The organism is Kiloniellales bacterium (assembly GCA_030064845.1).
In the GTDB taxonomy this organism is placed as follows: domain Bacteria; phylum Pseudomonadota; class Alphaproteobacteria; order Kiloniellales; family JAKSDN01; genus JASJEC01.
This window is the reverse complement of the sequence record JASJEC010000014.1, coordinates 1-56816: the sequence shown is the minus strand read 5'-3', so window position 1 is coordinate 56816 and position 56816 is coordinate 1. Positions and strand designations below refer to the sequence as shown.

Annotated in this window: 54 protein-coding genes (1 of these 54 running past the window's edge); 30 read left to right on the top strand and 24 right to left on the bottom strand. The window is 67.6% G+C overall.

The genetic code is table 11. The features are described from left to right. Positions 1-518: the 5' portion of a dimethylsulfonioproprionate lyase family protein gene (locus QNJ67_07770; GenBank protein MDJ0608861.1), read on the bottom strand. 115 nt of this gene lie to the left of the window's left edge; 518 of the gene's 633 nt are visible here — the first part of the coding sequence; its start codon is at positions 516-518; the stop codon falls past the left edge of the window. Between the two features lie 683 nt (positions 519-1201). Between QNJ67_07770 and QNJ67_07765 the strand changes: the two genes are divergently transcribed. From QNJ67_07765 to QNJ67_07735, 7 genes are all read left to right on the top strand, one after another. Next, positions 1202-2101: a cation transporter gene (locus QNJ67_07765; GenBank protein ID MDJ0608860.1), complete on the top strand. Its 900-nt coding sequence runs from the start codon at positions 1202-1204 to the stop codon at positions 2099-2101. Positions 2102-2324: 223 nt separating this feature from the next. Then, positions 2325-3944 carry an AlkA N-terminal domain-containing protein gene (locus QNJ67_07760; GenBank protein ID MDJ0608859.1) on the top strand — a complete coding sequence of 540 codons (1620 nt, stop codon included), beginning with the start codon at positions 2325-2327 and terminating at the stop codon, positions 3942-3944. After that, the gene (locus QNJ67_07755; GenBank protein ID MDJ0608858.1) at positions 3922-4428 is read left to right on the top strand and encodes a methylated-DNA--[protein]-cysteine S-methyltransferase; all 507 of its coding nucleotides are present in this window, start codon (positions 3922-3924) and stop codon (positions 4426-4428) included. The genes QNJ67_07760 and QNJ67_07755 overlap by 23 nt, the downstream gene beginning before the upstream one ends. Before the next feature lie 394 nt (positions 4429-4822). Next, the gene (locus QNJ67_07750; protein MDJ0608857.1) at positions 4823-6382 is read left to right on the top strand and encodes an acetolactate synthase large subunit; all 1560 of its coding nucleotides are present in this window, start codon (positions 4823-4825) and stop codon (positions 6380-6382) included. 52 nt (positions 6383-6434) lie between these two features. Then, a complete protein-coding gene (locus QNJ67_07745) occupies positions 6435-6968 on the top strand; it encodes a histidine phosphatase family protein (GenBank protein MDJ0608856.1) in 534 nt (177 codons plus the stop codon). Beyond that, on the top strand, positions 6965-8368 hold the full coding sequence (locus QNJ67_07740) for a CoA transferase (protein ID MDJ0608855.1): 1404 nt from the start codon (positions 6965-6967) through the stop codon (positions 8366-8368). The genes QNJ67_07745 and QNJ67_07740 overlap by 4 nt, the downstream gene beginning before the upstream one ends. A gap of 55 nt (positions 8369-8423) precedes the next feature. Then, positions 8424-9182: an SDR family oxidoreductase gene (locus tag QNJ67_07735; protein MDJ0608854.1), complete on the top strand. Its 759-nt coding sequence runs from the start codon at positions 8424-8426 to the stop codon at positions 9180-9182. A 325-nt stretch (positions 9183-9507) separates the two neighbouring features. Here QNJ67_07735 and QNJ67_07730 read toward each other — a convergent pair whose 3' ends face one another. Then, on the bottom strand, positions 9508-10143 hold the full coding sequence (locus QNJ67_07730) for a glutathione S-transferase family protein (GenBank protein MDJ0608853.1): 636 nt from the start codon (positions 10141-10143) through the stop codon (positions 9508-9510). 112 nt (positions 10144-10255) lie between these two features. Between QNJ67_07730 and QNJ67_07725 the strand changes: the two genes are divergently transcribed. The 4 genes from QNJ67_07725 to QNJ67_07710 all read left to right on the top strand — a co-directional run bounded on the left by QNJ67_07725 (position 10256) and on the right by QNJ67_07710 (position 14149). Continuing rightward, on the top strand, positions 10256-11419 hold the full coding sequence (locus QNJ67_07725) for an ABC transporter permease (GenBank protein MDJ0608852.1): 1164 nt from the start codon (positions 10256-10258) through the stop codon (positions 11417-11419). A gap of 289 nt (positions 11420-11708) precedes the next feature. Beyond that, positions 11709-12491, top strand: coding sequence for an ATP-binding cassette domain-containing protein (locus QNJ67_07720; protein ID MDJ0608851.1), 783 nt, complete (start codon positions 11709-11711; stop codon positions 12489-12491). 22 nt (positions 12492-12513) lie between these two features. After that, the gene (locus tag QNJ67_07715) at positions 12514-13485 is read left to right on the top strand and encodes an MlaD family protein (GenBank protein MDJ0608850.1); all 972 of its coding nucleotides are present in this window, start codon (positions 12514-12516) and stop codon (positions 13483-13485) included. Position 13486: 1 nt separating this feature from the next. Continuing rightward, positions 13487-14149: an ABC-type transport auxiliary lipoprotein family protein gene (locus tag QNJ67_07710; GenBank protein MDJ0608849.1), complete on the top strand. Its 663-nt coding sequence runs from the start codon at positions 13487-13489 to the stop codon at positions 14147-14149. Between the two features lie 28 nt (positions 14150-14177). Here the strand turns inward: QNJ67_07710 and QNJ67_07705 are convergent, their stop codons facing one another. Together QNJ67_07705 and QNJ67_07700 are read right to left on the bottom strand one after the other, a co-directional pair. After that, positions 14178-15407: a Zn-dependent hydrolase gene (locus tag QNJ67_07705; GenBank protein MDJ0608848.1), complete on the bottom strand. Its 1230-nt coding sequence runs from the start codon at positions 15405-15407 to the stop codon at positions 14178-14180. Then, a complete protein-coding gene (locus QNJ67_07700) occupies positions 15388-17046 on the bottom strand; it encodes a choline dehydrogenase (protein MDJ0608847.1) in 1659 nt (552 codons plus the stop codon). Before QNJ67_07700 ends, QNJ67_07705 begins: the two co-directional genes overlap by 20 nt. A 249-nt stretch (positions 17047-17295) precedes the next feature. Between QNJ67_07700 and QNJ67_07695 the strand changes: the two genes are divergently transcribed. Then, positions 17296-19173 (top strand): S8 family peptidase, encoded by a 1878-nt coding sequence (locus QNJ67_07695; protein ID MDJ0608846.1) that lies wholly within the window; start codon positions 17296-17298, stop codon positions 19171-19173. Between the two features lie 76 nt (positions 19174-19249). Here QNJ67_07695 and QNJ67_07690 read toward each other — a convergent pair whose 3' ends face one another. Then, positions 19250-19534 (bottom strand): hypothetical protein, encoded by a 285-nt coding sequence (locus QNJ67_07690; GenBank protein ID MDJ0608845.1) that lies wholly within the window; start codon positions 19532-19534, stop codon positions 19250-19252. A 130-nt stretch (positions 19535-19664) separates the two neighbouring features. Then, on the bottom strand, positions 19665-21461 hold the full coding sequence (locus QNJ67_07685; protein MDJ0608844.1) for a gamma-glutamyltransferase family protein: 1797 nt from the start codon (positions 21459-21461) through the stop codon (positions 19665-19667). Positions 21462-21836: 375 nt separating this feature from the next. Between QNJ67_07685 and QNJ67_07680 the strand changes: the two genes are divergently transcribed. The 6 genes from QNJ67_07680 to QNJ67_07655 all read left to right on the top strand — a co-directional run bounded on the left by QNJ67_07680 (position 21837) and on the right by QNJ67_07655 (position 26813). Then, on the top strand, positions 21837-23447 hold the full coding sequence (locus QNJ67_07680; GenBank protein ID MDJ0608843.1) for a 5-guanidino-2-oxopentanoate decarboxylase: 1611 nt from the start codon (positions 21837-21839) through the stop codon (positions 23445-23447). 117 nt (positions 23448-23564) lie between these two features. After that, a complete protein-coding gene (locus tag QNJ67_07675) occupies positions 23565-24815 on the top strand; it encodes a Xaa-Pro peptidase family protein (GenBank protein MDJ0608842.1) in 1251 nt (416 codons plus the stop codon). 14 nt (positions 24816-24829) lie between these two features. Continuing rightward, complete coding sequence (locus tag QNJ67_07670; GenBank protein MDJ0608841.1) at positions 24830-25138, top strand: GIY-YIG nuclease family protein; 309 nt, start codon at positions 24830-24832, stop codon at positions 25136-25138. 110 nt (positions 25139-25248) lie between these two features. After that, positions 25249-25413 carry a hypothetical protein gene (locus QNJ67_07665; GenBank protein MDJ0608840.1) on the top strand — a complete coding sequence of 55 codons (165 nt, stop codon included), beginning with the start codon at positions 25249-25251 and terminating at the stop codon, positions 25411-25413. Next, complete coding sequence (locus QNJ67_07660; protein MDJ0608839.1) at positions 25410-26138, top strand: haloacid dehalogenase type II; 729 nt, start codon at positions 25410-25412, stop codon at positions 26136-26138. The genes QNJ67_07665 and QNJ67_07660 overlap by 4 nt, the downstream gene beginning before the upstream one ends. A gap of 183 nt (positions 26139-26321) precedes the next feature. Beyond that, the gene (locus QNJ67_07655) at positions 26322-26813 is read left to right on the top strand and encodes an Lrp/AsnC family transcriptional regulator (protein MDJ0608838.1); all 492 of its coding nucleotides are present in this window, start codon (positions 26322-26324) and stop codon (positions 26811-26813) included. Positions 26814-26821: 8 nt separating this feature from the next. On the opposite strand, the gene QNJ67_07650 is transcribed toward QNJ67_07655, so the two are convergent. Further along, on the bottom strand, positions 26822-27493 hold the full coding sequence (locus QNJ67_07650; GenBank protein ID MDJ0608837.1) for an isochorismatase family cysteine hydrolase: 672 nt from the start codon (positions 27491-27493) through the stop codon (positions 26822-26824). A gap of 95 nt (positions 27494-27588) precedes the next feature. Here QNJ67_07650 and QNJ67_07645 point away from each other — a divergent pair, with 95 nt between their 5' ends. Continuing rightward, positions 27589-28332: an SOS response-associated peptidase gene (locus QNJ67_07645; protein MDJ0608836.1), complete on the top strand. Its 744-nt coding sequence runs from the start codon at positions 27589-27591 to the stop codon at positions 28330-28332. 129 nt (positions 28333-28461) lie between these two features. Here the strand turns inward: QNJ67_07645 and QNJ67_07640 are convergent, their stop codons facing one another. The 3 genes from QNJ67_07640 to QNJ67_07630 form a co-directional block, all read right to left on the bottom strand. Beyond that, on the bottom strand, positions 28462-29139 hold the full coding sequence (locus QNJ67_07640) for a DUF6064 family protein (protein ID MDJ0608835.1): 678 nt from the start codon (positions 29137-29139) through the stop codon (positions 28462-28464). A gap of 15 nt (positions 29140-29154) precedes the next feature. Further along, positions 29155-30081 carry an aldo/keto reductase gene (locus tag QNJ67_07635; protein ID MDJ0608834.1) on the bottom strand — a complete coding sequence of 309 codons (927 nt, stop codon included), beginning with the start codon at positions 30079-30081 and terminating at the stop codon, positions 29155-29157. A gap of 164 nt (positions 30082-30245) precedes the next feature. After that, on the bottom strand, positions 30246-30626 hold the full coding sequence (locus QNJ67_07630; protein MDJ0608833.1) for a hypothetical protein: 381 nt from the start codon (positions 30624-30626) through the stop codon (positions 30246-30248). Positions 30627-30916: 290 nt separating this feature from the next. Between QNJ67_07630 and QNJ67_07625 the strand changes: the two genes are divergently transcribed. The 4 genes from QNJ67_07625 to QNJ67_07610 all read left to right on the top strand — a co-directional run bounded on the left by QNJ67_07625 (position 30917) and on the right by QNJ67_07610 (position 35049). Then, complete coding sequence (locus QNJ67_07625; protein ID MDJ0608832.1) at positions 30917-31924, top strand: hypothetical protein; 1008 nt, start codon at positions 30917-30919, stop codon at positions 31922-31924. A gap of 78 nt (positions 31925-32002) precedes the next feature. Continuing rightward, the gene (locus tag QNJ67_07620) at positions 32003-34003 is read left to right on the top strand and encodes a trypsin-like peptidase domain-containing protein (GenBank protein ID MDJ0608831.1); all 2001 of its coding nucleotides are present in this window, start codon (positions 32003-32005) and stop codon (positions 34001-34003) included. A gap of 60 nt (positions 34004-34063) precedes the next feature. After that, a complete protein-coding gene (locus QNJ67_07615; protein ID MDJ0608830.1) occupies positions 34064-34552 on the top strand; it encodes an ASCH domain-containing protein in 489 nt (162 codons plus the stop codon). 35 nt (positions 34553-34587) lie between these two features. Further along, a complete protein-coding gene (locus tag QNJ67_07610; protein ID MDJ0608829.1) occupies positions 34588-35049 on the top strand; it encodes a GFA family protein in 462 nt (153 codons plus the stop codon). A gap of 153 nt (positions 35050-35202) precedes the next feature. Here QNJ67_07610 and QNJ67_07605 read toward each other — a convergent pair whose 3' ends face one another. After that, positions 35203-37050, bottom strand: a complete 1848-nt coding sequence (locus tag QNJ67_07605) for an ABC transporter ATP-binding protein (GenBank protein ID MDJ0608828.1) — start codon at positions 37048-37050, stop codon at positions 35203-35205. 434 nt (positions 37051-37484) lie between these two features. Between QNJ67_07605 and QNJ67_07600 the strand changes: the two genes are divergently transcribed. From QNJ67_07600 to QNJ67_07590, 3 genes are all read left to right on the top strand, one after another. Further along, positions 37485-38117 (top strand): TMEM175 family protein, encoded by a 633-nt coding sequence (locus QNJ67_07600; GenBank protein MDJ0608827.1) that lies wholly within the window; start codon positions 37485-37487, stop codon positions 38115-38117. Positions 38118-38317: 200 nt separating this feature from the next. Beyond that, on the top strand, positions 38318-39319 hold the full coding sequence (locus QNJ67_07595; protein ID MDJ0608826.1) for a metal-dependent hydrolase: 1002 nt from the start codon (positions 38318-38320) through the stop codon (positions 39317-39319). 440 nt (positions 39320-39759) lie between these two features. Beyond that, entirely contained in the window at positions 39760-41439 is a 1680-nt protein-coding gene (locus tag QNJ67_07590) for a tail fiber domain-containing protein (protein MDJ0608825.1), read from the top strand. A gap of 80 nt (positions 41440-41519) precedes the next feature. On the opposite strand, the gene QNJ67_07585 is transcribed toward QNJ67_07590, so the two are convergent. The 5 genes from QNJ67_07585 to QNJ67_07565 all read right to left on the bottom strand — a co-directional run bounded on the left by QNJ67_07585 (position 41520) and on the right by QNJ67_07565 (position 46765). Beyond that, positions 41520-43271 (bottom strand): cation:proton antiporter, encoded by a 1752-nt coding sequence (locus QNJ67_07585; GenBank protein ID MDJ0608824.1) that lies wholly within the window; start codon positions 43269-43271, stop codon positions 41520-41522. Between the two features lie 203 nt (positions 43272-43474). Next, positions 43475-44182: a ferritin family protein gene (locus QNJ67_07580; protein MDJ0608823.1), complete on the bottom strand. Its 708-nt coding sequence runs from the start codon at positions 44180-44182 to the stop codon at positions 43475-43477. Positions 44183-44335: 153 nt separating this feature from the next. Continuing rightward, positions 44336-44890, bottom strand: a complete 555-nt coding sequence (locus QNJ67_07575; GenBank protein ID MDJ0608822.1) for a hypothetical protein — start codon at positions 44888-44890, stop codon at positions 44336-44338. Between the two features lie 4 nt (positions 44891-44894). Further along, complete coding sequence (locus tag QNJ67_07570) at positions 44895-46046, bottom strand: M48 family metalloprotease (GenBank protein ID MDJ0608821.1); 1152 nt, start codon at positions 46044-46046, stop codon at positions 44895-44897. A 2-nt stretch (positions 46047-46048) separates the two neighbouring features. Next, positions 46049-46765, bottom strand: coding sequence for a hypothetical protein (locus QNJ67_07565; GenBank protein MDJ0608820.1), 717 nt, complete (start codon positions 46763-46765; stop codon positions 46049-46051). 339 nt (positions 46766-47104) lie between these two features. On the opposite strand from QNJ67_07565, the gene QNJ67_07560 reads away from it, so the two are divergent. The 3 genes from QNJ67_07560 to QNJ67_07550 all read left to right on the top strand — a co-directional run bounded on the left by QNJ67_07560 (position 47105) and on the right by QNJ67_07550 (position 48963). Next, positions 47105-47596 carry a hypothetical protein gene (locus tag QNJ67_07560; GenBank protein ID MDJ0608819.1) on the top strand — a complete coding sequence of 164 codons (492 nt, stop codon included), beginning with the start codon at positions 47105-47107 and terminating at the stop codon, positions 47594-47596. Between the two features lie 178 nt (positions 47597-47774). Continuing rightward, positions 47775-48581 carry a hypothetical protein gene (locus QNJ67_07555; protein ID MDJ0608818.1) on the top strand — a complete coding sequence of 269 codons (807 nt, stop codon included), beginning with the start codon at positions 47775-47777 and terminating at the stop codon, positions 48579-48581. Positions 48582-48618: 37 nt separating this feature from the next. Next, positions 48619-48963: a DUF1493 family protein gene (locus QNJ67_07550; GenBank protein MDJ0608817.1), complete on the top strand. Its 345-nt coding sequence runs from the start codon at positions 48619-48621 to the stop codon at positions 48961-48963. An 82-nt stretch (positions 48964-49045) separates the two neighbouring features. Here QNJ67_07550 and QNJ67_07545 read toward each other — a convergent pair whose 3' ends face one another. The 8 genes from QNJ67_07545 to QNJ67_07510 all read right to left on the bottom strand — a co-directional run bounded on the left by QNJ67_07545 (position 49046) and on the right by QNJ67_07510 (position 56423). Further along, positions 49046-49204, bottom strand: a complete 159-nt coding sequence (locus QNJ67_07545) for a hypothetical protein (GenBank protein MDJ0608816.1) — start codon at positions 49202-49204, stop codon at positions 49046-49048. A gap of 166 nt (positions 49205-49370) precedes the next feature. Beyond that, a complete protein-coding gene (locus QNJ67_07540; GenBank protein MDJ0608815.1) occupies positions 49371-50150 on the bottom strand; it encodes a thioredoxin domain-containing protein in 780 nt (259 codons plus the stop codon). An 84-nt stretch (positions 50151-50234) separates the two neighbouring features. After that, entirely contained in the window at positions 50235-51332 is a 1098-nt protein-coding gene (locus QNJ67_07535; protein ID MDJ0608814.1) for a MopE-related protein, read from the bottom strand. Positions 51333-52040: 708 nt separating this feature from the next. Continuing rightward, positions 52041-52397, bottom strand: a complete 357-nt coding sequence (locus tag QNJ67_07530; protein ID MDJ0608813.1) for a hypothetical protein — start codon at positions 52395-52397, stop codon at positions 52041-52043. A 4-nt stretch (positions 52398-52401) separates the two neighbouring features. After that, complete coding sequence (locus QNJ67_07525) at positions 52402-52566, bottom strand: hypothetical protein (protein MDJ0608812.1); 165 nt, start codon at positions 52564-52566, stop codon at positions 52402-52404. Positions 52567-52707: 141 nt separating this feature from the next. After that, positions 52708-52911, bottom strand: coding sequence for a hypothetical protein (locus tag QNJ67_07520; GenBank protein MDJ0608811.1), 204 nt, complete (start codon positions 52909-52911; stop codon positions 52708-52710). 4 nt (positions 52912-52915) lie between these two features. Beyond that, positions 52916-53128, bottom strand: coding sequence for a hypothetical protein (locus tag QNJ67_07515; GenBank protein ID MDJ0608810.1), 213 nt, complete (start codon positions 53126-53128; stop codon positions 52916-52918). 193 nt (positions 53129-53321) lie between these two features. Further along, positions 53322-56423, bottom strand: a complete 3102-nt coding sequence (locus QNJ67_07510; protein ID MDJ0608809.1) for a hypothetical protein — start codon at positions 56421-56423, stop codon at positions 53322-53324. Between the two features lie 7 nt (positions 56424-56430). On the opposite strand from QNJ67_07510, the gene QNJ67_07505 reads away from it, so the two are divergent. After that, on the top strand, positions 56431-56816 hold a 386-nt coding region (locus QNJ67_07505), incomplete at its 3' end, for a hypothetical protein (protein ID MDJ0608808.1).

The following is a 56816-nucleotide window of genomic DNA, read 5'->3' as shown; positions in this document are numbered from 1 at the left end:
ACGCTGCCCGGCGGGCGCTCGGCCCAGGCCTCCGCGCCGCGCCGCCAGCGCGCCGTGCCGCCGAGCACACCGTAAACTTCGACCGCTGGGTGGGCGTGGGCCGGATAGTGGACGCCGGGCGTCTGGATCGTCAGGCCGCAGAGCAGCCGCGAATCGCGGTAGAGGCTCTCGAAGCCGTGGGTGCCCGGTCCGACCAGGATAGCGAAGGCGTAGTTGTCGAAGAAGTGCCGATAGGCGGGCGGGTCGCCGTAGGCGCTCTCACAGCTGTACCAGACCAGGGCGTCGCGGGCCTCGGCAATGGCGTCGAGCAGGGCGTCGTGGCCGCGCCCGCGGCCGAGCCCCAGCGCCTCCTCGAGGTGGCGCTCGACCGGTGCGAGCGAGGCGGGCGCCGGCGAATGCGGCTGGGCGCAGCGCTCGAGTCCGGCCACGATCGTCGGTACGTGGGCCGAGGCTTCGTGATGCGCCGCAACGCACTCGGCGTAGAAGGCGCGGATCTGGCGGATCAGGTCCAGAGGCAAGGAGGGCTTCCCGAGCCGTCAAGAATGCCCGCATCTGAGCCCGGATCGCGCGCCGCTGGCAAGAGAAAGCCAGGCTTTCGCGCCGACGCGGCCTCGCTGGTGCCAGGGACGAGTTCCTCCTGACCGCCACCGTGAAGAACCTTAAAAGGCTCGCCAAGCAAACCACAAGGCCGCCGCCACAGCCCAGGATCGCCTGAGCCATGCCGCAAAGCCCCTTCTAACCTCTCTAACAAGGCAAATCCGCGTCACCTGTTCGCCGAGGCGGAAATGAAATGTCCGCTCCTTCTATAGGCGGACACCAAAACAACGTTCCAATCCGAATTCTTCGACAGCCTTAGCCACAACCGATCGTTCGAACGGTGGAGGTCAATGTCTGCTATGTGGCGTGCTCAGATTCTGCTGCATTCTTTGAAGGTATACCATCAGTTTGGGAAGCTGTGAGGGTAGCTCCAGCCACGTTCCGACTCCGAACACTTCCCAGGTGCCCGCTGTCAGGTGGGCATCGCGACGAGCAGGGGAGTCTGCAGATTGCCGACGGTCGATCTCGGCGAACCCAACGAGGCTTTGATGCCGCCTTTTTTACCTTCGATCATATCCAGCGTATGATGCACGCCGAATGACGAAACGACTACGGAACGCTGCTAGACAACACGCCCAGCGATAACGAATTCACGGATACTAACATGACCGAGCGCAAAGCCCTCATCACTGCCATCATCGGCGCAGCCGTCATGTCCGCCCTCGGAATCGGCTTTGCGCTGCTGACCGAATCCGAGGCCATCCTGCTGGACGGGATTTTCTCCGGCATCGCACTCATGATGGCCATGATCACGTTGAAGGTGGCGAGTTTGGTGGGGGCGTCGGACGACGAGCACTTCCAGTTCGGCTACGCGCACTTTGTGCCCCTCATCAATGTGATCAAGTCACTGCTGATGGTAACGCTGTGCAGTTTCGCACTGGTTTCGTCGGTCTCCGCTTTGTTCACCGGCGGCCGTCCACTGAACGTGGGATCGGCGGTGATCTACGGCGTGCTGTCCACCGGTGCCGGAATAGTGCTGGCGATGTATCTGTGGAAAGCGGCCAAGAACACCGGCTCGGCGCTGGTGGAACTGGATGCACGAGGCGCATTGATCGACATGTTCATGAGCGCAGCCGTGCTGGCGAGTTTCGTCGGTGGCTGGTTCCTGGCGCGCTCGGAGTATGCGGAGTACCTCGTTTACGTGGACCCGGCGCTGGTGACCCTGCTGTGCATCATTTCACTGCCGGTGCCCCTCAAGCTGCTGTTCGCCAACCTGCGAGAAGTCCTGTTGGCCGCGCCGGACCAGCAGTTGCAGGACCAAATCCAGGAACGGCTGTCGGCGGCATTTGGCGAACTGGATGTGGCGGACTGCCGTATTCGCATGATCAAGCTCGGTAACGTCATGAACGTGCTGGTACATGTGCAGCCGTCAGATCCCGGCAACATGCCGCCGCTGGATCGGGTCGATGGCATGACACGTCGATTCAAGGAGTCGCTCGCAGGCCTGGGTTTAAGGGGCGCGGCCGACATCGTGTTCGTAGCGGATATCCGCCTGGCCGATTGATCGGTCCCCCATCAGCACTGACCGGGAGGCAGTCCTGAGTATACCGCTCCCGTTCGGCTTCTGACGGCTGTCAAAATCAAAACATGTCAAGAACGAGATCTGCATGGCTTCAGGGTTCTCGTCAAGCCGACGACCACGTCCGAAAGCGGCCAGACAGCTCGCGCCTCGGACGCTATCTTGAAATGGCATCGAGACCAAAGCCGGTCGGGAGAGCAACAAGATCATGGACGGAAGAGACACGAGCGCCGGAGCCCCGCAGCTCGACCCTCACCTCGACCCGCGGGCCTGCGAGGCGGCGCGGCTGGCCCGCGACCGGCGCTTCGACGGGCGCTTCTTCGTCGGCGTCGTCACCACTGGCATCTTCTGCCGGCCGGTCTGCCCGGTGCGGCCGCCCAAGGCGGAGAACGTGCGCTTCTATCCCAGCGCGGCGGCGGCCGCCGAGGCGGGATTCCGGCCCTGCCTGCGCTGCCGTCCCGAGTCGGCGCCGGGCACCCCGGCCTGGCTCGGCACCGAGGCGACGGTCGCCCGCGCCCTCCGGCTGATCGAGGAGGGCGCGCTCGACGGGAGCGCACGCGAGGGCGGCTCGGTCGAGTGCTTGGCGGCGCGTCTCGGGCTGGGCGCCCGGCAGCTGCGGCGACTGTTTCGCCGGCACCTCGGCGCCTCGCCACTCGGCGTCGCGCAGACCCGCCGCTTGCTGTTCGCCAAGTCGCTGCTCACCGACACAGCGCTGCCGCTGGCCGAGGTCGCGGAGGCCGCCGGCTTCGGCAGCCTGCGGCGTTTCAACGCGGCCCTGAAGCGCGCCTACGGCCGCCCGCCCGGGCAGCTGCGCCGGGCGAGTCGCGGCGCGGCCGCGGCGACGTCCGGCGACGGCGCGGCGGCGGCCGAACCCCTGCGCCTCGCCCTGCCGCTGCGCGAGCCCTACGCCTGGCCGGGCCTGCTCGGCTACCTCGAGGCCCGCGCCACGCCGGGAGTCGAGGCGGTGGCTGGCGGCGCCTACCGGCGCAGCCTGACTCTGGACGGCGAGCCGGCCTGGGTCGCGGTCACCCGGCCATCGGCCGAGCCGGCGCTGCGGCTCGAGGTTTCGACGCCCGGGGCGCGCGGCCTGCTGACCCTGGTCAACCGCCTGCGCCGCATGTTCGATACCGACGCCGACCCCCAGGAGATCGCCGCCCACCTCGGCCGCGACGCCGTCCTGTCGGATCTGGTCGCGGCGCGGCCGGGCCTCCGCCTGCCGGGCGCCTGGGACGGCTTCGAGCTGGGTGTGCGCGCGATCCTCGGCCAGCAGGTCACCGTCAAGGGCGCGACCACGCTGGCCGGCCGCCTGGCCGCCGCCTTCGGCGCGCCAATGGATAGCCCAGAAGTCTGGGGCCCCAACGCCTGGGGCCTGACCCGTCGCTTTCCCACGCCCGCGTGTCTGGCCGAGTGCGACCCCGGCGTCGTCGGCCTGCCCAAGGCGCGCGCCCGGGCGATCCGCGCCTTCGCCGCCGCGGTGCGCGACGGCGCCCTTGCCTTCGACGGGTCGCAGAGCGCGCGGGAACTGGCCGCCGCCCTGACCGCGCTGCCCGGCATCGGGCGGTGGACCGCGGACTACATCACGCTGCGCGCGCTGGGCGACCCCGACGCCTTCCCCGCCGGCGACCTCGGGCTGATCCGCGCCGCCCGGCGGCTCGGCATCGCGGACGACGAGAGCTCGCTCAGGACGCGGGCCGAGGCCTGGCGGCCGTGGCGCGCCTACGCGGCGCAGTACCTCTGGCTGAGCGATCTCGCGGCGCCCGACGCAAAGCCCGCCCGGCGAACCGAAAGAAGAGAGGCGAGAGCACGTGATCTACACGCACCTGGATAGCCCGGTCGGCAGGCTCCTGCTGGCCGGCGACGGCGAGCGCCTCAGACTGATCTCCTTCCCTGGCGGTACCCGGCGCCGCGAGGCCGAGGCCGGCTGGCGCCCGGACCCGACACCCTTCGCCGAGGCCGTCGCTCAGCTGCGCGCCTATTTTGCCCTCGAACTCAGAGACTTCTCGCTGCCGCTTGAGCCGGAGGGTACGGCCTTCCAGCGAAGCGTCTGGGACGCCTTGCGCGAGATCCCCTACGGCGCCACGGCCAGCTACGGCGAGATCGCCCGCAGGATCGGCCGGCCCAAGGCCTCGCGCGCGGTCGGCGCCGCCAACGGCGACAACCCCCTCCCCATCGTGGTGCCCTGCCACCGGGTGATCGGCAGCAGCGGCAAGCTGACCGGCTTCGGCGGCGGCCTCGAGGTCAAGGCGGCGCTGCTCGCCCTCGAACGCGGCAACCGCGCCGGCGGCCAGGCCAGCTTCGCGTTCTCCGCCTGAGCAGGGGATCGGATGCTTGCCACCCCCCCGGCCAGCGGCTAGTACCCACTATCAGGATTAGGTGCGCCGTCTGATTGCCGAGGCGCTTGTCCGGCTAGGAAGCGGTGCGAGAGCGATGCCGGGCATCGGTGAGCGCCGCTGACGACGTCCGGGCGGGCGCCTCGGCAACCCTGCGGGCGCGTTATAAAGACTTTCGGCCCCGTTGAGACCAATGGGGTCGCGCGGCCCTTGTGATGTCCCGCATCACGGCGGACCACGCTCCTAACCGAAAGACTTGATAACGCGTCATACGACACACCTAATCCTGATAGTGGGTACTAGAGCAGTTCCGGGCCGTGGCGCGACCCGGCCTCCAACCCACATCCAGACAGCGCGATCGGCGCCGGGGGAATTCATGGCGAGTCACAGGGAGCCAACGGGGGCCGAGGCCCTGATGAAGACGGCGGCCGATGCCGGGATCACGGTCTGCTTCGCCAACCCGGGCACGACCGAGATGCCCCTGGTCACGGCGCTCGACTCCCAGCCCGCCATGCGCGGCGTGCTGGTGCTGCAGGAGAACGTGGCGACCGGGGCAGCGGACGGCTACGGCCGCATGGCCGGCACGCCGGCGCTGACCCTGCTCCACCTGGGTCCAGGCTTCGCCAACGGCATTTCGAACCTGCACAACGCGCGCCGCGCGCGTAGCGGGATCGTCAACCTGATCGGCGAGCATGCGACCTGGCACGCCGAGGCCGACGCGCCGCTGGCGAGCGACATCGAGGGTCTCGCGGCCCCGGTATCGGCCTGGATCGGGCGGGCGCAGTCGGCCGACGACCTGCCCGCCCTGATGTCCCGCGCCGTCGCCGAAGCGGGCCGGGGATCGGGCAAGATCGCCACCCTGATCCTGCCCCACGACCTGCAGGGCGAGCCCTGCGCCGGAGCGGCCAGGCTCGGGGAGCGGCCCGGCCGTTCGGCCGTCGCCGAGAGCGCTGTCGCCGCCGCCGCCGAGGCGCTCAAGGCCGAGGGGGCCTTCCTCTTCCTCGGCAACGCCGGGCTCAGCGAGGCCGGGCTGAAGGCGGCGGCACGCGTCGCGGCGGCGACCGGCGCGGTCCTGATGAGCCAGTCCTCCCTCGCCCGCGCCGAGCGCGGCGGCGACCTGCCGCACTTCAGGAAGCTGCCCTACCTGCCCGAGCTCGCGCTCGAGGCACTGGCAGGCTGCCGCACGCTGGTCCTCGCCGGCGCGCCTTCGCCTGTCTCCTTCTTCGGCTGGCCGGGCTACCCCAGCTCGATGGTTCCGGAGGAAGCCGAGGTGATCACCCTCGCCGAACCGGACGACGACGTGGCCGGCGCGCTCGAGGCGCTCGCGGTGGTGCTCGGCGCCCCGGACTATGCGGCGCCGGCGCCGGCGCCGCGCCCGGCGCTGCCGAGCGGCCCGCTGACCGCGGAGACACTCTGCCAGACCGTGGCGGCGCTGCAGCCGGAGAACGCGATCGTGGTCGACGAAATGATCACGACCGGCTGGAGCTATCACGACTTCTCGGCCGGCGCGCCGCGCTTCACCCAAATGCAGATCACCGGCGGCGCAATCGGGCTGGGACCCGCGCTCTCGCTCGGCGCCGCCGTGGCCTGCCCCGACCGGCCGGTGATCGGCCTGCAGGCCGACGGCAGCGGCCTCTATACGGTCCAGGCGCTGTGGAGCCAGGCGCGCGAGGCGACGAACGTGACCACGGTGATCTGCTCGAACCGGCGCTACAAGATCCTCGAGATGGAGATGCAGCGCGCCGGCGTGAACCGGCCCGGCGAACAGGCGGCGGCGATGACCAGCCTGGACAAGCCGCCGATCGACTGGGTCAGCCTGGCACGCGGCTTCGGCGTGCCGGCGGTCGCCGCGGAGACCGCCGAGGACCTCGCCGAGGCCTTCCGGGACGCCCTCGCCGAGCCGGGCCCCCGCCTGATCGAGGCGGTCTTGGCGTGAACCGCCAAGGCGCACCTTGCGGTGGGAACGCAGGCGCAGGATACTTGGCGTCATGAAGACACTACTGCTGCTGCGCCACGCCAAGTCGGACTGGAGCGATCCGGCCCTGTCGGATTTCGACCGGCCGCTCAACAATCGGGGGCGAAAGGCCGCGCCGGCCATGGCACGGGAGGTGCTGCGGCGCGCCTGGGTGCCCGACCTGGTCTACTGCTCCGCCGCGAAGCGGGCCCAGGAAACTTGGCAGGCCGTGGCCGAGGTCCTCGGCAACGAGGCCGTGACGGTCGAGACCAAGATCCTGCGCGGGCTCTACCTCGCCTCGCCGGCGCAGATCATGAACCAGTTGCACCGCGCGCCGGAGGGGGCGAAGCGGGTCATGCTGATCGCGCACAACCCCGGGATGGAGACCTTCGCCCAGCGCTTGGTCGGCGCCGACTCGAAGGACGGGGCGACCGCGCGTCTCGCTGAGAAGTTCCCGACCGCGGCGCTCGCCGTCTTCAAGTGTCCGATCGAGTCCTGGCGGGACCTGGCGTGGCACGGCGGGCGCCTGACCCACTGCCTGTGGCCGCGCGAGCTCCCGGACTCGTGACGCCCTTCGACGTCGTCGAGGCGCTCTGGTGCGAAGCCGGGCTGCCGAGCGATGCGCTTGACCGCCTGACCCTGACCGGGGTCGAACCCGCCCTGCCCTCCTCGCTCAGGGTCGGCGCCGCCGCCCAGGCCAGCATCGCCGCCGCCGCGCTGGCCGCCGCCGAGACCTGGCACCGCCGCGGCGGGCCGCGCCAGGGCGTCTCGGTCGACCTGCGCCACGCCGCCGTGGAGTTCCGCAGCGAGCGCTACCTCAGGATCGACGGGAAACCGCCGCCCGAGCTGTGGGACGACATCGCGGGCGCCTATCCCTGCCGCGACGGCTGGGTCCGGGTGCACACCAACTTCCCGCACCACCGGGAGGGTCTCCTAGCACTGCTGGGCTGCGCCGGCGAGCGGGCGGCGGTCGCCGCCGCGATCGCCCGGTGCGATGGGGAGAGATTCGAGACCGAGGCCGCCGAGGCCGGTCTCGTGGTCGCCATGCTGCGCCGTCCGGAAGAGTGGGCGGGGCACCCCCAGGGCGCGGCCGTGGCGGCGCTGCCGCTGATCGCGTTCGAGAAGCTCGACGACGCGCCGCCTGAGCCCCTGCCCGCGGCCGGCGCGCGCCCCCTGGACGCGCTCCGCGTGCTCGACCTGACGCGCATCATCGCCGGCCCGGTCTGCGGTCGCGCCCTGGCTGCGCACGGCGCCGAGGTGCTGCGGGTGACCGCCCAGCACCTGCCGTCGGTCGCGCCGCTGGTGGTGGACACCGGGCGGGGCAAGTGCTCGGCTCGGCTCGACCTGCGGCGCGAGGCCGACCGGGAGACCCTGCGCAATCTGATCGCCGGCGCCGACGTCTTCGTGCAGGGTTACCGGCCCGGCGCGCTGGCGGCGCGCGGCTTCGGGCCCGCCGAGCTCGCGGCGCTGCGCCCCGGCCTGGTCACGGTCTCGCTCTCAGCCTACGGCCACGCGGGCCCGTGGCGCGAGCGGCGTGGCTTCGACTCCCTGGTGCAGACGGCGAGCGGCATCAACGTCCTGGAGTCCGAGGCCGCCGGGAGCGACCGGCCGAAGCCCCTGCCCTGCCAGGCGCTGGACCACGCCTCGGGCTACCTCATGGCCTTCGGCGCCCTGGCCGCGCTGCTGCGGCGTGCCGAGCAGGGCGGCAGCTGGCACGTCCAGGTCTCCCTGGCGCGCACCGGACACTGGCTCACGCAGCTCGGACGCCTGCCGGACGGCTTGGCCTGCCCTGATCCCGGTTTCGACGACGTGGCCGACCTGCTGGAGGAGAGCGCCTCCGGCTTCGGCGCGCTGACCGCCGTCCGCCACGCCGGCAGGCTGGAGGCGACGCCGCCGCGCTGGTCTCGGCCCGCCGTGCCGCTCGGCAGCGATCCGCCGGCGTGGCAGGTCGAAACCGGGCACGCCTGACGGGCGGCGACACGACACGCGACGCAAGACTCTGAGAAGAAAGGGAGGGCACGTGATGACCGGAGAAGGAAAAACCGCCATCGTGACCGGCGCGAGCGCAGGGATCGGCCGCCAGGTGGCAATCACGCTGCTGCGCGCTGGCTATGCCGTCGCGCTCGCCGGCCGCCGGGCCGAGGCCCTGGTGGCGACCGCCGAAGCGGCCGGCGACGCCGGGTCGCGGGCGCTCGCGGTGCCGACCGACGTCGGCGACCCGGCCGCCGTGGCCCGGCTCTTCGCCGAGACCAAGGCGCGCTTCGGCCGCCTCGACCTGCTGTTCAACAACGCGGGCATCGGCGCGCGGCCCGTCCCCCTGGAAGAGCTCTCCGTCGAGGAATGGCGGAGCGTGGTCGACGTCAACCTGACCGGCCCCTTCCTCTGCACCCAGGAAGCCTTCCGCATCATGAAAGACCAGGATCCCCGCGGCGGCCGGATCATCAACAACGGATCGATCTCGGCCCACGTCCCGCGGCCCCATTCCGCGCCCTATACGGCGACCAAGCACGCGATCACGGGGCTGACCCGCTCGACCTCGCTCGACGGGCGCCGCTACGACATCGCCTGCGGCCAGATCGACATCGGCAACGCGGCGACCGACATGACCGCGCGCATGGCCGAGGGCGTGCCCCAGGCCGACGGCTCGACCGCGGTCGAGCCGACCATGGACGCGCAGCACGTGGCCGACGCGGTGCTCTACATGGACAGCCTGCCGCTCGACGCCAACGTCCAGTTCCTGACCGTGATGGCGACCAAGATGCCCTTCATCGGCCGGGGCTGAGCCCTATCCGGCTGCTGAGAACGCGCCTAGAGCAGATCCGGGTTCGACTGAATCGCCGGAGGCGATCCATCAAACCCGGTGAATCTGCTCTAAACCTATGTCGTAGAGCGGATTTACATGCTTGGTTGGCAACCACGAAGTGGTTCCATCTAAACATGATCCGCTCTAGCCGGCACCATCACCCTTCGACAAGCTCAGGGTGAGGGCTATTTGTTTCAGAGACTTACCCTCATCCGCGCGTAGCGCCGGGCTGCGCCCCATGTCGAAGGATGACCGTGATCAAGGACTCAGGCGTTTTTCAACAGCCTGCTAGCGACGGCCTCGGTCAGGCGGGCGACGCGCCGCCTTCGCGTTTGACGCGGGTCTTTACGACCGAGGGCCGCTCGGCCATGACGCCGCACCAGTCCTCGAGCGCGGGGAAGTCCCGCAGCATGGCCTCGCCGCTCGGCGCCATGCGGAAGTAGACCATCATGGGCCAGGCCCAGAGGTCGGCCAGGCTGACCCGCTCGCCGAGCAGGAAAGGCCCGGCCGCGAGGCCGCTCAAGACCTCCAGCACGAGTCGGGACGCATCCAAGGCGTCGTCGCCAGCGGTTTCCTCCCCCTCGACCTCGTCGACGAAGACCCCCCAGACCAAGGCGGGATAGGCGTAGTTGTCCATGATCCGCATGATCTGCCGGCACTGGGCTCGGTCCCGGGGCGAGGCCGGCAGGAGCGCGCCCGCGCCGAAGGCCTCGTTGACGTAGTCGGCGATGGCGTCGGTCTCGAACAGCCTGAAGCCCTCGTGCTCGAAGGCCGGGATCTTGCCGAAAGGGTGCCTGGAGCCGTAGTCCGCCGGGACCGTTTCCGGCGCGAAAATGTCGACCTCGACCAGATCGTAGGCCGCGCCGGCCTCTTCCAGCACGAGCCGCGCGATCCGGACGTAGACGCTGTAGGCCGCGCCATAGAGGGTCAAGCCGGCCATTTTTTCTCCCTTCCGCAAGCGGAAACATTGAGTTAGCTCAAGGCATCAGGGTAGACGTTATCACATAAGTTTGATTGACTCGCGTCGTCGGCCAACAAGAACAGGGACGGGCATGGCGCTGGAGACCGCGGTTGAGCAGGGAGGCGCCGAGGCGCCGAGAGGGATCGAAGTCCGCCAGCAGGACGGCGGCGCGGTCCTGGTCCTGAGCGGGAACTGGCTGATCGACAGCGGGATCTTCTCGAGCGCGCAGCTGTTCGACAAGCAGCCCTCGGCGCGCGACGCGCGGGCCTTCACCATCGACGCCTCGGGTCTCGCGGAATGGGATTCCAGCCTCATCGTGTTCCTGGTCGAGATCAAGAAGGCCTGCGACGCGGGGGGCAAGACGCTCGACCTCTCCGGCCTGCCGGAGGGCGCCCGCCGCCTCGTCGATCTGGCGCTCGCCGTCCCCGAGCGGGAAGGCGCGCGCCGCAAGGAAAGGATGGCCGGCCTGGTCGAGGTGGTCGGGCGGGAAGTGCTCAATGGCCTGAAGAGCAGCGGCGAGATGCTCGCCTTCCTGGGCCAGACGATCATGGCCTTCGGCAAGGCGCTCACCGGCCGCGCCCGCTACCGCTTTTCCGACGTCTTCCTGATGCTCGACGAATGCGGCCCGGAAGCCCTGCCGATCGTCACGCTGATCTCGTTCCTGGTCGGCATGATCCTGGCGTTCGTCGGGCTGGTGCAGCTGCAGCAGTTCGGCGCCGACATCTTCGTCGCGAATCTGGTCACGATCTCGATGGTCCGCGAGATGGGGGCCATGATGACGGCGATCATCATGTCAGGGCGGACCGGCGCCGCGTTCGCCGCCCAGCTCGGCACCATGGAGGTCAACGACGAGATCGCCGCCTACCGCACGATCGGGATCTCGCCGATCGAGTTCCTCGTGCTGCCGAGGATGCTCGCGCTCATCATGGCCGTCCCGCTGCTCGCGCTCTACGCCAACGTGGTCGGCATCCTTGGCGGCGCGATCGTGACCGTGAGCCTGACCGACGTCAGCCTGCTGCAGTTCTACAACCAGTCGGTCGGCTCGGCGGGGCTGGGGGACTGGCTGGGCGGCACCTTCAAGGCGGCGGTATACGGCGTCATCATCGCCATAGCCGGCTGCCTGCGCGGGATGCAGTGCAAGAAGAGCGCGGCAGCGGTCGGCGAGGCGGCCACCTCGGCCGTCGTCCTGGCGATCGTCTTCATCATCGTCGCCCAGGCGACGCTCACCATCGTCTACACGATCCTGGACATCTAGTACCCACCATCAGAGTTAGGTGTGTCGAATGACGAGTTATCAAGACTTTCGGTTAGGAGCGTGGACCGCCGTGATGCAAGCCATCACAAGGGCTGCGCGACGCGATCCGAAAGTCTCGATAACTCGCCCGCAGGGTTGCCGAGGCGCCCGCCCTGCGTCGTCAGCGGCGCTCACCGATGCTCGAACATCGCTTTCGCACCGCGCGCAGCGCCGGGCCTACGCCCCCCTAGCCGGACGAGCGCCTCGACAATCAGGCGGCGCACCTAACTCTGATGGTGGGTACTAGCCTATGGCCGAGACGAAAGACACCCCGCCGATCGTGGTCGAAGACGTCACCATGGCCTTCGGCGATTTCGTGGTTCAGCGCAATCTGAACTTCACGGTCGAACGGGGCGACGTCTTCATCATAATGGGCGGCAGCGGCTGCGGCAAATCGACCGTGATGCGCGCCTTGATCGGCATGCAGGAACCGGCCAAGGGTCGTGTCTGGTTCGAGGGCCAGGACCTCTGGGGGATCGACGTGCCGGCCCGGGAGGCGCTGCTGCGGCACAGCGGCGTCGTGTTCCAGAGCGGCGGCATGTGGAGCTCGATGACGCTGGCGGAGAACATCGGACTGCCGATGGGCCTCTATACGGACCTCAAGCCGAAGGAAATCAGGGAGGTGGCGCAGCTCAAGCTGGCCCTGGTCGGACTGGCCGGTTTCGAGGACTACTACCCGTCGGAGATTTCCGGCGGCATGCAGCGCCGGGCGGGCGTGGCCCGGGCGCTGACGATGGATCCGGCGGTGCTCTTCCTCGACGAGCCCTCGGCCGGATTGGACCCGATCAGCTCGCGCCGGCTCGACGACTTGATCCTGGAGCTGCGCGACAGCCTTGGGTCGACCATCATCGTGGTCACCCACGAACTGGCCAGCATCTTCGCGATCGGCAGCAACTCGGTCGTGCTCGACCCCGTCTCCAAGACCCAGATCGCCACCGGAGACCCCCGGTGGCTGCGCGACAACAGCGACAACCCCGACGTCCGCGAATTCCTGAACCGCGGCGAAGATGCGGATCAGGCGGCAACCGCATGAGGGAAGCAAAGAGGACAGTGTCATGAAGAAAGCAAATCCTACGGCGGTCGGCGCCTTCGCGCTCGGGGCCATCGCGATTGCCATCGGCACCGTCATCGTCTTCGGCAGCGGGCGCTTCTTCCAGGAGCGTGAGACACTGATCTCGTTCTTTCCGGGCAGCCTCCAGGGCCTGCGCGTCGGGGCTCCGGTCGAGATGCGCGGTGTCCTGATCGGCACGGTGACCAACATCCTGATCGAGTTCGACCCGGACGAACTGAAGTTCACCCTACCGGTGGTCATGGAGATCGACGTAAATCGCATCCGCGTCCCTAGCGAAGACGTGGAGGAGTTCGAAGATCGGAACTACCACGACCTCTTGATCGCACGGGGCCTGCGCGCGCAACTCGCCGTTCAGAGCCTGGTAACGGGTCAGCAGACCATTCAGGTCGATTTCTTCCCGGGCACGCCGGTCGAGTTCAAGGGCGGCGATCTGCCCTATGACGAACTGCCGACCGTGCCCTCGAAGTTCGAGGAGATCGAGACTTCCGTCGGCAACCTGGTCAACCGCGCCGGCGTCGCCCTGGAGGAGTTCCGGCTACTGCTAACGGCCGAAAACCGGCAAGCCATCGCTGATATGCTGCAGAATGTCGCGAACGCCAGCGGCAATCTCGATCCGCTACACGAAGAGATCGTCGCCACACTGCAGACGATCGGCGGCGTCGCGACGCGCGCGGACAACATCCTGGCCGCCAACGAAAAAGACATCGCGGAAGCAATCAAGGGCCTGCGCGAGGTCGAATCGGCCTTGGTCGAAACGGCGAAGGCCGCCAACACGATGCTCGAAGAGAACCGCCAGGGAATGAAGGACTTCTCGACCCGAGGTCTCTACGAGATTACGAACCTCGCGGTCGACGCCCAGGCCACAGTCGAGCAGATCCGAGTGGTCATGGAAAAGATGGAGCGCGACCCCGCGCGCTTCTTCCTGGGGACACAAGGAGATGTGGAGGTGCGATGACATGAGCAACTTCGAAAAGCCCGTGCGGGCGGCCTGGACCCGGCGCCGCTTCGCCACGGCCTGTGCAGGGACGGCCCTCCTGCTCACGGGCTGCCAGCTCCCTGGCGCCGGCGCGCCGCCGCGCCGCGTGAGGCTGCGTCCGGCCGACGAGTTCCCGCCGAACCTGCCGACGGTGGCCTGGACGCTCCTGGTAAGGGAACCGAGCGCTACCCAGTCGCTCAATACGGCGCGCATCGCCGTGCTGAACCCGAACCGCGAGGTGCAGTTCATCGCCAACGGAGAGTGGGCGAGCCGTGCGCCGGAAATGGTCATGGAGCTGCTGGTCGAGTCTTTCGAGAACTCGAACCGGATAGGCCGCGTCGGCGACCGCCGCTCGCGCATCCGCCCGGACTTCGAGCTGGAATCCCGGCTGGAGGCCTTCTTCATCGAGAAATCCGACGACGACAAGGACGTCGCGACGGTCAGGCTCCAGGCATCCCTGTTGCGCAAGCCCCAGCGCACCGCCATGACCAGCGGTCCGATCGAGGCCAGCACCGAGATCGCCTCGAGCGGTCGGGGCGGGGAACTGGCCCTGGACAACATCGTCGCGGCCTTCGACGAGAGCCTTCAAGAAGTCATGGTCCAGCTCGTCGAGTGGACGCTGCAGACCGGAGTCGGCGCCTGACGGGGCGTCTGAAACCGCCGAATCCGCTTTAGCAAGCCTGCTTCAGAATCGCGGCTGCCGCGGTCGCCAATACCCGGCAGCCGAGCACGATGTCGTCGGGCGCCGTGTCCTCGGCAAAATCGTGGCTGACCCCGCCGATACTCGGAATGAACAGCATGGCCGACGGCAGGTGCCTTGCCAGCACCTGGGCGTCGTGGCCGGCGGCGCTGGGCATGCAGGTCCAGGCGCCGGGCGCATGCGCCTGCGCGGCCTCGGCGATATGCCGCTGGAGCCCGGCGTCCATCACCGCCGGGCGCGTATGGTCGTGGCGCGGCGCGATGGAGACACGGATCGGCCCCGCGGCATGTGCCTCGGCGACCAGCCGGCGGGCCACCGCCTCCAGAGCGTCGAGCCGGTCTTCCTCGGCGTCGCGAAACTGAAAAACCATGGCGGCGCGTCCCGGCACGATGCTGGGCGCGCCCGGCTCGACCTCAATGCGGCCGACGGTCCAGACGCTGCGCGGGCCCGCCTCGGCGGCGAAGGCCACGTTCAGCTGCTGGGCCAGGGCGATAAGCGCCCGCGCCGCGTCCCGGCGCCGCGCCATGGGCGTCGTGCCGGCGTGGTTCTGCTCACCCTCGAAGACGATGTCGAAGCTGCGGATGCCGACGATCGAGGTGACCACGCCGATCCGACGGCCCTCTTCCTCCAGGTAGGGGCCCTGCTCGATGTGAGCTTCGAGGTAACCGAGATAGGGCCGCGACCCGAGGGTGGCGCGGGGCCGGCCGGCCAGACCGGCGGCTTCGAGCGCGGCCTCCAAGCTCTGCCCCTCGGCGTTGCGCGCCTCGCGCGGCACCTCGGGCGGCAGCTCGCCGCAGAAGGCGCTCGATCCCAGCATGCCGACGAAGGTGCCCTCCTCGTCGATCCAGGAGGCGACCTCGAGCGCCAGGTCCCGGGTCGCCGGGTTTTCGTCGAGCGCGCGGGCGAGCTCGAGCCCGTAGATCACGCCGAGCGCCCCGTCGAGCCAGCCGCCGGTCGGCTGGGTGTCGCTGTGCGAACCGACCAGCAGCGCCGGACCCGGCTTCTTTGAGCGGCCGAAGACCGTGCCGAGCCCGTCGATCCCGGCATCGAGCCCCGCCTCGACGAGGCGCGATACCAGCCAGTGACGCGCCTCGAGGTCGATCGGCGTCAGCGAGCGCCGCACCACCCCGGTGCCGCAGGCGCCGAAGCGGCGCAGCCGTTCGAGATCGGCCAGCAGACGTTCAGGATTGATCGCGACCAAGGGCTTGGGCCTCCCGTCCCGGCAGCTCGGCCGGCGGCAAGGCCGGCAGACCAAGGATGCTATCCGACAGCTTCTCCGCGGTCATCATCACCGGGCAGTTGATGTTGCTGCTGGGAATGGCGGGAAAGACCGAGGCGTCGACCACCCGCAGGCCGTCGACACCGCGCACCCGCCCCTCGGGGTCGACCACCGCCGTCGCGTCGTCGTCCGCGCCCATCTTGCAGCTGCCGCAGGGGTGATAGGCGCTGCCCGCCATGCGCCGGACGTAGGCATCGATCTCGTCCCTGGACCGCACGTCGCGGCCCGGGTCGGCTTCGCCGTCGTCGAAGGCCGCGAAGGCTTCCTGCTTCAGGGTCACGCGCGCCAGGGCGAAGGCGTCGCGCATACCCTGGCGGTCCTCCTCCGTCGCCAGGAAGTTCGGATCGATCGAAAGCGGCGCGCCCGGGTTCGCCGAGCGCAGGCGCACCCGACCCCGGCTGGTTGGGCGCATGGGGCCGGCGCCGAGACGGTAGCCGTGGAGGTTCGGGTTGACGTGCCAGCCATCGAAGAACGCGGCGAAGAAGTGGAACTGGATGTCGGGGTGGGCGACGCTGTCGCTGCTGCGCAGGAAGGCCCCGGCGTTTGCCTGGTTGCGCGCGCCCACGCCCTGCTTCAGGAGGAACCACTGGAGCCCGACCAGGGCCATGCGGTGCGGCTTCAGATAGCCGTTGAGCGAGACCGGCCGCTTGCAGCGGTGCTGCACGTGGATCTCCAGGTGGTCGTGCAGGTTCCCGCCGACGCCCGGCAGGTCGACCGCCGGCGCGATGCCGACGGCGCGCAGGTGATCGGCCGGGCCGATGCCCGAAAGCATCAGGAGTTGCGGCGAGCCGAAGGCGCCGGCGCTGACGATCACCTCGCGCTCGGCGAAGGCCTCGCGGGTCTCGCCGCCGATGCCATAGGCCAGACCGACGGCCCGCCCCTTGTCGAGCAGAATCCGCCGGCAGAGCGCGCCGGTCCGGACTGTCAGGGTGGAGTCGGGCGGCAATCCCCGCAGGTAGGCCTGGGCCGTGGAAGCGCGCACGCCGCCCTCCACGTTCATGTCGAAGCGGCAGAAGCCCTCCTGCTGCGCGCCGTTGACGTCGCCCGTCGCCGGGAAGCCGGCCTGGCAGCCGGCCTCGAGGAAGGCCCGGCTGAGCGGATCGAGCTCGGCCTGGCGGCGGACCCCGACGGGGCCCTCGCCGCCGCGGTAGCCGTCGGCGCCGGGCGCAAAGCGCTCCAGGCGCTTGAAGTAGGGCAGCACCTGGTCATAGCTCCAGCCACGGCAGCCCCGCTGCGCCCAACCCTCGTAGTCCAGCGCGTTGCCGCGCAGGTAGACCATGCCGTTGATCGAGGAGGAGCCGCCCAGGGTCTTGCCGCGCGGCTGGTAGAGCGCGCGGCCGTCGAGGTGCGCCTGCGGCACCGTCTCCAGGTGCCAGTTGTAGCGGCTGTCGCGCTTGTAGTGCGCGCGCAGGCCGCCCGGCATGCGGATGGTCCAGTGGCCGTCCTTCGGCCCGGCTTCCAGCAGCAGAACCGAGGCGCCGCTGTCGGTGAGGCGCCGGGCCAGGATGCAGCCGGCCGAGCCCGCGCCCGCCACGATGTAGTCGAAGGTTTCCCGCGTCATGAATCGGGGATAGCAGAGCGCGGAGGGCGGCGGCCATCACAGGCCCGTCAGGAATCCGCCCGATTTGACCGTCCCGGCGAAAGGACAAGCAGGCCCGGCGGCCCGCATCCGGCTATGCGAAGCCGATCTTCTGCCATTGATAGTCGCGGAATACACGCTATCATTCGTGACATAGGACGCATTAGATCTTTGAGTTGAATTTTTCGATGAGTGAGTTTGCGATCCAAGAGATTGAAAGGACCAAGAGATATGGCACAGATCAAGCATTTGGACCCGCGCTTACGGCGCATCTGCCGGACCATGTCCATCCCGGCACGCCTAGAGAACGACGTCGTGCGCGGCGTGGTCGCCGGCTCGGTCGACAACCTGCAGCCGGAAGCAACCACCAAATCAGTGTTGGTCACCCTGTCGGCGGACGAACCTCCGCCGTCCTTCGGCGACCATCGCTGGACCAAGATCATCGACCGGATCTACTCCGCAGAGATCCCCCTGCACCGCCTGGAGGAGCTCGCCTCCGAGGAGTCGGTCGAAATGGTGGAGGCGGGCCGCGAGCTCAGCCCCTCTCTCGACACCTCCCTGCCGGAGACGCGTGCCGACCTGGTACGCACCGCCGAGGGGCTCGACGGTGCGGGCGTGGTGGTGGGAATAATCGATTTCGGCCTCGACTATACGCTCGACGACTTCCGCAATCCCGACGGCTCGACGCGTGTCGACTTCCTGTGGGACCAGTTCCTTACACCTCTGGGGGCCGAATCCTCGCCGGCCAACTTCAACACCGGCGTCGAGTATAGAGCGGCCGACATCGACGCCGCGCTGCAGGCCATGGATCAGGGGCAAGATCCCTTCTCGATCGTGCGCCACGATCCGGGCGTCGGCAGCCACGGCACCCACGTCGCCAGCACGGCGGCGGGCAATGGACGGTCGGCGGACGCCGCCTTTCCCCCCGAGCAGTACCGCGGCGCGGCGCCCGGAGCCAGGATCGTCTTCGTCCAACCCAATTCCCAGGACGCGGACACGTCCTTCACGGACTCCGTGCGTGTTGCCGAGGCCGTCGCCTACATCTTCGAGAAGGCCGACGAGCTGGGACTGCCCTGCGTCATCAACATGAGCCTCGGCCAGAACGGCGGGAGCCACGACGGCGAGAGCATCGTCGAACGTGCGATCGACCGCTTTCTCGAGCAACCCGGCCGGAGCTTCGTGGTCGCCGCCGGCAACGAGCATATCTGGCGCGGCCACGCCTCCGGCAACCTGTCTACGGGAGGCTCGAGGGTTCTGCACTGGAAAGTCGGCGGCCGGCTGCCCCTTCCCGGCGGCGGCGTCCTTCGACGTGGCTTCGGCGACTTCACGCCGAACGAGATGGAGATCTGGTACTCCTCGAGAGACCGCTTCAGGGTGCGCGTGCGCGACCCTCAGGGCAATGAGAGCGATTGGGTCGAACAAGGCCAGACCTTGCTGGACCACAGCAGCGGCGATCGTGTCTTTATCGATTCCGAGCGGTTCACGGTGCTCAGCGGTGACGCCCGCATCTATGTCGAGGTCAGCCCGCCTTTCCGGGGGACCACCATCGACACCGGCGTGTGGGAGGTCGAGATCGAGGCGCTGGAGGCGCAGGACGGTCGTTTCGATGCCTGGATCGAGCGCGACGTCCGCCGCAGCATAAACAACTACGCGGATCAATCCTTCTTCCTGGGCACCGACTTCGACCAGATCATGACCCTTGGCACGCCCGCCACCAACCGGCGCGGCGTCTCCGTCGCGAACTACGACCACGCCGTCTTGGCGCCTAACGATTCGAGTGGCCGTGGCCGGACCCGGGACAGCCGCGCGAAGCCCGAGGTCGCCGCGCCGGGAACGAACATTCTCGCCGCGAACTCCATGGGAGGGCGTCCCGACGGCCAAGGCGGCGTCCATCCCATGAGGATCGGGATGAGCGGCACCAGCATGGCTTCGCCCCACGTGGCCGGCATCGTGGCGCTCTTGCTTCAGAAGGACCCGAAGCTAACGGCGGAGCAGATTCGCTCGATCCTGATCGCCTCCGCCAGCCCACCGGTAGGCGTGACACCCTTCGACGTGGCCTGGGGCTTCGGCCGCGTCGATGCGCTTACGGCGGTCAACTTGCTCGACTGATCCGCTCTCGAGCATGGTGTTGCAGAGTCACGGGGTGCGATGGGCCGCCCGCGCGATCCATCGCACCCGGACCTGCTCACGGGGTATAGGTCTGGGCCAGTTCGACGTAGACAACGCCCTGCATTGCAGCGAGATCACGCAGCCTCGCCGCAGGGATCTCGATCGTGATCAATCGGGCATCCGCGCTGTGTGACCGCACCTTGCCGCCGAACTCCACCATCTTGGCTTCGAGCTGCTCGCCCGAGACCTTCGGGGACAGCTCGGCTGCGCAGATCAGGGTCGAGTCCGCGGGTGCGGTCAGGAGCTCGCGCTTGACGCGTGGCCCCAGATTCCGCGGCAGCCGTGTCTTTATCGGTGCCACCATCCGCCTCCCGCTAGTTTTCCAGGTCCGGAGCCCGGCCTCGGAGGTACCGCGTGCTCCCTGCGCATTGGCGTAAAGCTTCCTTGAAAGCTTGTCCAGCCAGTGGAACCGAGAGTTGCGGCCCGGCGCGTCACCGACCGACGGCGTAGCCCTGCATGAAGCGGGGGTTGGCGGCGGCTTTGATCAGGCCGTCGTCGCGCGCCGCGGCGCAGACCCGTCCGATCGACCAGGGCTCGTCGCGCGCGAGCACGTGGCCCCGTTCGGTCAAGGTCCGGAACCAGCCCTGGGAGAAACGCGATTCGGCGGCCACGACCTTGGCCTCGCGGCCGCGCGGGTGGAACGAGGAGATCATGTGGCGGCTGTGGAACTGGGGCGCGTCGATCGCCGCCTGCAGGTCGAGCCCGTGGTGCAGATGGCGCAGGAAGACCGTCAGGCTCCACTGGTCCTGCTGGTCGCCGCCCGGCGTGCCGATCGCAAGCCAGGGCCGGCCGTCGCGCGCGACCATGGTGGGGCTCAAGGTGGTGCGCGGCCGCTTCCCGGGCGCCAGCGACGAGGGCAGCTCCTCGCTCAGCCAGAACATCTGCCCACGCGTGCCGAGCGGAAAGCCGAGGCCCGGGACGACCGGTGCGCTCTGCAGCCAGCCGCCGCTCGGCGTCGCCGAGACCATGTTGCCGTGGCGGTCGATCACGTCGAGATGAACCGTGTCGCCGTCGGCCGGCGCGAAGCCGGCGAGGTCTGCCACGGTCGGCTCGCCGCCGCCCTGCCCCTCCGCCACTTCGCTGCCGGCGAGCTCGAGCAGGCGCGCGACCCGCGCCTTGACGTCCTGGAAATCGCCGGGACGGAGGTCCTCGTCGGCCGCGGTACTAATCTCCTTGCGCCGCGCCTCGTTGTAGCCCTCCGACAGCAGGGTCTCGAGCGGCACCGCCACGAAGTCCGGGTCGCCGTAGTAGACGTCACGGTCGGCGAAGGCGAGCTTGGCGCACTCGATCACCGTATGCGCGAAGTCGGGCCCGAGGGGATCCATGGCCGCCAGGTCGAAGCCCTTGAGCAGCGCGAGCTGCTGCAGGAAGACCGGGCCCTGGCCCCAGGGGCCGGTCTTGTAGACGCGGCAGCCGTGGTAGTCGATGAAGACCGGGCTCTCATAATGCGCCTGCCAGCCGGCCATGTCGCCGCCGGTCAGGAGGCCGCGGTGACGCCGGCCGGAGGAGTCCGAGGCTTCGAAATCCCGATAGAAGCGGTCGATGGCCTCGGCGACGAAGCCACGGTAGAAGGCCTCGCGCGCGGCCTCAATGCGGGCCTCCCGGTCCGCGCCGGGCTTGGCTTCCTCGAGGATCCGCCGGTAGGTCGCGGCGATCGCCGGCGTCGCGAAGCGCGCGCCGGGCCGGGGCGGCCGGCCGTCCGGGAGCCAGACTGCCGCCGAGCTCGGCCATTCCTTCTCGAACAACCCGGCGACCGGCCAGATCGCCTCGACGCCGCGGGCGACCAGGGGGAAGCCCTCCTCGGCATAGCCGATGGCGGGCGCCAGCACCTCTTCCAGCTCGAGCGTGCCGTAGTCTCTCAGGAGCTGCATCCAGGCGTCGAAGGCGCCGGGCACCATGGCCGGCAGCAGGCCGGTCCCGGGCACCAGGCGGAGGCCGAGGTCGCGGAACCGGCCGATCGTGGCGGCTGCCGGCGCCACGCCCTGACCGCAGAGGACCTGAGGTTCGTCCGTGCCAGCCGGCCAGAGCAGGATCGGCACCTCGCCGCCTGGGCCGTTCAGGTGGGGCTCGACGATCTGCAGCACGAAGCCGGCGGCGACGGCGGCGTCGAAGGCGTTGCCGCCGCGTTCCAACATGGCCATGCCGCTGGCCGAGGCGAGCCAGTGGGTCGAGGTGACGGCCCCGAAAGTGCCGAGGATTTCCGGTCGGGTGGTGAAAGCGGCGGTCATGGCGGATCCAATCACGGAGGAGGCGGCTCCCCGATACTACCGCCACAAGGCGGCGGGTTCTAACTTCCCAAGTCTTCTTCCACCAGACTAGGGAGGCCTTTATGTCTGCTCACAACCGTGGATTCTTCAGCCGGCGAGCTTGGTTAGCGTGGAGGAGATGAGAAAACCCGCGACTCCCGTCGTGTGTTCGTCAGCCACACCCACCTCCGCATGGAGACAGTTCAGAGCGACCGCGAACATCAGGCAGACGATTTTTCTGTTTTTCATCACCGGGACCGGAAGCCGATCAGAGACACGAGGATGTCGTGCGTGGCGGGGAGTCCTAGCTCTATTTGATCTAATGCAGGAAAGACTCTGATAGGGGATGGTGCTCTGATGTCCGATCAGCTGACCTGCGGCGAGGCCCTGGTGCGCCTGCTCGAGGCCTACGGCGTCGTGCAGGTCTTCGGCATCCCGGCGACCCACATCATCGAGCTCTACCGCGGCCTGCACGGCCGGCCGGTCCGCCACGTCCTGGCGCGCCACGAGCAGGGCGCGGGCTTCATGGCAGAGGGCTACGCGCGCTTGAGCGGCAAGCCCGGCGTCTGCTTCCTGGCGACCGGGCCGGGCCTCTTGAACGCGGCGACGCCGATCGCCTCGGCGCACAACGACTCCCTGCCCCTCCTGGTCGTGACGTCCAACTTGGCGCTTACCTCGCTCGGCAAGGGCTGGGGCGACGGCCACGAGATGCGCGACCAGCGCGGCCTGACCGAAAGCATCACCGCCTTCAGCGCCACGGCCTACAGCCCGGCCGACCTGCCCGATCTGGTGGCCCGGGCCTTCGCGGTCTTCGCCTCGGGCCGGCCGCGCCCGGTCCATATCGAGATCCCGACCGACGTGCTGGCCGGGAGCGTCGCTGCCGCCGACTTCAAAAGCCAATGGCGGGCGCGCGGCGTGAGCCGCTCCCCGGCGCCGGCGCCCGAGGCCCTCGCCGAGGCGGCCGGGCTGATCGACCGGGCGAAGAAGCGCCTGCTCTACGTCGGCGGCGGCACGGCGCGGTGCGCGAAGGAGATCCGCGCGCTGGCCGAGCACCTGGCGGCACCGGTGATCAACACGGTCGGCGGGATCGGCTGCTTTCCCGGCTCGCATCCGCTCTCCCTCGGCGCGGCCATGAGCTTCGAGGCGGGCCGGAAGGTGGCCGAAAGGGCCGACGTCCTGATCGCCCTGGGCACCGAGATGGGCGTGATCGACCAGTGGTACGCGCCGCTGCAGCCGCCCGAACACCTGATCCGGGTCGATCTCGACCGGGAGAAGCTGGCCGACCACCACAACGCCGCCGTCGCGATTCAGGCCGACGCCGGGCTGACCGCGGCGGCTCTTACCGCGGCGACCCGCGCCGCCCCAGCCGGCGCGCGCAAGGACGCCGAGAGCCGGGTCGCGGCGACCCGCGCGGCCATGACCGAGAGCCTCGACCCCCTGGAGAAACGCCACGCCAAGGTCCTGGCGACGATCCGGGCGGCCCTGCCCGAGGACAGCCTCTTCTTCGGCGACATGACCCAGCTGGCCTATACGGCGGCGCGGATCGGTAGCTTCGACCGGCCCCGCCAGTACAGCCATCCGCTCGGCTTCGGCTGCCTCGGCCACGCCCTGCCCAACGCCCTCGGCGGCAAGCTGGCCGAGCCGGACCGTACGGCCGTGGTCCTGGTCGGCGATTCCGGCCTGCTCTATACGGTGCAGGAGATGGCCACCGCGATCGACGAGGATCTGCCGCTCATCGTCGTGGTCTGGAACAACTTCGCCCTGGGCGAGATCCGCGACGGCTTCCTCCGGCGCGGGATCGAGCCCCTCGCGGTCACTCCGAAGCCGCCGGACCACCTGGCCCTGGCCGAGAGCTTTGGCTGGCGGGCTTTACGGGCGCATAACCATGACGCGCTATCCAAGGGGCTGAAGTCCGCTGCAGATTCGGGCGAGGCGACCCTGATCGAGATCCTCGAGAACGACTTCTAGGCACCGCCGCGCCTGCCGCTTTTCGGGCCTTAAGGGTCGGGTTTCCGTCCGGCGTTTCCGGGGCCGAGGCGGACAATCGAGCGGCCAGTTCGGCCGAGACGAGGAAGGAGCCCGCCCATGGCAATCCAAGCCGCCCCCGCGACCTCGAAGCCCAACCGCGCGCGCCAGCACGGCGCCATGGAGTACTCCGAGCCGCCTGTCGACCTCGACGTCGTCCGGCTCTACCGGCTCAGCCGGCTGCGCGAGGAGCTCAAGGCCCGGGACTGCGCCGGCCTGCTGCTGTTCGACCAGATCAACACGCGCTACGCGACCGACGCCACCAACATGCAGATCTGGTGCTCCCACTACGAGACCCGCTGCGTCTTCGTCGCGACCGAGGGGCCCGTCGTTCTCTTCGACTACGCCAACCACCCGCACCTGGCCGAAGACCTGCCGACGGTCGACGAGTACCGTACCATGTCGAGCTTCTACTACTTCGCGGCGGCGGACCGGGGCGAGGAGAAGGCGCGGATCTTCGCCGACCAGATCGTCGACCTCCTGGCCAGGCACGGCGGCGGCAACAAGCGTCTCGCGGTCGACCGCCTTTCCCACATGGGCTGCGACGCGCTGCGCGCCCAGGGCATCGAGCTCTGCCACGGCGAGGAGGTGGCGGAACAGGCCCGTGCCATCAAGTCGGCCGAGGAGCTGGCCCTGATGCGGGCCGCGGTAGCGGTCTGCGAGGAAGGCATGAGGGCCATGCGCGAGTGCCTGGTACCGGGCATCACCGAGAACGCGCTCTGGGCCAAGCTGCACGAGACCAACATCCGCCTCGGCGGCGAGTGGATCGAGACCCGCCTGCTCTCCTCCGGCCCGCGCACCAACCCCTGGTTCCGCGAGTGCTCCATGCGGCCGATCGAGAAGGGCGACCTCGTCAGCTTCGACACCGACCTGATCGGGCCCTACGGCTACTGCGCCGACATCTCCCGGGCCTGGGTCTGCGGCGACAGACCGACCGACGAGCAGCGCCGGCTCTATGCCGCCAGCTACGAGCAGATCCAGCACAACAAGGCGCTGCTCAAGCCGGGCAAGAGCTTCCGCGAGGTCTCGGAGACAGCCTGGCCGATCCCCGAGGAGTTCCTCTCGAACCGCTACGGCAGCCTGATCCACGGCGTCGGCCTGGCCGACGAGTACCCCTCCATGAAGCACTGGCCCGACTTCGAAGCGCGCGGCTACGAGGGGATCATCGAGGAAGGCATGACGCTCTGCGTCGAGTCCTTCATCGGCGTCGAGGGCGGCAAGGAAGGCGTCAAGCTGGAGGAGCAGGTCCTGGTCACCGCCGACGGAATCGAGAGCCTCTCGACCTATCCCATGGAGGAGGACTGGCTTTAGGTAGCGGGAACGAGGTGGCGGCGTGGGTCTACATTTTGCGCTGCTCGGACCGGAGCTACTACGTCGGCTCGACCCGAAAAGCGCTGGAACAGCGCGTGGGCGAGCATCAGACCGGTATCGTCAAGGGCTATACACGGCGGCGAAGGCCGTTGCGCCTGGTCTACGCCCAGGAGTTCGACCGCATTACCGATGCCATTGCCGCCGAGCGGCAGCTGAAGGGATGGAGCCGGGCAAAGAAGGAAGCCCTGATCAAGGGCGACATGGCGTTGCTGAGAGAGCTGTCACGGGGCCGCAACCATCACCCTTCGACAAGCTCAGGGTGAGGGGGAAATTGGGCTCAGGGTGAGAGTTGGTTTTCTTTAACCTAGGAGTAAGCGGTACTTGAGGACGCCAACCTCTGAAAACCTGACCCTCATCCTGAGCCTGTCGAAGGATGAAGTCGATCAAGGGCGCCAAAACCCGGCCGCAGATCATGCTGTCGAGCGCCGGTCGCGCAGCGGCATCCACCGCAATGCCGCCGAACTTCGGGCGCACCTGCGGGCGCGATCCCGGTAAGGTCCGAGCCATCGCCACCGAACGCCCGGGGGACGCGCCATGAAACTCACCGACTTCAAGGTTCTCACCTTCGACTGCTACGGCACGCTGATCGACTGGGAGCGGGGCATCGCCGACGCGCTCCAGCCGCTGGTCGCCCTCGGCGGCCTCAAGATGCCCGAGAACGAGCTGCTCCAGGTCTACGCCAGCCACGAGTCGGCCCAGCAGAGGGCGACGCCGGGCCTGCGCTATCCCGAGCTCCTGACCCAGGTCCACGAGCAGCTCGCCGCGCGTTTCGAGATCGACGCCCCGGCCGAGATGCACCGGACCTTCGGCGACTCGGTGAAGCACTGGCCGGCCTTCGCGGACTCCGCCGCCGCGCTGCAGTATCTCCAGAAGTTCTACAAGCTGGTGATCCTGTCCAACGTCGACCGGACCTCCTTCGCCGCCAGCAACGAGAAGCTGGGCGTCACCTTCGACGCGATCTACACGGCCGAGGACGTCGGCTCCTACAAGCCGGACCCGCGAAACTTCAAGTACATGCTGGAGCACCTGAAGTCCGACCTGGGCCTGGAGAAGGCCGATATCCTGCACACGGCCCAGAGCCTGTTCCACGACCACGAGCAGGCCCGCGCCTTCGGCCTGGCCACGGCCTGGATCGACCGGCGCCACGACCAGGGCGGCTGGGGCGCCACCATGCCGCCGGGCGAGAAGCCGGCCGTGGACTTCCACTTCACCTCCATGGCCGCCCTCGCCAAGGCGCACCAGGAAGCCCTGCGCGAGGGCTAGACGCAACGAAGCATGGGTGCCTAGCCGGCACCATCACCCTTCGACAAGCTCAGGGTGAGGGGTGTATTTGTTGGCCGGCGGAAGATGGATACGTCCTCTTCTGCAAACTAGACCCTCATCCTGAGCCTGTCGAAGGATGACGTCGATCAAGGCCTCGGTAGGGCTGCAGCCACTGAGCAATTCATGACCGGCGATGTGAAGCTCGACCGTATCGACCTCAAGATCCTGGCCGCGCTGCAGGCCGAGGGGCGTCTGTCCAACGTCGACCTGGCCGGGCGGGTCGGCCTCTCGCCAAGCCCCTGCCTGCAGCGGGTGAAACGCCTGGAGGCCGCCGGTTTTATCACCGGCTACGAGGCCGTGCTCGACCTCGCCAAGCTGGGCGAGACCGTCACCGTCTTCACCGAGATCACCCTGACGAGCCACGCCCGGGCCGATTTCCTGCGCTTCGAGGCGGTGATCGCCGAGGAGCCCAGCGTCGTCGAGTGCCACCTGATCAGCGGCGGCTACGACTACCTGGTCAAGTTCCTGACCCGCGGCATCGCCGACTACCAGGCAATCGTCGAACGCCTGCTCGCCGCCGACGTCGGCATCGCCAAGTACTTCAGCTACATCGTGATCAAGTCGCCGATCGAGGGGCGACGACCGAACCTAACGACGCTGTTGAGCGAAGACTAGCGCCGCCTTCACGTCCCCTCCATCGCCCCCGCGACCCCGCCGCTCTCGGCGATCCAGCCGAAGAGGTGGTTCTCGCTCTGGATGATCTGCAGGGTGGCGGCCTGGTCGGCGGGGTCGAAGGCGGCGCAGCAGTCCTCTAGCAGGAGGCACCAGAAGCCCCGGTCGACCGCCTCGCGCAGGGTCGAGAAGACGCAGCACTGGGTGGTCACGCCGGTCAGGATCAGGTGGGTGATCCCCTGCCCTCTCAGTCGTGCCTCCAGGTCGGTGCGGTAGAAGGCGCCGAAGCCGGGCTTGTCGATCACCGCTTCGCCTGGCGCGGGGCGCAGCTCTTCGATGAAGTCGTGGCCCGCCTCGCCGCGGATCAGGAAGCGGCCGAGCGGGCCCGGCGTCCCGGGGCCGTCGCGCTCGCGCTTCAGGGGATGGACGTCGGAAAGGTCGGGCGCGTAGCCCTCGCGTGTGTGGATCACCGTCAGCCCCGCAGCGCGCGCCGCGTCGAGCAGCCGGGAAATGCGCGGCACGATGGCGGTCAGCGCGCTCAGGTCCTCGCCGAGCTGGCCGCACATGCCCTCGGGCGCGAGGAAGTCCTTCTGCATGTCGATCACCAGGAGGGCGGTCGAGTTCGGGTCGAAATCGTAGGTCCGCCCGGCCCGGCAGGCGACGCTGAAACCTTTCTCGATCATGGCTCTTCCTGCCCCTTGGTTATGCCTTCGCGAGGCTAGCACGGTCGCAATATCGCGGACATGACCGTCCCGGCGGCGCCTGCTAAGGTCGGCCCATGTGCGGCCGCTACTCCATCACCACGCCGAGCGAGGCCCTGCGCCGGATCTTCGGCTTCGTCGAGCAGCCGAACCTGCAGGCCCGCTACAACGTGGCGCCGACGCAGCAGGTGCCGGCGGTCCGGCTCGGCGAGGACGGCGAGCGGCATTTCTCCCTGCTGCGCTGGGGCCTGGTGCCCTTCTGGGCCAAGGACCTCGCGATCGGCAGCCGCATGATCAACGCCCGGGCCGAGACCCTGGCCGAGAAACCCGCCTTCCGGAAGGCCTTCGCCAAGCGCCGCTGCCTGATCCTGGCCGACGGCTTCTATGAGTGGCGCAAGCTTGAGGGCGGCGGCAAGCAGCCCTACCGCATCACCCTGCCCGACGGCGCGCCCTTCGCCTTCGCAGGCCTGTGGGAGAGCTGGCGCAACCCCGCCGACGGCGAGACGGTGGAGACCTGCACCATCGCCACGACGGACGCGCGCGGTCCCATCGCCGAGATCCACCACCGCATGCCGGTCATCCTGGCGCCCGAAAGCTACGACACCTGGCTGACCGTCGCGGAGGATACCGAGGCGGCCGCAAAGGCCATGGCCGGCGGCCCCGGCGCCGAGCTGGTGGCCCACCCGATCTCGACCCGGGTCAACAAGGTGACCAACGACGACCCCGGCATCATCGAGCCGGTCGAGGAACCGGTGGGCGACGCCCCGCCTGATAACAAGAAGGGCGAGAAGAAGCCGGCCTCCCTGCCGCTGTTCGAGTGATCACGCCCAGAGCGGATCGCGTTTTGATCGGGATCAAGCAAGGATGCCGATTAAGGCGCGTGAATCCGCTCTACATCGGAAGTTTAGAGCAGATTCACGCGATTAACGGATCGCCTCAGGCGAATCCGATTAATCGCGATCTGCTCTAGCCGGCCAGAGCCGCGCGATAAGGAAAAGCAGCGCGGATGCGAGCGGCACCGCCCCCTGGGCCGTCCCCATGGTCAGGAGGGTCGCGGCGCTCGCCAGGCACCAGAGCAGCGGGAGCGCGGCGAGCAGCCAGGTGACCGCGCGGCGCCGCAGCAGCAGGAGAAACCCGAGCGTCGCAATGGCGCCGGGATCGGGCGCCAGGCCGACGAGCTCGGCGGCCGCGAGCGGCCGTCCCGCGACAGGCGCGGCCAGGGGATGCAGAAGCAGGGCGTAGACCAGGAGCACGGGCCCGGCGAGATCGAGGGCGCTGTGGCCGGCCGGCTGCCGTCCCAGCGGAGGGAGGGCGCAGAGCCCGGCGAGCAGCGCGCCCTGAACCAGAAAGAGCGGCATCGCGTCGGCGGCGAGCCAGTTGATCTCGCCGTAGTAGTGGCCCACGAAGCGGAGACCGGTCCAGATCCAGGCCAGCGCCAGCAGCCCGGCCACGACGCGGTCCGACCAGGGCCGCGGCCGCAGCGCGAACAACAGCGCCGCCGCGCCGAGCAGCAGAATCGCGATCTGCCAAGGCCAGGCTTCCGCGTTGACCTGCTCGAACAGCCGCCAGTAGGCGCGCGGCGAGAACAGCAGGAAGTCCGCCGGGCTGTAGCTCTCCCAGGCCGCCATCAGGGATGGCCGGGTTTACAGCTCCCGGACATAGGCCGCCATGCGCCGGCGCATGGCCGCGTCGGGTTTAAGGCCCTCGGCCGCCTGCTTGTTCTCCAGGACGTGGTCGACCCGGGTCGTCGCCGGAATCGCCGTGGTGACCGCCGGGTGGGAGATGATGAACCTCAGCAGGAACTGGGCCCAGGAACGCGCGCCGGTCTCGGCCGACCAGGGCGGTAGCGGCTTGCCCTCGAGGCGGCTGATCAGCGCGCCCCGCTGGTAGGGCCGATTGACGATGACCGCGATGCCCCGGTCGCGCGCCAGCGGCAGGAGCCGGTCCTCGGCCTCGCGGTCCACGATGTTGTAGGTCAGCTGGACGAAGTCCAGCGGCTGGCTGTGCATGACCTCCTCGAAGAGGTCGTGGCGCCGGCCGTGGGAGGTCGTGATCCCGACGTAGCGGAGCGCGCCCGTCGCCTTCATCTCGAATAGCGTCTCCAGGTGCGGCTTCCAGGCGCGCAGGTTGTGGACCTGGAGCAGGTCGAACTTCGGCACGCCCCAATAGCGCCGCGTCTGCTCGATCTGGGCCGGCCCCTCGTTCCCGGAGGAGGTCCAAACCTTGTCCGCCGAGAAGAGCGAGGCCGGGTGGCCGAGCTTCTCCAGGCCGTAGCCGATGACGGGCTGCGCCGAGCCGTACATGGGCGAGGAGTCGATCATGCCGCCGCCGGCGTTGAAGAAGGCCTCCATGACCGCTGCGCACTCGTCCTTGAGCACGGGGTCGTTGCCCACGTTGAAGGTGATCCACGAGCCCAGGCCGACCGAAGGGATCGCCTCGCCGGACGAGGGGATCACATGCATGGTGCCGTCGCCCGCCAGGGCCCGCGCCGGCCCCAGCGCCGCGCCCGCGCCCGCCGCGGCACCCAGGGCGGCCTGGACGAATCTCCGTCTCGTCAGTTCCGGTTTCACGATCCTGCCCTTCCCTCCGAGTTTCGGCTCGCCGAACACCGCACCGGCGGACGCCGGCAGCCTAATAGACATGGACCGGACAGCGGCAATTGCTAGACGAGGGGCGGGATCTCGACCTCGGAACCGCCACGCGCCAACCGTCGTCACGCGGCAAACAACCGGCTCTACTCCCGGACGATCCGGCCCGCTTCGACGAACATCGTCGTCACTTTCGGATAGGCGCCGTCGGCGATCGACTGGGCCGCGGGCTCGAAGACCAGGGGTCCGGTGAACCAGTCCGCGGCGACCTCGTCCCGGTCGCCGAAGAAGTCCGACAGCCTCGTGTCCTTCCCGTTGCGCCAAGCATAGAGACCGGTCAGCCAGAGGGTCTCGTTCTCGATCTTCCAACGGCCGATGTAGCCGCGCTCGCATTGAGGCGTCCGCCGGTCGAAGACGGACGGCGGATCCTGCCTGCGCAGCCACGGCAAGAGGGGCGTCGTGTAGAGCGTGTGAAGGACGCCGTCGACATAGATGATCTCGGGAAGCTGCTTCATGGCGGGCGTCATGACGTCCTCCACCAGACGTGAAGCGTCAGACTATCAGCCGGCATCCGAGCGATCCAGGCGGGGCAATTGCGGCACTTCGCCCTGTCCGGCCGCTCCCACTTGGCCCGATCGGACATGGAGAATCACAAGCGTTAGAGCCTTACGCGGCTTCTCAATTTCTGATAGCATCAGGCTTTGACTTTGATTGAAACGCCGACCTCGGGCTCTCATTTCGGTCTGCGGTTTCAAGTTTGGTACGCGCAGCGGAGCGTTGTTATGAACCCGATTTTCGAGAGTTGGAAACCCAAGCCATGACAAAGATTTCTCGCGAAGAGATAAACAAACTAATCTTCGACTTGGACGTCGACGACGAGGCGATTGCCGAGTACCTCAAGATCGACACCGAGACGAGCAGCCCCTTGAACCCCCAGTTCGTGCTGAATCCGGACCTGGTCGAGATCAGTCCGGAGGAACTCGAACTGGAGAGCGCCATGAACTTCGGCAACGCGCTCTGCCGGTGGCGGCGACAGAGCCGTTTCCTTCGCGCGATCAACGGGGGCGACCAACGCCCCGTTCTCGTCTCGGAGGGCGATTCCTGGTTCCAGTTTCCTTTCCTGATCAGGGAGACAATCGATCACCTCGACGATGACTACCTGATATGGAGCCTCGGGGCGGCCGGCGACACCGCATCCAATATGACCGGCAGCAATCGCGAGTACCTGCGCGGCCTAAACCGTTGGCACGACCGCGTAAAGGGCTTTCTCTTCTCCGCCGCCGGCAACGACGTGATCGGCGAGGATGCGTCCGGCAACCCGGTGCTCAAAAATCTGTTGAAGGAGTACCACCCGGGTCAGAGCGCGGCCTGGCATATCGACCGCGGCGCCTTCAATCCCACCCTGCAAAAGCTGAAAGACGCCTATCTCTCCGTGGTCGGATCGATTCGCCAGAATCAGCGATTTACTGATTTGCCGATCTTCATACACGGCTACGACTACGTCTTCCCCTACCCGCATGGGCAGAAGGACCCGCGATCCCCGATTTGGGCGGCGAAGGACGAATGGCTGGGCGGCCCCTTCAAGGACCGCGGCTTCCCCGAGGACGGAATCCGCCGCGACGTGATCAAGATCATGATCGACGCGCTCTACGACATGATGCACGACGTGGCCGCAGCAGATCCATCCGGCCGGGTCTTCGTGGTCGATGCCAGGGGCAGCATGCCGAAGCTCGAGGACTGGGCCGACGAGATCCACGGCACCAAGCGCGGCTTCAGGGAAGTCGCCGATCGTTTTCGAGTCGCCCTCCAGCAGCACATAGTCTGAGGGCCGCCTTAACTCCGCGAGCTAGGGGCGAGAGACCGGCGCGCCACGGCCGGCGCGCCACGAAACGAGGACAGGGGCATGACCGACAACAAGGACGAGGGCGAGACCCTCCCGAAGATCCTGTGCGAACCGAGCGAGTTTGCGCTACCGACAGCCGATTTCAAGCAGCGCTTCGACAGGCTGTCCCGCCGGGCCGGCATCGCCGACCGGCAGCACTTCGCGTCGGGTTGGGCGCAGCGCAAGCAGAGCCTCTATGACAGACGCTTCGAGGCGCGGATCGGGACGGACAACTTCTTGCCCTTCGGCGTGCTGCGGCAGGCCTCCACCCTCGGCCGCGCGGTCTGCAAGATCGAGGCGGAAGGGGTAAGCTACAACGGGTTCCCCGGGGCGTGGAACGGCACCGGTTTTCTGGTCGCACCCGGCCTCCTGCTGACCAACCACCATGTGCTGAACAGCAAAGAGGTCGCGCAGAGCGCCAGTGCGATCTTCGACTACCACGCCGACGGGGAGAACGCCGGGCAAACGACCACCGTGGCGCTCGACCCGAAGTCTCTCTTCATCACCAGCCAGGCATCGGGCGGCCTGGACTATACCTTTGTCGCGCTCAAGGAGCCGGCCGACGGCTTCGGCGCGATCCAGATGTACCGCGGCGCCTTCGCGACCGATTTCATGAAACGGGCCAACATCATTCAGCATCCCGATGGGCGCCCGAAGGAGGTCGTGCTGCAGGACAACCAGGTCCTGCCCGATGATCACCCCCTGTTTCTTCACTACGTGACCGACACGGAGGGAGGCAGTTCCGGCTCGCCCGTCTTCGACAACAACTGGCAACTGAAAGCCCTGCATCACGCCAGCCGCAGGAACCTGGAGCAAGAACTCCCGGTCGGCAGCGAGGGCACGCCGCCCAAGCGTCTCAACGAGGGCGTCAAGATCTCCGCCATCGCGGCCGATCTGGAGTTGCGGCTGGACAGCGAGGACGAGCGCGACGCGGCCTCGAAGGTGCTCGCCGAAATCAAGGGCGAGGACAGCTTCACCGGCTTCTTCGGGGTGCGCGGCCGCGGCGGCGGCGCGCAGGAGGAGAACCTCGAAGCGGTGATCGAGACCTACTACGGCAAGGAACGGGACATCGACATCGCCTTCTGGAACATCGAGTGGTTCAATCGGCACTATCGGAAGAAGCTCGGCAAGGTCGCGGGCATCGTCGCCGACCTGAAGCTGGATATCTGGGCCTTCTCGGAGTCCTCGCCCCAGGCGACCCGGGCCTTGGCGGCGCGCATGCGCCAGGAATTCGGCCAGCGCTATGAGTGCTTGGCCTCGGAGCCGGAAGCCTCCGAGCACCGGCAGACCACGACCGTCATGTGGAACAGCGAGACCGTCTCCTGCGTGCGGGTGCCCTGGCCGGACAAGATCGCGGAGGCCTTGAGGGCCCACAGCGAGGAGTTCGACGAGATCGAGATGGAAGCCGTCGAAGGCAAGATCTTCAACCGCTTTCCCGGGCTCTTCCACTTTACCGCGCTATCCAGCACGCCCGGCACGCAACGCCCCTTCGACTTCTTCCTCGTCCCCCTGCACCTCAAGGCCAAGGCGGAGGGCAAGAAGCGCCGGCGCATGGCGAGCTCGCTGCTGGCCGAGGCGATCGACATTATGCAGAAGCAGGGCCACGACCAGGACTGGGTGCTCGGCGGCGACTTCAATGCCGAACTGAAGTCCGGCGACTTCGACCCTCTGAGTGTCGAGGGTTTTCAAGCCTTGAGCGCGGCCGACGAGGAGAGCGGCGCGCTGACCTACCTCAGCCCGCGCTTCGGTTCGCTGATCGACCACATCTTTCTCTCCCCCAACATGGCCGCGAAGCAAGACAGCGACTTCTTCATCCTCGCGGCCGACAAGCGGATTCCGGAGTTCGACAAGGAGATCTCGGATCATCGGCCGGTCATTGCGCGCCTCAGCCTGACCGGCGAAGCGCCCGCCGAAGCGGACGAACGCGTCGAGGCCCTGCTGCGGGCCTACCAGAACCAGCCCGCCGCGCTCTTGCGGGCCCTTGCGGCGGCAATAGAACGGCAAGCCGGCTCCGGCGACTGACCGCGGGTCTCGTCCCCGACCCGTTGAGCACGTCGGGACACCCGACTATGCTCCGGCGGCATGGGGCTCGAGAAGACACCGGCGACAGATGACTATTGGGCCGGGTTCGTTGCGGCGAAGGGCACAGTCGAGCGCGACTATACGGTTGCGGTTTTCGGCGATGGAAGCGAACCCTGGGACGAGCTCGTCGAACTGGTCCTGTGCGGCACCAAGCGAGCAACGGCGTCGCTCTTGAGAGACTACGCGCCAGGCGGCGAAGTGATGCCGCAGGTCGCCGACTTCGTCATGGTCGTCGACAGCAAGGGGGCCCCGAGGTGTATCTGGCGCACGACGGAGATCGTCGTGAAGCCGCTCATCGAGGTCGACGACGCTTTCGCCTGGGACGAAGGCGAAGGCGACCGGACGCGGGACTGCTGGCTTTCCGGCCACCGAGACTATTTTGCCGACCAGGCCGCTCGGGAAGGCTTCGAGATGTCGGACCAGATCCAAACCGTGTTCGAGAGGTTCGAGATTGTCTGGCCACCGGACGTGGCCGACGTGTCCGTTTGACTGATGCGTGGGCGCAGGCGGGACAGGAGGCCATGATGGCTGACACATCGAAATCGACGACCGGCGGATGCATGTGCGGGGCCGTACGATACCAGGCAGTCGGCGAGCCGATCGCGGTCGGGCACTGTCATTGCCATAGCTGTCGTCGGCACACCGGCGCACCGGTCGTTACCTTCGTGGCGTTTGCGCCGGAGCAGGTGGCGTTCACGAAGGGAGACCGCAAGATCTACAACTCCTCGCCGGGTGCGCGACGCGGCTTCTGCGATCGCTGCGGAACCCCGCTGACCTGGGAGGGCGAAGCCTTTCACCGCTCCATCATCGAGTTCCACATCAGTACGACCGACGAGCCCGATGCGCATGTCCCCGACAGGCACTGGTTTCATGAAGAGCGGATTTCCTGGTTCGACGTCGCGGACAACCTGCCGCGCTATCGACAAACCAGCACCGGCCAGGAGCCGTACCGTCACGGTCCGGTGAGCGACCGGCCTTCCGAATAGCCGCCCAGCGCCGACGGTTTCGGGACCTCGCCCTTCGCGGTCGCCGGGTCCCTCACCTGGGCCCGGAATCTCGCGCTGGTGAGGCGCCGCCTAGAGCAGATCCGGGTTTGACTGAATCACCCGAGGCGATCCATCAAACCCGTTGAATCTACTCTAGGCGCTCAGCTTTTCGTCCACACCCAGGAAGCCGCCGGACTGGCGGGCCCAGAGGCGGGCGTAGAGGCCGTCGCGGCGCAGCAGCGACGCGTGGTCCCCTTCTTCGACGATGCGGCCGCGGTCGAGCACGATCAGCCGGTCGAGCGCCGCGATGGTCGAGAGGCGGTGGGCGATGGCGATCACCGTCTTGCCTTCCATCAGGCTACCGAGCTGGCTCTGGATCGCCGCCTCGACCTCGGAGTCGAGCGCCGAGGTCGCCTCGTCGAGCACCAGGATCGGCGCGTCCTTGAGGATCACCCGGGCGATCGCGACGCGCTGGCGCTGGCCGCCCGAGAGCTTGACCCCGCGCTCGCCGACCGTGGCGTCGTAGCCGCGGCGGCCCTGGGGATCGGTCAGCTCGGGGATGAAGCGGTCGGCCTCGGCCAGGGCGGCGGCGCGCCGGATCTCGTCGTCGCTCGCATCCGGGCGGCCGTAGCGGATGTTCTCGCGTATCGTCCGGTGCAGCAGCGAGGTGTCCTGGGTCACCATGCCGATCGCCGCGCGCAGGCTCTCCTGGGTGACCTCGGCGATGTCCTGCCCGTCGATCAGGATCCGCCCGGCCTCGAGGTCGTGGAAGCGCAGCAGCAGATTGACCAGCGTGGTCTTGCCGGCGCCCGAGGGCCCGACGAAGCCGACCTTCTCGCCCGGCTGGATGCTGAGGCTGAGGTCCTCGATCACCTGGCGCTCCTCCGCGCCGTAGCGGAAGCGGACCCGCTCGAAGGCGACCGCGCCGGCGCCCACCGCGAGCGGCTGCGCCTGGGCGCGGTCGACCACGCTGTAGGGCTGGGCGATGGTCTCGACGCCGTTCTGCACCGTGCCGACCTGCTCGAAGAGGCTGGCGATCATGCGCAAGATCCAGCCCGACATCTGGTTGATGCGCAGCGCCAGGCCCATGGCCACCGCCGCAGAGCCGGGCGAGGCCAGGCCGTCCAGCCAGAGCATCACCGACAGCCCGCCGACCGCCAGGATCATCGCCGTGTTGAGCGCGGTCAGGGTCCAGGTCAGGGTGAAGACCGTGCGCATCAGGTCGTGGAACGAGCGGGTGTGGCGCGCCACGCCCTCGCTGGCGAAGCCGTCCTCCCGCGCCGCGTGGGCGAAGAGCTTGACCGACTGGATGTTGGTGTAGCTGTCGACGATCCGCCCGGTCAGCACCGACTGCGCCTCGGACAGCGCGGCCGAACGGGTCTTGACCGGCGGCACGAGGAACAGGATCACCGCCCCGTAGCCGAGCGTCCAGGCGGCGATCACCGCGAAGAGCCGCCAGTCGACGCCGCCGAACAGCACGGCCGTGCCGGCCACCAGGACCACGAGGTACCAGACCGAGTCGATCACGCCCAGGGTCGCGTCGCGCACCGCCGGGCCGGTCTGCATGACCTTCTGGGCGACCCGGCCGGCGAAGTCGTTCTGGAAGAAGGTGAAGCTCTGGCGCAGGACGTAGCGGTGGCTGCGCCAGCGCACCCGGTTGCCCAGGCTGGGTGTGAGCGTGAAGGTGACCAGCGCGCGGGTCAGCAGCAGCGTCGCCGGCCGGACCACGCCGATCACCGCCGCCATGGCGAGCAGCGCCAGGCCGTGCTCCTCCAGGAAGCGCTCGGGTCCGGTCGCCTGCATCCAGTCGATGACCAGGCCGACGAACCAGAAGAGCGCCAGCTCGCAGAGCGAATAGACCGCCGAGACCAGCAGGGTCGCGGCCAGCAGCCCCTTGATCGGCGACAGGAAGTAGCCGAAGAAGGCCGCCGTGCCCCGGGGCGGCGCCTCGACCGGCGCCGGCGCCAGGGGGTCCAGAAGGTCTTCGAAGAACCGGTACATCGATTGCTGGCCGCTCCGACGGCGGCGAAGGCCGCCCGCCGTTTCCAATGTCACCCACTTGCTACGCTGGCGCGCCCGCCCTGGACGACAGGGGGCCGAGCCTGGACCGAGCGGCCCGCGCGCGCCGACCGCTCCTTATAGACCAGCTGCCGGCCTTTGTGGCCGCCAAGACGAAGCGTCTTTCCCAGGGGGCGGCCGCCCGCGACTTCTCATCGCCGCCGCCGGACCTTATCGTGGTCATCCCCCAGGATCGTGGGCGGGCGTGCGACTCCCGATGCTCGAGCTAGCCAGTCGCGGACCGAAGCATGAGCAGAGCGCCCCGCCTCGGCGTGCGGTCATGACCATCGGACCGGGCCCGTGACCCCGCTCTCTCCCGCTTCTAGGTCCGCACAGGGGCCCGGAGCCGAAGACGACCACTGAAACCGGAATATCACGTGACAGAGAACGACAAACAGCACCAGCAAAAGCACCGCCTGGAGACGCTTGTCGATGTCATCTATGGCGTCGTCATAGTGCTGTTGGTAACCGAATTTCCGACGCCCCTATCGGAGGATTTCCAGGGCAATTCGCTGATCGGGTTCGTGGTGGAGAGCTTCGAACTGATCATCGGGCAGGCAATCGCTCTCTTCGTCGTCGTGATGTACTGGCTCCAGAGCAACGCCGTGAACGGAATCCTGTCACAAACGGACAACCGCCATTCAGCCCTGGTCATCTCGCAACTGATCCTGATGTTGCTGTACTTCTATTCGACCGCGCTTAGCGAACAACTCGGACACACGCCGCCTGCCTTGGCGCTCCAGAGTGGCGCTCTCGCTCTGATGGGGATCGTCGGCATCCTGGGATTGGCCTATGCTTCGGGCAAGAGGCGCTTGCTGCAGGCGGGGGTTTCGGCCTCCGACATACGCACTCTACGCGCCTCACTGATTCCGGAGCCCCTTACGGCGTTGCTCACCTTGCCGGCGGCGATGCTGGGCCCAGACGCCTGGTCCCTCGCCTGGCTGAGTTATCCTCTCGTCGTCTTTGTAATTCGACGATTCCAGAACCCCGGCGGCGACCCGCCCGCTTGACCGGCGGCGCGGAGGGACGCCGAGGTCCCGGCACGGGCCCAGAGCCGAAGGCCCTCCGCGGCGCATCGGGTCACCCTTCCGCGGGAAATCTCGATTGACAGGGCCCACGCACCGCGGTCTGCTCTGCCGCTTGCGCCGGAACCGGCGCAGGGGCCGATCACGCGGCAGGCTTTCGCGCAACACGCAGACATCGACGAAGAATGGATCCGCTAACCCAAGGCGCGGTCGGCGCGGCGCTGCCGCAAGCGACGCGCAACAGGACGCAGGTCGGGATCGCCGGCGCCCTCGGGTTCGTCGCCGGTATGGCGGCCGACCTCGACGCCCTTATCCGCTCCGAGACGGACCCCTTGCTGTTCCTCGAGTATCATCGCCAGTTCACGCACTCGCTGATCTTCATTCCGGTCGGCGGCCTGCTCTGCGCGCTGGCCCTCCACTGGATCCTCGGGCGAAGGTGGCGCCTGACGTTTCTGCAAACCTTTCTGTTTTGCACGCTGGGCTACGCCACCCATGCGTTTCTGGATACCTGCACGTCCTACGGCACGATGCTGTTCTGGCCCTTCAGCGACGAGCGGTTTTCCTGGAGCATCGTCTCTATCGTCGACCCGCTGTTCACGGTGCCGGTGATCGCGCTGGTGGTCCTCGCCGGGCTCCGGCGAAAACCGGTGCTGGCGCGCCTGGCCTTGGGCTGGGCGGCCCTCTACCTGGTGCTGGGCGCGGTGCAGCACCATGCGGCGCTGGCCATGGCCGGCGAGATCGCGGCGTCCCGCGGGCATGCGCCGATCCGTGTCGAGGTAAAGCCGAGCTTCGCCAATATCCTGGTCTGGAAAACGATCTACGAAACGCCAGACCAGTTTTTCGTGGACGCGGTCCGTCCAAGCATCCGGCCGCGCGTCTTCCCGGGCGTCTCGGTGCCGAAACTGGATCGAGGCCGCGACATGCCGTGGCTCGACCCGGCCTCGCAGCAGGCCCGGGATATCGAGCGCTTTCGCTGGTTCAGCGACGGCTTCGTGGCGACGGATCCGGAACACCCCAACAGGGTCATCGACGTGCGCTATTCGTTCGTGCCGAACAATGTGCGAGCGCTCTGGTCAATCGAGATCGCGCCCGAAGCGCCGCCCGCGGCGCACGCGCGCTTTCTGACCCACCGCGAGCGCGCCCGCGAAAGCCTGGGAACACTCTGGGGTATGGTGTCCGGCAGCTAGCGCGCGAAGATTTTCCGGAGCCGGGGCGAAAGCGGCCGAGGCCGCTCGAACGACTGAGGCCTGACCGTCGGATCAAAACGGTAAATTGACAGAACGAGAATGGGCACATTGCCGATCGCGTCCGAGCCCTTCGGGCTATAAACGGCCAGGTAGTCATGGCTCGAGACGTTCCGATCCGGTTTTGCATCAACCGACATCGTAGCGACCCTAGAGCAGATCCGGGTTTGACTGAATCGCCGGAGGCGATCCATCAAACCCGGTGAATCTGCTCTAAATCCATAATGTAGAGCGGATTCACATGTTTAGTTGGCAACCACGTAATGGTTCCATCTCAACATGATCCGCTCTACGTGGCGGAATCGCAATTTCTGCGGGAATTTGGTATAGTTTTTCTTTTTGCGTGCCAGCACGCGGCAATTCATTCAATTCGGGAGGCTCACATGACCAGCAACCTGACGTGCGTCGCGGTCGCGGCGCTGATGTTCTGTGCGGTTTTGTCGGATCACGCAAAGGCCCAGGTTATCGACTGCGATACTGCAGGGCCGAACGCCCTGCAAAACGCCATCAACAGCGGCAGCTATCCCGTAAGGTTTACCGGCACCTGCAACGAGGACATCGGGATTTACTGGGACAACGTTCATCTCATCGGGAACGATACCGATCCCAGGCAGAACGTCATCAATGGCGAGGTGAACATCGCGGTGACCGAGGATATCGACCTCGAAAATCTCAAAATCACAGGGGATAACTTCAGCATCACGAACGAGGCCTTCGTCTTCATGGATCACGTGGTTGTCGAAGGCACGGCCTTCGGGGTCTTCATCGCGCGGAACTCCGGGGCAATCATGAACAACGTGTTCATCGGCCCCGCCCTAGTCGACGACGGCACTCAGTCCTGCGTCCCGCTCTGCATCGGCGAGAACAGCCACGTCCGTATGCTGAACAGCACGGTGAACGGCGCAACGAGCGACCCGGTCGGCGGCGGGGCGATCACCGTCTACCGCGATGCGTCTCTGACCCTGCGGGGCGGCAACACCGTCACCAACTCCGGCAGCCAGCCGGTGATCGCGGTGTTCTCGGATTCGAGCGTCCGCCAAGACGATTCTCAAGACAATGGCACCGGCACGATCACGGCCGGCACCGGCTTGGCGGTCTCGGTGGTCCAAACCGCCACCTTCGACACTCGAGAAGCCGTGATCACCGGCGATATCGAGGTCGTGGGGCATGCCTTCATGAACGTCGGCAGTACGGTCTTCGGCGGCGACCCGAGCCTCATGGTCATCGACGGCGATATCGAGCTCGGCCGGGATTCAGCACTGACGGTGTCGAGCCCGCTGGTCACGATCAATGGCGTCATCTCCTGTCATGACGACGAGTCGAGCGCCGTCGGCGACTTCGCAGGCAGTGGCAGCAACACCTGCTCCGGCTTCGACGCCGAGGTGGTGCGCGACGACGGCACGGCCCAATTCCTGGTCGAGGAGAACGCGGCGAGCACGGCCAACCGCTCCCTGGTTCGCCTCGAGAACAACGGCAACCCGCAGATCGCGCTCTCTAACACCCAGAGCGGTGTGAACTGGAAGATCGGCATGGGGCCGAGCAACTCCTTCTTCGCCAAGAAGGGCTCGCGCGAGCTGCGGTTCACCGAGGGCGGCGCGCTGAGACTCCTTGCCTCGGGCAACACCTTCTTGCTGGCTTTGCCGAACGGCAACCTGGTCATCGACGGCACCTTGACCGAGGGCTCGGACGTCAACGCCAAGCGGGACATCGCGCCGGTCGACGGCGCCTCCGTCTTGACTCAGGTGGCGTCCCTGCCAGTCTCGACCTGGCGCTACAAGGACGACCAGACGGGCGCCCGCCACGTCGGCCCCATGGCCCAGGACTTCTACGCGGCTTTCGGTCTCGGCAGCGACGACACCAGGATCTCTCCGCGCGACGTGGCCAGCGTCGCCTTGGTAGCTGTCAAGGAGCTGCAGGAGGTCGTGCGCGAGACCCAGGGTGAGCTGCGCGAGAAGGAAACGGAGATTGCGTCGCTGAAGGACCGACTAAGGGCCCTGGAAGGCCTGGTAGCCGGCCTCGTCGGCAAGCGTGTCGCAGAATCCGGCGTGGCTTACGGCAGGTAGCGAGAGCCTTCGCCACCGTCTGCTGCTGGCCAAGGCAGATCGCAGGACTGAGACGCCAAACGTGAGACCCGCTGCACCGATCACTCGGTCTTCTGGAAATGGCCCTCGTCCACGGCGGCCTGCGCCGCCTGGCGGCGCGCCTCGATGATACGGCGCGCGGACTGATCGGGAACACCGACACCCATCAGCACCAGCTCGCCCAGCTGCAGGCTCGCCTCGATGGTCTCGGGGACGGCGTGACTGGCCCCTCTGGTGATCAGCCGGGCCGCGTGCGCGGCATCCCGGGCGCGGGCGTAGATGACCAGGTCCGGCCAGTAGCGGCGCGCGGTCTCGACCACCTGCTCGGCGATGCGCGGACTGTCCATGGTCACGACCAGCGCGCCTGCCCGGTCGGCGCCGAACCTCCGCAGCATGTCGACCCGAGCCGCATCGCCGAAGTAGATGCCGGCGCCGGCGGCGCGGAACTCCGTGACCAGGTCCGCGTCGATGTCGAGGCCGATATGGGTCAGACCCTGGGCGGACAGAACCGAGCCGAGCATTTGGCCGACACGGCCGTAGCCGACGACGATGATGTGATCGGAAAGGCCCGCAGGGATCTCGGCGCCGCGCTGGCCGCGTTCCGCCTCGCGGGCCTCGACGGCACGCGCCAGCTTGCGGGCGACATGGGCCACGGGGGGCGTCGCGATCATCGTCATGCCGGTGACGATCAGCATGAACTGGGCCGTGTCGTAGGGCATCAGGCCGAGCCCGAAGGCCATGCCGACGACGAGGAAGGCGAACTCCCCGCCCTGGCCGAGCAGCAGGCCGGCTTCGAGCGCGACCGCGCGCGACTCCCCGAACCACCGCGCCAAGGCGTAGACGATCGGGCTCTTGACCAGGTAGAGCCCGAAGATCGAGGCGAACAGCCAGAACGGTTTAACGGCCACCTGGGCGATGTCGATGCTCATGCCGACCGAAACGAAGAAAAGGCCGAGCAGCAGGCCCTTGAAGGGCTCGAAGTCGACCTCGATCTCGTGCCGGTATTCGGTCTCGGCGAACAGCAGCCCGGCGAGAAAGGCACCCAGCGCCATCGACAGGCCGACCTGCTCGGTGACCAGCGCGGTGCCGATGATGACCAGCAGAACGAAGGCCAGAAACATCTCGCGGCTGGCCGCGCTGCCGACGAAGCGAAACACCGGCCGGATCACCAGGCGGCCGATCGCCAGGATGGCGGCAACCGCGATCAGCGCCTGGCCGATCGCCCAGCCGAACGCGACCAGCACCGGGGTGTCGCTCCCGGCGGCGAAGGCGCCGACCAGGAACAGGATGGGCAGCACGGCCAGGTCCTGGCACAGGAGGATGGCGAAGCTCGTGCGGCCAGTCGCCGTGCCCAGGCGCCGGTTCTCGGACAGCAGCTGCATGACGATCGCGGTGGAGGAGAGCGCGAAGCCGGCGCCGAGCACCGCGGCGGCCGCCAGGGTGTTGTCGAAGAACGAGGCGATGACGGCGATCACCGTGCCAGTGACGACGATCTGCGCCCCGCCCAGCCCGAACACCCTGCGCCGCATCGCCCACAGCCGGTCGAGCGAGAGCTCGAGCCCGATCATGAACAGCAGGAACACGACGCCCAGCTCGGCAAAGGGGCGGACGTCTTCCAGGTCCGTGATCGAGACGTACTGCAGCCACGGCAAGGTGTCGGCGAAGCGGGCCACGCCGTGCGGCCCGATCACCAGGCCGACCACCAGGAAGCCGAAAACCGGGCTCACTTTCAGGCGGCGCACCAGCGGCACGATGATGCCGGCGGCGAAGAGAAAGACCGTCACCTCGCGTAGATGGAGCGTCTCGGCGTGCATGGCTTCTCTGATCGAACCCGGAACTGCTGCGCCCGACCCGTCTCGGCGACCGAGCGACCGGCGGCCTCCTGCTTATCGGGTCCCGCCGCCCGAATGCCAAGGGGTGAATGCCATGAGCCGCGGCCAGTCCGCCGCAACGCGGCTTCGTCGAACGCGTTCAGGGGATTTGCCGGATCGCCGGCTGCACGGGATCGGGGTGCGGTTCACCCGAGAAAGGCCCTCGGCTCCAGCTTGTGGTAGTGCTCGACGGTGTATCCACAGATCTCACAGGAGTCGGTCGGCAGCTCTTTGGTCGTAGAGCCACAGATGTCACAGATGTAGAAGACCTCGGTATTCTCGTCGATTCTCCGGGCGACGGTCTCGAAGTAATCCGGCGCGTACCTGCCGATCTTATCGATGATGTCCTTGTGCTGCTTGTGCGACTCCCAGGCGTAGCGGGCGAACCTCATCGCCTCGGCGTCGGCTTCGTCGCCGATTCCATCAATGATCTCGGGGTAAAAGTTCTCGATCGAGGAGAGTTCTGCCTGCGCGGCCGCAATCAGGTTCTGTTTCGTATCCGAGACTTCCGTGTGAGGGTTTTCCGGCAGAACGATGTTCGCGCCCAGTCTCATCAGGGACCTGTTGTAGTTCTGGGCGTGGATCAGTTCCGACATCGCAAGCGCGGTGAAGAGGTAGGATATGCCGTCATAGTCTTCCGCGTGCGCCTTGCGGGCAAAGCTCACGTAGCGCTGATAGGCTCTCATTTCCTTCTGCGCGGCGGTCTTTAGTATTGCCTCGAGCTCGGCGGACGTTTGGTCGGCAAAGGCGGCATCAAGGTTTCCAGCCAGGATCGGCGCAGCGATCAGCAGTTTCGCCGAGCCTTGCAGGAAAGAACGCCGGCCCCGATCCTCCATCGCCTGGTACTCCTTCATCCGGACTCAATTTCGCCGCGACCCCACGCTCTGGGCGCAGGCCCGGAGGAGCGCGGCATTGTTGCAATCGACAAGCGGGATGCTCGTAACACGGCCGTCCTTCGCGCCGATTGATCTGCGTCAACCGGCTGCCCTGGTATTCGCGCCCGGCCTCTAGGTGTCCGTATTCACGGAGAGGAAGATGCGCTCGATCTCGGCGGCGCGGAGGTCGAAGAAATGCTCCGCGGGGGCGTGGAACAGGATGAGGTCGAGCTCGCCGTCGCGGATCGCGCCAATCGCCCTGCCCCGGCGCGGCAGGCCGTTCGACACAAAGCTGAAGTCGAAGCGGAAGCCTTCGCTCGCGCCGAAGGCCGTCGGGCGGAAGTTGCTGATCTCGACGTCGGCGCCGGCAACGTAGGCCCCGTAGGTGTCCGCGACCAGCTCCGCCACCTCGACGGCGCTGAAGTTGGAGCGGAACACCGGGCCCTTCTTCTCCGCACGCGGGAAGAGGCTTTCGCCGTCCTCCACTTCCGCCCAGGTGCGCAGGACGCCGAGATTGGGCCCGTCGATCGTCCAGGCCTCGGGCGGCCCGGCCAAGTAACTCCACGTCGTCGAAGTGGAGATCGAGTAGGAGTCGCCCACCTCGTGGCGCCCCGGCTGCTTCGTGGTGGCGACCGCAGCGCAGCCGGTCGCCGTCATGAGGGCGAGCAATGCGAAGACTCGGAGCATGATGTCACCTCAAGCTTTCGATCTGATACTGGATGATCGGGCGGTCGTAGGCGTCGGGCGCCGCCAGCAGATAGCTCTCCAGCGCACCCCGGGCCTCGCCCCGCCTTCCCTCGCGCAGCAGCGACTGGCCGAGGCTACGGTGGGTACGCACAGGCGCGTCGGGCTCCGCCAGTGCAGAGCGGTAGGCTGCGATGGCGCGGTCCGGGTCGCCCGCCTCGCCGCGCTTACGGTAGAGCTCGCCGACATGGAAGAGGACCAGGCCGCGCTGGCCGGTCGTCTCGAGGAGCCGCCGGAACAGGACCTCGCTCTCCGCGAACTCGCCCCGGGTCAGCTCGTCGCCGAGCCACTCGTCCTGAAAGCGCGCCAGCGCGGCGGTCAGACGCCGGCGCCCGACGATCGTCCGTCCCCCGGCCCTCGCCTGTTCGGCCGAGGCCGTCTCGAGGTAGGCGATCCGCTCGGCGACGCCGGGGTGGGTGGACAGGAAGATCGCGGTTTCCGGCTTGTCGGAAGCGGCTCTTTCCGCCTCCAGCGCCTGCCAGATCCGGACCGCTTCCCGCGAGTCGTAGCCGGCGGCGACCACGTGGGCCGTCCCGAGAGCGTCGGCCTCGCGCTCCTGCTCGCGCGAGAACGCCATAACGCTGGCGATCGCGGCGAGCTCGCCCATGGTGCCGACGTAGCCGACCCCCGCCGCGCCGGTCAGGACCGAGAACACGTAGGCCGCGTTGATCTTGTTCTGCAGGTCGATCCAGCGCTGCAGGGAATGGCGGCGCACGTAGTGCGCCAGCTCGTGCCCCAGCACGAAGGCGAGCTGCGCCTCGTTCTCGACCCGCAGCAGCAGGCCGGTCCAGACCTGCATCATGCCGTTCGGCGACATGGTGGCGTTGAAGTAGGGCACGTCGACGACGTAGATGCGGATGTCCGGACAGTAGGACGGCTCCAGACGGCAGACGATCTCCCGCAGATAGGCGTCCAGCTCGGCGTCCTCCACGACCCGTCCCGAGCCCTTGAGCCGCTCCTCCATCCTGTCCATGCGCATCCACAGCCCCGCTTCCGTGGTCTCCAGGGCGGGCCGTTCGCCGGGTTGGATATCGCCGCTCGGCACCGAAGCGCAGGCGGGCAGCAGGATCGCGAGGGCTGCGAAGACGACGGCCCGCATGGCTAGAGGACCGGGCCTCCCTCGAGCAGCGTGTCGACCGCGACGCGGGCCGGCGCGGGCTCCCGCAGGTCTCCGGTCGTGCTCACCAGCTGGTTGAACCAGACGATGTCGCCGTTCTCCAGGTCGACCAGCGAGACGAAGCCGACCTGGACCGCCGGCATCGTCGTCACGCCCAGCAACGCCAGTCCGACGCGCGTCGCGGTGCGGCCGCCGGTCTCGTACTGATCGCGAAGATAGACAAACAAGGCGTAGTCCGCGTCGTGATCCTCGCGCATGGTTCGGACGCCTTTTCCCATGGTCCAGTCGGTCTTGGCGTTGGCGGTCGGGTAGACCCTGCGTTGCAGCATCGACACGCCGACGGCCTCGTAGAGCTTGATCAACTCCCGGTAACGGGAGACCTTGCCGAGCGGCAACTCGGCCGGGTCGTAGACCAGCAGATCGGCTTTCCGCTCGGTCATGAAGTCCCGCAGGGCGATCTCGACCGACCTCTTGCATTGCGCCGTCCAAGCGGCGTGGGGCTCGACGAGACCGCCCGCCGTAACGGCGCTGCACTCGATATCCGGTTCCATCAGCAGGATGCCGGTGCCGGGGGTGACCGGTTTCCGGTAGGCCTGGTGCTGGACCGCCTCCGTGGTCGTGGTGCAGGCCGCCAGGAAAAGGCTGCACACGAACAAGAAGGCGGCGCCGGCGGGGCCCGGGCGACGCGCTCTCCGAATCATGACGGCTTCCTCGCGCTCAATACAGAGGTTCAGACTAGCCGAGGCCCGGTCCGCGCACTTTGATGCACATCAGGGATTGCAACGGGGCAGCGCCATCCCGCCGCCGGAGGCGCGGGGGAACCGGCGCACGGCCTCGCCGTCGCCTGCGCCGGGGTTCGCGCCGCAGGTGTGTCGGCCCGTCCACGGCATTACGTCTTGGCGCGGGGCTGCACCTGCGCTCTACTCGCCGCCTGATGACAGCTGGGAGCGGCTCGAATGGAAGCGGATCGGGGACCTCGAGAGCTCTCTCGTCCTTCGGGTCACAAAGATCGGCCGGCCATCGGGAGACGCTTCGGGCGGATGGTGTGTCTCTGCGCCGCCATGCTCGTCGCCGCGTGCGAAACCGCCTCCGAGAGCACGGTCGAGACCGTCGACTGCGACTTCACCGACTACAAGGTGACCGGCCAGTTCCAGGGCGCCGTCTGCGGCGACGGCTCACCCGGCGAGTGCCGCACCGTGCTCGTCACGGCCCGGTCGGACGCCGCCCCCAGGAAGCCGGGACAGCGCCTGATCAAATGGCGCATGCCCAAGTTCTTCAGCGATGTATCGCGATTCGACCCCGAGGACGGCAACTGCTGGCTCGACCGTGACGACTCGAACGAGCGTTTCTGGGGCGGCAGGTTCTATACGGTCAACGCCGAGGGTTTCTCGACGGTGGAGGTCCGGCCGGACTACCTCAAATTCAACTGCGAACCGACCCCGAACACGCGTTACCTCTTCAGCCGCAACCTGCCCAGGTACGCGGTCTGCCCGGACCCCTTCGCGGGGGCCTCGCCGAACCAGACCCCCTGACGCGGCGCCGGGCCGGGCGGCCCTGAGGGGCCGAGGGCCGGGCATCGTAAGCTCATGTAAACCATTCATAATTTATAGAATTCAATGGCTCGCCGGCACCCCGGCAGCCTTGGCCGACCGCTCATCCCGGCAGATTCGCCGGGGCGGGACGTGCGCTGACGTGCAGGGAGGTCTCGTGGTGACCCGGTTTCCTTTTCTCTTGGCTGGCCTCTTGACCGCCTGGTCCGGCGCGGCCCTGGCCGCCGGCTACGCCTCGCAGGAGGAAATCGTCGAGGACTGCGCCAAGCCCGTGGCGGCAGCGGTCGACGCCCCGGTGCTCGACCATCTCTGGGCCGGCACCAACACCCTCGCCAGCATGCCCATCGTCGACTGCGTCGCCGTGCTCTTCGGCGACACCCGCGACCGGACCATGACCTTCCAGCCCGCCGACGACCGCAGCTACTACATCACGCGCATCCTCAAGGCCGGCTACAACCGCCCCCGCTACCGCTTCAGCCAGACGCCCTTCTCCTTCGTCGACAAGCCCCAGCGCGAGCCGGGCTGGCAGGTGATCCGCTGGGAGTTCGACTCGCCCCGCCTGGTGATCGCGCCGGGAGAGCCGCTCCGCTTCCGCCGGGTCCAACCGTCGCCAACGGGCGTGCTCCAGGAGCAGACAGTCTTCATGGCCCGGGCCTTTCCCATCGAGCGCGACGGCCGGGTGGTCGATACGCTCACCGTGATGGTCGACGACTGGGGCCGCTGGCGCGCCCCGTCCGCCCTGGCGGAACGCAAATGGCACGTCTATTCGGCGCGCGCGAACGCGGTGGTCCTGCGCTCGCTGCTGATGGACAAGGAGGCCTCCCAGGCTCAGTTCGGCCGGGGCACCACGGCCCTGCAGGGCCTGGTCTACCTCAAGGACGGCCGGGTCGAGCTCGTCATAGAGGCGCCGGAGCTCGAGAGCCTGCGCGAGTTCCTCGAGGATTTCGACGTCTGGTCCGTCGGCTAGTTCTGTCTGAGCATGCCCCCCGAGGGGACCGGCATCCGTGACCGACCATGACGTACTGCTGGATCTGATCGTCGAGGTGACCGGGGCCAAAAGAGCGCGGGTCACCGACGAGGCATCGCTCTTCCACGACCTCGGCATGGCCGGGCTGGACGGGGCCGAACTGCTGGAGAAGATCGGGACCCGCTTCGACATCGACATGTCTCGCGTGGACTGGGTCCGCTACTTCGGCGAGGAGCGCCCGTACAACCCCTTCCGCCACCTCTGGTGCCTGCTGCGCGGCCGGCGCCTCGATGAGGGAATTGTGCAGCTGCGGGTATCCGACCTGAAGCGCAGCGTCGCAGCCCGACGGTGGTGCGAACCGTCCCGAGAGGAGACGGGTTAGGCGGCGAAAGCCGGCGCATCAGGCGGAACTGCGTCGGAGCGGCGGCTCCACCCAATTTGCGTCCGCCAGACAAGACCTTCCTTCACTCGGCGACGAAGGTCGACACGTCCTCCGGGGCGTGGGCGGTCTCGCTGCCAAGGGATTGCTTCTCCTGCAGATACAGCTGGACCGAACCAGGCGTCAGGTTCCGGTGGCGCAGGAAGACCGGACCGGTCTCGTTGGTGCTGGTCCCGTCGCCCACGATGACCGGGAACAGCCGCCAGAGCTTCGACGTCTGATCGGTCGAATAGTTGTTTTTACGTCGTGGTGTTCGACCACGGCACGAATCAACCTGCGTGTACAGTGAAGGCCAGCGCCGGGAGCCCCGGGTCCGCTCTAGGCGATAAAGAGAATCACACGGGATAGCGTCAACCGCTCTTTGCCCTTTCGATTTCCCGGAGCAGGGCCCTGATGTGGTTTTCGAAAGTCGCGAGCGGTTGGGCGCCCCGTATGTGCGGGCCCTCGATCACGTCATCGCTAGAAGGTCCGAGGACGAAGCCGGGAGTCCCCCTTATGCCCGACTTGTTGGCCTCCGCCGCGTCCGAGTCGATGGCGGCGAGATGCCGGTCGCTGTCCAGACAATCGAGGAAGTCGGGCACGTCCAGCGACAACTGCTCCGCATAGCCCGGCAGGGCCGCCTCCTGCAGGTTGGTTGCGTTCTCGTAAAGCAGATCGTGCATGGCCCAGAACCGGCCTTGATCGCCGGCGCAGTGGGCGGCCTGGGCGGCCTTGCGTGCGTTGGCGTGGAACGCCAGGGGCAGGTCCCGGACCACGAAGCGCAGCTTCCCGGTATCGACATAGGCCTCCTTGAGCGCCGGGAAGGTGTTACGGTAGAAGCGCTTGCAATAGGGACACTGGTAGTCCGTGAACTTTACCAGGGTGATCGGCGCGTCGGGGTCCCCGAGCGACGGTCGGCCTCTGCTGGAAACACTCGCCTGTGCCGGCGTGGGCTGACGCCTGGGCTGCCCGGCGACGGCCGCACCGCTCCGTTCCATCTTCTGGAGGATTTGGCGGATCTGCCTGAGTTCGTTGAGGATCGCCCGCCCCTGCTCTTCCGTCAGCCCCTCGGCCCGCACCGGCGCCGAGGCGACGGCGACCATGCCGAGCAGCACTGCGAGACCACAGAGGCTCGCGACCAAACGCCTCATCCAATCATCTCCCTCTTGCCGTCACACCAGCAGCCGAAGCTCTCCGCGAGCTCTCGCGGCGATTCCATCAGTCCCGGATCTGCTCTAGGGGCAGAAATTCCCGCTAAAGCAGAACCCGTCACCGCAGTCGATCGTTCCCGGCGGGCAGCTGCAGGCGAGGTCGGTGGCGCCATCGCAGTTGTTGTCAACGCCGTCGCCGCAGATTTCGGCGGCCCCGGGAAAGACCGTGCTGTCGGAATCGTCGCAGTCCACCGTGCCGCCGCAACCGGCTTCGGCGAAGAAGCTGTCCGAATCCGCGTCGGTGCAGGTCGAACAGCTCTCGTCGACGACCCCGTCGCAGTTGTTGTCGACGCCGTCGCCGCAGATCTCCGTCGCTCCCGGGAAGCTGCCGGGATCGAAATCGTTGCAGTCGCCGCTGTCGGCGACGTAGGAGGCGGGGGGTACGCAAGCCAGCACCGTGTCGCTTTCCGTGCCGAATCCGTCTGCATCGCCGTCGAAGAAGAAGGACTGGGCATTGAAGGCGTCGGGCTCATCGATCTGCGCGTCGCAATCGTTGTCAACGCCGTCGCCGCAACTCTCCAGCGCGTCCGGATTGATGGCGGGATCGTTGTCGTTGCAATCGACGATGCCGCAGCCGACTTGGGCGAAGAAGCCGTCCCCGTCCACGTCGGTACAGGCCGAACAACTCTCGTCGGTAGCGCCGTCGCAGTTGTTGTCCCGCCCGTCGCCGCAGATCTCCGGAGCCCCCGGGAAGCTGCTGGGATTGAAATCGTTGCAGTCTTCGGGCGGGAAGAAGCCGTCGCCGTCGAGGTCGGGACAGAAGCTGATCGGCCCGCCCAGGAGATTGTCCAGGTTCGTGATCGAGCCCTTGCGGACCCTCACCATGTCTTCGTTGTGGACAACCCGTCCGAATCGACGGAACTCCAGCGAATAGGTGCCTCGCGGCACGTAGCTGAGGGTGAATTTCTGATCGGGGCCGGTCCGGGCCAGGAACGACTTGCCCGGGATGGAGACCTCGATCCCCGTCGACAAGGGCGGGGAACCGCAATAGTCCACAGACCCTCTGATCTCGCCCGATCTCAAGAGCTGACGGACGACGCGGTTGCGCTCTTCGTCATCGAATTCGTCGGCGAGCGCTACCGCCGGACCCTGCAGGGCCAGCACAGTGCTCAGCAATGTCAAGGCAGACGCTCTTCTGAGAGCGCCAAGAATGGCGTAGGTCGAGTTCATCTTTCCCCCCGGAAATGACTAACTCAATGCAGTATCGCGGTTTCAAAAATCATGCTCGTCTACCAAAGCATACCCCTGTGTGCACGACTCTGTCATAGATTTTTTTGCAGCCTTGTTGCACACCGGCACCTCGATCTCCGATCGGATAACTGCCCCGAGGTTCCCGGACGCTCCGACGGCCACGGCGGGAAGGCCGCCGAAACACGCAACCAGGGCGCTTGTCGGCTGACCGACCGTCCGCGCCCTGTGGTCCGGCTCCGCCCATGGAACGCCCGTACAACCCCTTCCGCCACCTCTGGTGCCTGCTGCGCGGCCGGCGCCTCGATGACGGCATAGTCCAGCTGCGGGTATCCGACCTGAAGCGCAGCGTCACAGCGAGACGGTGGTGCGAACCGTCCCGGGAGGAGACGAGTTAGGCCCATCTCTCACCATCACTCGCCGGGAACGCAAAAGAGCGACGGCCCCCGCAAGGGGGCCGACGCCTGGTCCGGTTGCGCGATCCAATCACGGCTCCGAAAGCCGCTAGAGCAGATCCGGGTTTGATGGAATCGCCACGGGCGATCCATCAACCCGGTGAATCTGCTTTAAACGCAGGATGTAGAGCGGATTCACATGTTTAGTTGGAAACCACGAAGTGGTTCCATCTAAACATAATCTGCTCTAGCACGCCGTGGCGATCCCCGCGCCGCAGAGCGCGGCCTTCACGATCTCCGGCAGCGCTTCCCGGATGCCCCGGGTGATCGCGTCGGTCTGGGACGCGATCCGTTCGGCCTGGATCGCCTGGCCTTCGAAGGCCGTGACGTCGCCGGCGCTGACCGCCGCCGTCACGGTCCCGTCGGGCGCGCGGTCGAAGGTCACGCTGAGCGCGGCGGCCTCCTTGCCGCTGACATAGGCGATGTCGCCGGTCTCGGCGTCGTAGTCGACCCTGGTGATGCCGCCCATGTCCTGGGCGCAGGCGGACAGAAAAAGGCCGCCCAAAAGGACGGCCGGGACAGCAAATCTCGTGGGCGCTTTCATGGGCTCACTCCTGGTTGGGGACGAGGTAGACCAGCCCGGCCACGATCAGGGTGTTGACCGCCGCCAGGACGTCCGGCGCGGGCGCCCAGAAGGCCCCGAGAACCGTGGTCACCGCCGTCGCGATCGCCGCGGCCGTGGCCTTGTTGAAACGAGACAGACTTTCTTCCATGCGAAGGCTCCTCCATGAAAAAGTGCGGCCCGCGCGGGCGCGCGGCGGCCGGTGGATCGGATACTTCGGCTCGGTCAGGGCGCTTCGCGCCCGGGTCCGCCCGAGCCGGCGCAACGGTGAAGTCTCAGTTGCTGGGGGATCTCAGTCGTTGGGTGATCTCAACTGCCGGCGCTTGATGCGGATGGTGTAGAACCGCTCCACCACGGTGAGCAGGGCGACCAGGATGCCGAGCGCGGTGATGGCGTTCTCGCCGGTCAGCCAGCCGTGCCAGCCCGAGGTGATCGAGGCGGCGGAGACGAGGGACGCCCAGACCCAGCGCGCACCGTCGAGGGGCTGCCCGTTCACGGGTTCAGGACTCCGGCCCGCCAGCGGTCGGTTCGCCGGCATCGGGCCGAACCTGCCGCCAGCCTTCTCCGGCCGCCACCAGGCAGGACAGGCCGCCGGGCGTGGTCACGAGTATCGACCAGGTGGCGCCGTCGGGCCTGGTCAGAACCTCGACCAGGGCGCCGTTGTTGCTGACGCCGATCTGCGCCGGCGTCTCGCCGTGGTTCCTGGCGAGCATCGAGAGCGCGTCCTGGCGCGGGACACAGTTCCGGGCCTGAGCCTGGGCGCAAAACGAAAACGCCGCCACAAGGGCGGCGAGCAGTAACGAAGGGCGCATTGTCTTCTCCGTTCAGGTTGGGCTGGGGAACCTTGGGCGGAAGCTACCAGTCACCATCGTTGGGAAACACCGGGGCTGCGCCACGATGAGTCGGCTAACGAGTCCGCTCCAACATGACGAGAAGCCTAAGTTCCCCTGCTGTGTAGTCCGTGGTGCCGCCCTGATAGCGGACATTGAGGTCCGCACCGTCGCCGGTTTCGGCAAAGAACTCCGAGGCAAGCGACGGATATGGTGCACCTGTGTCTCCCCATCGGGCAGCCGTTAAAGCTTGGGCGATCCCGGCCGGTATGACAGTGAAGTTGAGCGAGGCAGAGAACACCTCAATATTACGGTTGCCGCCCGAAAAGTTCGTCCCGTCGCCTGACAGGAAGATCTCGCGCACCTTGAAGCGCTGCTGTTGGAAACCGTCAACAATCCGCAACACTCCGCCAGAAGTCAGGCTGCCGTAGTTCACCGTTACTTCGTATGGGACGACTTCGCCAATCCCATGCTGCCGCACACCATCCAGTGTATTGCCACGCTCGTGGTAGCGGAGCGGGTAGTTGATTTGGTTGTCTACCAACCAACCAGTTATGTTCCGTCCCGAATTGCTCTCTACCCGGCAGTCAATCATATCTGAAGGTCGTGTTGTGCCTACGAGAACGATTCCTCTGTCCATGTTGTCGAAAAGATTGTGATGAGCAAAAAGCTGAATCATCCGGTCACCGGAAACGCTGCCAACATCAAGCTCCATCCCAAAAGAATCCGCTGACGCGCCACCGGTCGCGGTCAGGTCTCGCATGACGTTCTCGGAAATCAGGATGTTTTCTATGTCCCCCGTGTCGCCGAGCGTGGTGTCCAAGCGGATCCCAATTACAGATTTGTTCAACACGATGGTGCTGATCTGCGACATGACATTCTGGGTGATCACCAACTCGCGCGCGGGCGCAGCTACGTCAATACACTTAATGTTCTCGCTGCCGTGGGAGACGCCGTAGATCTGGTTCAGGGAAACCTGGATCCGTCCCGAGGAGGGCTGGCCCGGCATGCCGGAGACGTAGATCGGCCGCTGGAAGTTGCCTTCGACCCGGTTGCCGATGCACTGGACGTCCTCCTCGACGATCCCGATCCCGACCGCCGCGTCTTCGCCGGTGTTGCGCACCACGTTGTTCGCGACGATGACCGAGTGGCCCGGCGTGTCGGCCGAGCCCCGCTTCTCGCCCTTGACCGCGATCATGCCGTTGCCGGCGCTGCCGCCGTCGATCACGATATTGCCCGAGATCACGGAGTCCCGCGCCTTGACGTAGATCGCCTCCTCGTCGCTGTTGTCGGTCGAGGCGACGCCCTTGATCGTGTTGCCGCTGATCGAGACCCGGCCCATGCGGGCCGAGATGCCATGGGTCTCGCCCGCGCCGGTCACCCGCTCGATGAGGTTGTCCGCCACCACGGCGCCCTGGCGCGACTCGTAGTGAAGCGCGTCCTCGTTGCCCAGGTGGATGCCGTCGGCGGTCGCCACGGACCGCGAGCCGATGGCCTTCATGCGGTTGCCGGCAATCCGCGTGGCGGCCAGCTTGTCGACCGCGAAGTGGATCCCGTCGCGGCAATTCTCCAGCCGGCAGCCCTCGACCGCCAGCACCCCGGTGATCCCCCGGCCGTTGCCCTGGTCGACCCAGCGCAGCGGATAGCCCGTGTCCTTGAAGGTGACGCCCCGCACGACGACCCGTTCCACGTCGCCCGCGTGGCCGTCCCAGACGAAGACCGGCCCCAGGTTCTCGAAGGCCCCGCCCGTGCCGTCGAGCACCAGTCCGGCCCGCATCCGGAACAGCGGCGTCCCCGCACCGTCGGGATCGCCCTGGGCGACGCCCAGCAGGGTCGCGCCGGGGTCCATCAGGAGGCGCAGTTCCGCCGTCGCCGTGCGGCTCAGGCCCGCGACCAGGTAGGCGCCCTTGGGCAGCCACAGAGGCTTGCCGGTGACAAGCGCCCGGTCGACCGCCGCGCCGACCGCGAGGCTGTCGTCGGTGCCGTAGAGGAAGCGCGCCGAGCCGGCAATCGAGGCGCCCGCCTCGTCCGCCAGGTGGGCGGCGCCGTCCAGGGTCGAGGCGATGGTGGTGATCAGGCGTCCATGGACCGTGCCGCCGCCGCTGTGGGCGGCGCCGAAGGCGGAGCCAGCCAGGTCGAGGCGGGCGGCGTCGACCGCGCGGATCGTGAAGCTGCCGTTCGCCTCGCCCGCGCCGGCGACGTCCCGGACCGTGACGGTCTGGCCCTCCTGGAGCCCGTGGTCCGCCGCCGTGGTGATGCGGATCTCGCCGTCGTCGATGGCGCCCCGGTCCAGAACCGGGGCGGTCGCGTAGACCGCCGTGAGCTCGGCCGCGACGTAGTAGAGCGCATCGCCGTTGGCGCCCGGATTGAACACCCGCGGCGCCCAGTCACCCGGCTTGTCGAAAGAGAGTCCGTGGCCGCCGGCGGCGGCGGTGAAGCCCGCGGTGCCGTCGGTCACGTTGCTCAGCGCCGTCCAGGCCGCGCCGTCCCAGTACTTCCAGACGACCGTACCGCCCTCACCCGGGGTGCCGATCTCGAAGGTCAGCGCGGAGAATGGCGCCCGGTGGCCGATCACGAAGAGGTCGCCCACGGCCATGTCGGCCGGAAAGGGCGCCACGTCGCCCGTCACGGGATCGTTCAAGGCGGCGGTCAGGTCGAGCGAGGAAGACACGGCGGCGTCGAACCGCGCGGCATTGTCGATCGGGGCGGCCTCCACCTTGTTGACCGCGAGGCCGGCGGTCGCCGCGCCCTCGATCACGACCGTCTTGCCCAGGTCGGCATCCGAGAAGGTGACGCTCGCCGACGAGAGCGTCGCGGAACCCGCGGTCACCGTGCCGTCGCCGTGGCCGGCCGAAGCGTCGCCTACCGCGCCGAAGCCCTTCACGTTCTCCCGGTCGGAGAACCAGTCGGCCAGCGCCCGCGCCGAGCCGGCGCCCGACGCCCGGATCGTCTGGTCGCCGGCCGAGACGTTGACCGGATCGATCGTTCTGATCGTTGCGCCGCCGGCATCGGCCAGCACCACCTTGTAGTCGCGGGCCTGAAGATAGATCGGCGCGAAGCGCCCGGCGGAGTCCGCCACCACCGGGTTGCTATGGGCGACCGTCAGATCGTGGTCGGCAAAAGTGTCGAGGGGCGTCGAGGTGCCGGGCAGGTAGAAATGCAGCGTCGCCCACAGCAACCCGCTGGTGGCGGACTCCGCCGGGCGCTTCGCGCCGATCTATCTTCGGGCCCGCGACTACAAGGTGGTGCTGGCCGATGCCGGCGGCGCGACGGTCAGAACGATCGATCCGGTCAACGTCTCGGCCGACGACCAGACGATCCGGGCGGCCGGCGCCGGCTCGGCGCGGGCCTTGGCCGACTGGTTCTCCGACCGGGAGAACGTCAAGGCCTTCGGCGCCGTCGGCGACGCTTCCGCCGGCCACGGCGACGGCACGGTGACCGCGGGCTCCGCGACGCTTTCGTCGGCGGGCGTCACCTTTTCGGATTCCGACCTGGGCAAGACGGTCGTGATCGAAGGCGCGGCGACCGCCGGCCTGGCGATCAACAAGGTGGAGGCCGCCCCGATCGACAA

Bases quoted from the DNA above. Each gene is read 5' to 3' on its own strand.
- QNJ67_07765 (MDJ0608860.1), top strand. From the start codon at position 1,202: ATGACCGAGCGCAAAGCCCTCATCACTGCCATCATCGGCGCAGCCGTC.
- QNJ67_07760 (MDJ0608859.1), top strand. From the start codon at position 2,325: ATGGACGGAAGAGACACGAGCGCCGGAGCCCCGCAGCTCGACCCTCAC.
- QNJ67_07750 (MDJ0608857.1), top strand. From the start codon at position 4,823: ATGGCGAGTCACAGGGAGCCAACGGGGGCCGAGGCCCTGATGAAGACG.
- QNJ67_07745 (MDJ0608856.1), top strand. From the start codon at position 6,435: ATGAAGACACTACTGCTGCTGCGCCACGCCAAGTCGGACTGGAGCGAT.
- QNJ67_07735 (MDJ0608854.1), top strand. From the start codon at position 8,424: ATGACCGGAGAAGGAAAAACCGCCATCGTGACCGGCGCGAGCGCAGGG.
- QNJ67_07730 (MDJ0608853.1), bottom strand. From the start codon at position 10,143: ATGGCCGGCTTGACCCTCTATGGCGCGGCCTACAGCGTCTACGTCCGG.
- QNJ67_07725 (MDJ0608852.1), top strand. From the start codon at position 10,256: ATGGCGCTGGAGACCGCGGTTGAGCAGGGAGGCGCCGAGGCGCCGAGA.
- QNJ67_07720 (MDJ0608851.1), top strand. From the start codon at position 11,709: ATGGCCGAGACGAAAGACACCCCGCCGATCGTGGTCGAAGACGTCACC.
- QNJ67_07715 (MDJ0608850.1), top strand. From the start codon at position 12,514: ATGAAGAAAGCAAATCCTACGGCGGTCGGCGCCTTCGCGCTCGGGGCC.
- QNJ67_07710 (MDJ0608849.1), top strand. From the start codon at position 13,487: ATGAGCAACTTCGAAAAGCCCGTGCGGGCGGCCTGGACCCGGCGCCGC.
- QNJ67_07700 (MDJ0608847.1), bottom strand. From the start codon at position 17,046: ATGACGCGGGAAACCTTCGACTACATCGTGGCGGGCGCGGGCTCGGCC.
- QNJ67_07695 (MDJ0608846.1), top strand. From the start codon at position 17,296: ATGGCACAGATCAAGCATTTGGACCCGCGCTTACGGCGCATCTGCCGG.
- QNJ67_07685 (MDJ0608844.1), bottom strand. From the start codon at position 21,461: ATGACCGCCGCTTTCACCACCCGACCGGAAATCCTCGGCACTTTCGGG.
- QNJ67_07680 (MDJ0608843.1), top strand. From the start codon at position 21,837: ATGTCCGATCAGCTGACCTGCGGCGAGGCCCTGGTGCGCCTGCTCGAG.
- QNJ67_07675 (MDJ0608842.1), top strand. From the start codon at position 23,565: ATGGCAATCCAAGCCGCCCCCGCGACCTCGAAGCCCAACCGCGCGCGC.
- QNJ67_07665 (MDJ0608840.1), top strand. From the start codon at position 25,249: ATGAAGTCGATCAAGGGCGCCAAAACCCGGCCGCAGATCATGCTGTCG.
- QNJ67_07660 (MDJ0608839.1), top strand. From the start codon at position 25,410: ATGAAACTCACCGACTTCAAGGTTCTCACCTTCGACTGCTACGGCACG.
- QNJ67_07655 (MDJ0608838.1), top strand. From the start codon at position 26,322: ATGACCGGCGATGTGAAGCTCGACCGTATCGACCTCAAGATCCTGGCC.
- QNJ67_07650 (MDJ0608837.1), bottom strand. From the start codon at position 27,493: ATGATCGAGAAAGGTTTCAGCGTCGCCTGCCGGGCCGGGCGGACCTAC.
- QNJ67_07645 (MDJ0608836.1), top strand. From the start codon at position 27,589: ATGTGCGGCCGCTACTCCATCACCACGCCGAGCGAGGCCCTGCGCCGG.
- QNJ67_07640 (MDJ0608835.1), bottom strand. From the start codon at position 29,139: ATGGCGGCCTGGGAGAGCTACAGCCCGGCGGACTTCCTGCTGTTCTCG.
- QNJ67_07630 (MDJ0608833.1), bottom strand. From the start codon at position 30,626: ATGACGCCCGCCATGAAGCAGCTTCCCGAGATCATCTATGTCGACGGC.
- QNJ67_07625 (MDJ0608832.1), top strand. From the start codon at position 30,917: ATGACAAAGATTTCTCGCGAAGAGATAAACAAACTAATCTTCGACTTG.
- QNJ67_07620 (MDJ0608831.1), top strand. From the start codon at position 32,003: ATGACCGACAACAAGGACGAGGGCGAGACCCTCCCGAAGATCCTGTGC.
- QNJ67_07615 (MDJ0608830.1), top strand. From the start codon at position 34,064: ATGGGGCTCGAGAAGACACCGGCGACAGATGACTATTGGGCCGGGTTC.
- QNJ67_07610 (MDJ0608829.1), top strand. From the start codon at position 34,588: ATGGCTGACACATCGAAATCGACGACCGGCGGATGCATGTGCGGGGCC.
- QNJ67_07605 (MDJ0608828.1), bottom strand. From the start codon at position 37,050: ATGTACCGGTTCTTCGAAGACCTTCTGGACCCCCTGGCGCCGGCGCCG.
- QNJ67_07595 (MDJ0608826.1), top strand. From the start codon at position 38,318: ATGGATCCGCTAACCCAAGGCGCGGTCGGCGCGGCGCTGCCGCAAGCG.
- QNJ67_07590 (MDJ0608825.1), top strand. From the start codon at position 39,760: ATGACCAGCAACCTGACGTGCGTCGCGGTCGCGGCGCTGATGTTCTGT.
- QNJ67_07585 (MDJ0608824.1), bottom strand. From the start codon at position 43,271: ATGCACGCCGAGACGCTCCATCTACGCGAGGTGACGGTCTTTCTCTTC.
- QNJ67_07580 (MDJ0608823.1), bottom strand. From the start codon at position 44,182: ATGAAGGAGTACCAGGCGATGGAGGATCGGGGCCGGCGTTCTTTCCTG.
- QNJ67_07575 (MDJ0608822.1), bottom strand. From the start codon at position 44,890: ATGCTCCGAGTCTTCGCATTGCTCGCCCTCATGACGGCGACCGGCTGC.
- QNJ67_07570 (MDJ0608821.1), bottom strand. From the start codon at position 46,046: ATGCGGGCCGTCGTCTTCGCAGCCCTCGCGATCCTGCTGCCCGCCTGC.
- QNJ67_07565 (MDJ0608820.1), bottom strand. From the start codon at position 46,765: ATGATTCGGAGAGCGCGTCGCCCGGGCCCCGCCGGCGCCGCCTTCTTG.
- QNJ67_07560 (MDJ0608819.1), top strand. From the start codon at position 47,105: ATGGTGTGTCTCTGCGCCGCCATGCTCGTCGCCGCGTGCGAAACCGCC.
- QNJ67_07540 (MDJ0608815.1), bottom strand. From the start codon at position 50,150: ATGAGGCGTTTGGTCGCGAGCCTCTGTGGTCTCGCAGTGCTGCTCGGC.
- QNJ67_07530 (MDJ0608813.1), bottom strand. From the start codon at position 52,397: ATGAAAGCGCCCACGAGATTTGCTGTCCCGGCCGTCCTTTTGGGCGGC.
- QNJ67_07525 (MDJ0608812.1), bottom strand. From the start codon at position 52,566: ATGGAAGAAAGTCTGTCTCGTTTCAACAAGGCCACGGCCGCGGCGATC.
- QNJ67_07515 (MDJ0608810.1), bottom strand. From the start codon at position 53,128: ATGCTCGCCAGGAACCACGGCGAGACGCCGGCGCAGATCGGCGTCAGC.